This window comes from Mesorhizobium sp. P2_D6 (assembly GCF_056404315.1).
In genome coordinates this window covers 511,937-569,607 of record NZ_JBFUEG010000001.1, presented here as the reverse complement: position 1 = coordinate 569,607, position 57,671 = coordinate 511,937, and the positions used below count along the sequence as shown (strand labels likewise).

Genomic DNA, 57,671 nt, shown 5'->3' with positions numbered 1-57,671 from the left:
TCTGTCGAAACAGAACAAAGGCAAAGGCTGGGGCGCCGGCGCCTTGCATAAGGACTACACCAGGCAACTGGCCAAGCTGGCGGCGAAGAAGCCGGCCGCTTCCAAGGCTGCTGAAAAGGCCAAGGCGTCGAAGCCGGTGAAGAAGGTGGAAAAGCCGAAGAAAAAGAAGAAGGGCTGAAGACCATGGATTTCGGGCTGTCGGAGGAACAGAAGCTCATTGTCGAGACGACGCGTGCGTTCGTCGAGAACGAGCTTTACCCGCATGAACGCGAGGTCGAGCGCACCGGCGTGCTGCGCCGCGAGCTGATCGAGGAGATCAAGGTCAAAGCGATCGAAGCCGGACTCTACGCCGCCAACATGCCGGCCGATGTCGGTGGCGCCGGCCTCGATACGGTGACCTGGCTGCTCTACGAAAAGGAGCTCGGCCGCGCCAATTACGCGCTGCACTGGACCTGCGTGGCGCGCCCCTCCAACATCCTTCTGGCCGGCACGCCGGAACAGCGCGAAAAATACCTGTTCCCTTGCATCCGTGGCGAAAAGTGGGACTGCCTGGCGATGACCGAGCCCGGCGCCGGCTCCGATTTGCGCGGCATGAAAGCGACCGCCGTACAGGACGGCGACGACTGGGTGCTCAACGGCACCAAGCATTTTATCAGCCATGCCGATCTGGCCGACTTTGCCATCGTCTTCATGGCTTCGGGCGAGGAAGAAACGCCGCGTGGCAAGCGCAAGAAGATCACCGCCTTCTTCGTCGACAAGGGCACCAAGGGTTTCACCGTACGCGACGGCTACCGCAACGTCTCGCACCGCGGCTACACCAACGCCATCCTTGAATTCGACGATTGCCGTTTGCCGGCGAGCCAGGTGCTCGGCGAGGTGCACAAGGGCTTCGAGGTCGCCAATTCCTGGCTCGGCGCCACCCGCCTGCAGGTCGGCGCCACTTGCCTCGGCCGCGCCGAGCGAGCGCTTGGCCATGCCATCGAGTATTCCGCGCAGCGTCAGCAGTTCGGCCAGCAGATCGGCAAGTTCCAGGGCGTGTCATTCAAGCTCGCCGACATGGCGACGGAACTGAAGGCTGCGGACCTGATGGTGTTCGAAGCCGGCTGGAAGTACGATCAGGGCACCGTGACCGATCAGGACATGGCCATGGCCAAGCTGAAGGCTACCGAAATGCTCGCCTTTGTTGCCGACGAAGCAATCCAGATCCATGGCGGCATGGGGCTGATGGACGACCTGCCGCTGGAGCGCATCTGGCGCGATGCGCGTGTCGAGCGCATCTGGGAAGGTACTTCGGAGATTCAGCGACATATTATTTCGCGGGCGCTGCTGCGTCCGTTCGGAGCATAGAGCATGATGTACCCCAAACCGGGGTCCGGTTTTGGGGAGAAGATCATGCTCAAACGAAAAGATGGCCATGCATAAACTCGAACGTCTCCTGCGCCCAAAATCCATCGCCGTGTTTGGCGGGGCGCAGGCCGCTGCCGTCGTCGCGCAATCGATCAAGATGGGCTTTGCCGGCGAAATCTGGCCGGTGCACCCGACCAAGGACGAGGTTGCCGGTCGCAAGGCCTATCGTTCTGTTGCAGACCTTCCCGGTGCGCCCGACGCTGCCTTTGTCGGCGTCAACCGGCACTTGACCATCGAGGTGGTCAAGGCGCTGGCCGAACGTGGCGCCGGCGGCGCCGTCTGTTTTGCCGCGGGCTTTCTCGAGACCGAGGCTTATGATGACGATGGCGAGCGGCTGCAGGCCGAACTGGTCGCTGCTGCCGGCCAGATGCCGATCATCGGCCCGAACTGCTATGGCCTGATCAACTATGCCGACGGCGCGTTGCTGTGGCCGGACCAGCATGGCGGCATCAGGCTGCCCGAAGGCGCAAAGGGCGTCGCCATCATCACCCAGTCGTCCAACATCGCCATCAACATGACGATGCAGAAGCGCGGCCTGCCGATCGCCTTCCTGATGACCGCCGGCAACCAGGCGCAGACCGGCCTGTCCGAAATGGCGCTCGGCCTGATCGAGGATGATCGTGTCACCTCACTCGGCCTACACATCGAGGCTTTTGACTCCGTAGCCGGCTTCGAACGGCTGGCCGCCAGGGCGCGCGAACTCAAGAAGCCGATCATCGCCATGAAGGTCGGCCGCTCGGAACAGGCCAGGCAAGCAACTGTTTCGCACACCGCATCGCTTGCTGGCTCGGATGCGGCTTCCGGCGCTTTCCTGAGGCGGCTCGGCATTGCGCGCGTCGATTCCATCCCCGCCTTTATCGAAGCGCTGAAGCTCTTGCATGTCACCGGCCCATTGCCCGGCTACAGGCTGTCGTCGATGAGCTGTTCGGGCGGCGAAGCCTCCGTCATGGCCGACAGCGCCGAGGGCCGCTGGGTCAATTTCCCGGAGCTCACCAGCAAGCACCGCGCCCATGTCAAATCGACGCTCGGGCCGCTGGTCGCCGTCGCCAACCCGTTGGACTACCACACCTTCATCTGGAACAACGAGCCGGCGATGACCGCAACCTTCACCGCCATGGTGTCGGGTGGCTTCGACCTCAACATGCTGGTGCTCGACTTCCCGCGCCCAGACCGCTGCTCGGTCACCGACTGGTGGGCGACGCTGCGCGCCTTCGAATCGGCGCTGAAGACCAACAAGGCGCATGGCGCGATCGTCTCGTCGCTGCCGGAAAATCTGCCGGAGGAATACACCGCCGAGCTGGTGGCGCGGGGCATGGTGCCGTTGTTCGGCATCTCCGAAGCCATGGACGCCGCAGGCGCAGCAGCCTTCATCGGCTGGGCCTGGGCCGAGCCGCAGGCGCAGCCGATCGACACGTCGGCCGCGGGCGCTGCCGAAGGCGGCCATGTGACGCCTGACGAGGCCGAAGCCAAGGAGCGGCTGATCAAGGCAGGCCTGCCGGTGCCGAAGGGCGAACGTGCCGCCAATGCGGTCGACGCCGTCATCTCGTCGATGGCGCTCGGCTTCCCGGTGGCGCTGAAGGCGCTCGGCGTCACCCACAAGTCGGAAGTCGGCGCTGTCAGGCTGAACCTGAGGGATGCCGAATCCGTCAGCACAGCGGCGCATGATCTCCTGCCGCTCGGCACCGGGCTCTATGTCGAGCGCATGGTGCGCGACGGCGTCGCCGAACTGATCGTCGGCTTCACCCGCGACCCGATGTTCGGCGCCGTCATGACGCTGGGCACTGGCGGCGTGCTGGTCGAGTTGTTGCGCGACAGCGTCACCTTGATGCTGCCGGCGACGCGCGACGATATCGAGGCGGCCCTGCGCCGCCTGAAACTGTTCCCGCTGCTTGAGGGCTATCGTGGCCGGCCTAAAGCCGATGTCGCCGCCGCCATCGAGGCCATCGCGGGCATTGCCAGCTTCGTGCAGAAGAACGCCGGCGAGATCGAGGAACTCGACATCAACCCGCTGATCGTCTGCGCCGAGGGCAAGGGCGCCTGGATCGCCGACGCGCTGCTGGTGCTGGGAGAGAAGAAGAATGTCTGACGTCATTTCGACCCGCCGCGAGGGCACTATCCTCGAGGTCACGCTCGACCGGCCCAAGGCCAACGCGATCGATCTGAAGACGTCGCGGCTGATGGGCGAGACGTTCAAGGCGTTCCGCGACGATCCGGAGCTTCGCGTCGCCATCGTCAAGACCGCAGGTGACAAGTTCTTCTGCGCCGGCTGGGATTTGAAGGCCGCCGCCGGCGGCGACGCGGTCGATGGCGACTATGGCGTCGGCGGCTTTGCCGGCCTGCAGGAGCTGCGCGACATGAACAAGCCGGTCATCGCCTGCGTCAACGGCATGGCGGTCGGCGGCGGCTTCGAGTTGGCGCTGTCCTGCGATCTCATCTACGCCTCCGACCATTCCTCCTTCGCACTGCCCGAAATCCGCGCCGGCACGCTGGCTGATGCCGCGACGATCAAGCTCCCCAAGCGCATTCCCTATCATGTCGCCATGGATCTGCTGCTCACCGGCCGCTGGATGGATGTCGCCGAGGCGCATCGCTGGGGGCTGGTCAACGAAGTGCTGCCCAAGGAAAAGCTCGAAGACCGTGTCTGGGAGATTGCAAGGCTGCTGGCCAGTGGTCCGCCGCTGGTATTCGCCGCGATCAAGGAGACGGCGCGGGTGGCCGAGGCGCTGACCTTCCAGGATGCGATGAACCGCGTGACGCGCCGGCAATTGGCGACCGTCGATGCGCTTTATGGGTCGGACGACAATATGGAAGGTTTTCGCGCCTTTGCGGAAAAGCGCGATCCGGTATGGAAGGGGAAGTAGCCTCGCAGACGATGGCGTTCCTTCACACCCCCCTCTGCCCTGCCGGGCATCTCCCCCTCAAGGGGGGAGATTGGCTGCTCGGACCTCGACGCCCACCCACCAACGTTGACGGTTGGCGAAACCATTCGCGACATCCGATCTTCCCCCTTGAGGGGGAGATGGCCGGCAGGCCAGAGAGGGGTGCCTGGGCGCCATCATCCAAAGTTGGTCTTCCCGCATGACCGACTACAAAATCCTCATCGACGCCGAGACCTGGGCCTTCATCGAGCGGACCAATTCCTTCTACCCGCCCGACACGATCGACTACACCATTGCCCAGCAGCGCACGATTTATGACCGGATGTGCCGCGAATTCTTTGCCGGCTATCCAGATGGTGTGACGGCGGAAACGACCATCATTGCCACGCACGATATCCCGATCCGCATCTATCGCAGCGCTACCCCGAACAAGGCGGCGATGGTGCTCTACATCCATGGTGGCGGCTTCATCCTCGGCGGGCTCGACAGCCATGACGATGTCTGCGCCGAATTGTGCGCTCGCACCGGCTTCGAGGTGGTCTCCGTCGACTACCGCCTGGCCCCTGAGCATCTGCACCCGGCCGCCTTCGACGATGCGCTGCATGCCTTCGAATGGGCGGCCTCGACGTACGACCGCCCCGTTGTGCTCTGCGGCGACAGCGCCGGCGGCAATCTCTGCGCGGCCGTCAGCCACGCAACGCGTGGCCATGCAAAGCGGCCAATCGGCCAGGTGCTGATCTATCCCGGCCTCGGCGGCGACCGCTCGAGGGGTTCCTACGTGACGCATGCGGAAGCGCCGATGCTGACCATGCGCGATCTCGACTTCTACAAGCACATCCGCACCGGCGGCGCGGACGGCACCGGTGACATCGCTTTGTCGCCGCTCGCCGACACGGATTTCACCGACCTGCCGCCAACCGTGCTCATCACCGCACAATGCGACCCGCTGTCGTCCGATGGCGAGGCCTATCGCGACCGCGTCCTCGCCGCAGGCGGCCACGCCACCTGGTTCGAGGAGCCGGGGCTGGTGCATGGCTATCTCCGGGCCAGGCACACGGTCGGCCGGGCGCGCGCCAGCTTCAACCGTATCGTCGAGGTGGTCTCGGTGCTGGGCCGAGGCGGCTGGACCTGGTGATCATTCGCCGACAATCTGCCTGAAAAATAAAGTCGTTCGCCGCTTCTGTGAAATGGCGAACAGTCCCAGCCGCCGTTTTGCATGAACCTTTCCGCTTCCGCCTGCGACTGACGTTCAGGCGCCGCATGGTGCGGGGCCGGAAAGGATGCCCCCAATGACCAGGACCCCAGAGACTGGCAGGTCTCCGGGAACAACGGGAGCTCAGCGCGACCATCGCCTTCGGGACGGGGTCGATGCGCTGGGCTTCCGGCTGATTCCGTTGACCCTGCACAGGAGCAGGCGTATCGTGAGGATGAGGAAAGCAGACAATTCGATCAGGGACGAACGTGCCGGAACGACGCGCCTTGCCCTGATTCGGCCGGCCGGACCGGAAGTTCCTCCCGAAAACTTCGGGGGGAGTTTTATGTCCTGCGATCGCGGCACGTCCATGCCATCTCCACGCGGCGGTTTGCGCCATTCGCTCCATCTGGAAGGCGGTTTGCTTGTTGCCCTGGCGCTGAGCGTCACGCTTTGGCTGGGCACAGCTGCCCGGGCGCAGGAAACCCAGATCATCTATCCCGGCTCGGTGGCGGTGACCGGATTTTCCGGCACCGTCATTCCCAATTTCGACGAAGGGTTGCCACCCGGGGTCGACCCGGTCGATGAGACCTTTATCGACACGACGCGCGCCACCTTGCGCGTTTTCGACGTTTCAGCGCTGGGCGGACCGGCCTCCGGCCAGCTCGTCTACACGCCGCCGCCCTTCGAGGTGACCGCCGAACAGATCGGCCAGGTGTTCGCCATTACCTATGATGACGGCGTGCGCGACGGCGTCCCGTCAGGCATCCCCAACCTCTATGCCGGCGCCAGCTCGCTTCACGGCATCCGCATCGTCACCCCTGACGAAGATTCCGACGGCCGCCCTGAGCGGCAGCGCCGCGGCACGGCCGGCGCCGTCTTCATGGACGGCCAGTTCGGCACCGAAAACGGTGGCGGTCCCGGCACGATCTGGAAGATCGACGGCATCACCGGCGCCGTCTCCAGATTCGCCGACATCGACACCAACAGCGGTCCCGGAATCGGTGACGTCACCTTCGACAGCAATCATCGCGAGTTCTTCGCCAGCGACCTCGACACCGGCCTCATCCACCGCATCGACGCCAACGGCACGCTGATCGACACCTTCGACCATGGCGTTGCCGGACGGCCGGCACATGGGCTGGTACCCGTCGCCGACGATGGCGCGGTGATGGACATTCAGGGTGCCGCATTCGATAGCGAAGACCCCGACACCTGGGGCTACACGCAGGACGAACGCCGCGTCTGGGCGGTCGCCTATCATGGCGGCCGGGTCTACTACTCGGTCGGCGAAAAATCTGAAATCTGGTCGGTGGGCATCGCCCGTGACGGCAGCTTTGCCGGCGATCCGCGCTGGGAACTGACGGTCAAGGCCGACAAGGACCACGCCGTCACCGATATCGCCTTCGACAACAAGGGCTTCATGTACCTGGCGCAGCGCGGCCCGGTGGAAAACCGCTACGATTACAGCCAGTTCGCCGATTCCGGCAAGGGCGAGGTCATCCGCTATTGGCGCGAGAACCCCGACGATCCGGCGACGGAATCGGAATGGGTGGAAGAGCCGCAGGAATATGCAGTCGGCTTCCCGCAAGGCAACCGGCAGTCGGCCGGCGGCCTTGACCTGCAATATGGCTACGACGCCGAAGGCAATCTCAACACCGGCGTGTGCACCGATACGCTGGTCAACACCGGCGACAAACTGCGCGACAACCCGACACTGGCCGACCAGCTCGCCGCCGGCGGGCCGCTTGCCGTGCACGGCGTGCAGATAACGCCGACGCCGCTGGTGAAGCCGGCCAACGTGCCGCCCTTCGGCTCATGGTTCGTCGATTTCGACGGCTATTTCGAAGACCCCGAAGTGGAAGGCCATGTCGGCGACGTCGAGGTCTGGCACCCCTGCGAAGGCCGTGCCGGCTACTATGAAGAGATCCCCGGCGGTTACCTGCCGCCCTTCTATCCGCCGGACTTCCCACCGCCCGGCGATCTGCCTCCATGCATCGATGTCGAGGATGTTCAGTTCTACTGCACGCCTCGCGGCCTCCAGGCCGACCTCTATCTCCATGACCATGCCGGCTTCGGCGGCGATTCGATCAAGGCCCAGTCCAGGACGCCAGGCGTCGGGGTGACATCACTCCAGTCGCACGCGCCCGGCAAGCCTTACACGATCGACATCACCGGCCACTATCCGGGCGACAGAGTCGATGTCGGGCTTTGCTTCTACAGGCAATCCGACAAGGACAAGGGTGGCTACTACCCTTGCTGCAAGATGACTTTGCCGCTCAGAACCCCAGCCGTCAGCTGCGAACGTTGAGGAGGGAGAGATGAACATTTCTGCACTTTCCCCCATCGCGACGCGCAACCAGAAAACCGTCATGGAGACCATCATGAGACCCCTGTCATACGCCAGGCGCGGTGCGCGCTGGCTGATGGCGGCCGGTATCGCGGTCGCCATGTACACCCCTGTGGCAAGCCACGCCGAAGACGCGGTTCCGATCACACCGGAACTGCGGCTCGACCTCGACAACTCGAAAATCATCACTCCGAGGCCGGAACGGGTCGTGCCGTTCTTCACCAAGAAAGGCACCCAGCGGAGCTGCGACTACGTCGTCTACTCCCTGAGCTTCGGCCTACGCGGCGATGCGCAAAGCTTTGCCGACCCGGGCATGATTGCCCTGTTGAAGAAGCTCAAGATCGAGTTCAAGGACCAGCTTCCGCACGGCCTTTCGATCGTCAGCGCGCATGTGTCGGGCGACGGCACGGACGCTGCGGGCGGCCCGCTGCCCGGCGTTTCGATCAGCACCTCGGCCGATCCGAACGATACGGCAACCGTGTCCGATTTCCGGCTCTCCGCCGCCGATCTCGACGGCGCAGGCGCCGCCAATGAACGCGTCATCAACTTCCAGATCACGGCCAAGATCGACCATGCGGCGTTTCCCTCGCCGACGGTCATCGACAATCAGGGCCTGATCAAGATTACAAATGGAGCCGGCACCGGGACCATCATCCCGTCGCAGGATCCGGGCAAGCCCGACGATGGCGACTACAAGACCGGTGTGAAGACCTCGATCAAGATCGACCTCACCAACTGCGACAAGCGGCCTCCGCCTCCCGATCGGGAATGCTTCAAGGTGGAGCGCGGCACGGTCGATTGCGTGCCCGGCGGCGGCGCCTTCATCTATCACATGCCTGTCGGCCCGGAGATGGGCGGCAAGTGGGTGCAGGTGTCGACGACCACCCCCGGCATCACCATCATCCCCGACACCCAGCTGGTGCCGGCGGGCGGCGGCGTGCTCAACTGGAAGATCATTGGCGCATCGCCCGGCGACGTCATCCACCTCATCGTCACCGGCATCGAGACCTATGCCGGCCCGAAGGAGGGTTGGGGCCTGTGCTGCACGCAGACCATCGACATCGTCATTCCGCGTGACCTCAGATGTCCGCCCGACAAGGAGCCGGACCTCAAGGTCGAAAAGCGCGCCGATGTCACACGTTGCACGATGGGCGGCGGCTGCGACTTCACCATCCGGGTCACCAATGTCGGCGGAGCGCCTTATCACGGCAAGATCGTGCTCGACGAGGTGACGCTGCCGGCCGGCTCGGTGCTGGATTCAGGGCCCAATCCGCCCTGGGTCTGCGTGCCCGGCGTGACCCCGATGACGTGCACCTATCCGGTGACCACGCTCAATCCGGGCGCCTCTGTCGACCTCAAGCTCGGCTTCAAGCCGGCCGGAGGCTGGCAAGGTAGCGTGCTGCGCAACTGCGCCACCTACAATTACGGCGCCAGCGGCAAGCTGCTGTTCGGCAGCCAGCAGAACGATCGCGGCTGCGCCTCGATCCCGATCTGCCGGCGTGGCGATCGCAACCCGGACTGCCGGCCGCCGGTCGACAAGAAGGTCGACCTGATCCTGAAGAAGCGTGCCCGCATTCCGGTCTGTACGCCCGACGGCATCTGCTACTTCGTGATCGACATCATCAACAATGGCAGCGTCCCCTATAATGGGCCGCTGACGGTCATCGACAATTACCCGGGCGGCGCGCCGGCCTCTTCGACCTTCGGCCCGTCTCCGCCCTGGACATGCGGACCGAACGGCCCTGGCCAGTTCCGCTGCGACAATGCCGGCATCGTGCTGATGCCGGGCGCCTCGACGCCGATCGTCGTCAAGGCGGTGATGCCGGCCGGCTACCAGTCGGATACGGTTGAAAACTGCGCGGCGCTGAAGCCCGTTCCCGGTGAGGTCGACCTCACCAACAACAAGGCCTGCGCCAAGGAACGCTTCCGGCATCCCAATGGCGGCAAGCCAACCTTGCGCATAACCAAGGTGTGCAACGGCTCGCTGGCCGGCGCGGCGGTCGTTTCCTGCCGCATCACCGTCATCAGCCTTGGCACCTCTGCCCCCACCGGTCCGGTGCGGGTCAACGATGCCGCCACGCTGATCTCGGGCGGCGCGCCGGTCCAGATCCAGACCGTCACACCCGACGGCGCGGAATGGGCCTGCGGAGCGGTTCCAGCCAATGCGCTGTCGTGCCAGATTCCGGGCGCCGTGATGACGCCTGGAACCAGCCGGCACTTCGACGTAACGGTCTCCGCCAATGCCGCGTTCGAGAACTGCGCACGCGGCTCGTACGGCCCGGCGCCGGGAGACGACGTTGTCTACCCGTTCGGCCAGGCCTGCGCCAAGGGCGGTGGCACCTCCACCATCAGCGTCAAGAAGACCGGCGATGCCGAGTGCCAGCCGGGACAACCCTGCTCGTTCGAGATCACCATCACCAATGACGGCCAGACCCCATTCTCCGGTCCGGTCCGCATCGGCGATGCGATCGGCGTGGACGGGCTCGGCCGGCTGGAAGGCGTTGCGATCACGTCGATCGAACCGCCCTTCGGCTGCTCGCCGGAACCGACGACGCTGCCTCTGTCCTGCATCGCCAACCTGACGCTCGGCGCCGGGGAAAGCCACGTGCACACTGTCACTGTGGTCCTTCCCGACGCCCCGCTGGCCAACCTGCAGGGCAATGTCAGCGGCCAGAACTGCGTCGGTGTCTTGTCTCCTGATACCAGGGTGCAAGGCGGCGACATGCTGTCCGGCGATCAGACCAACATCCAGGGCGGTCGCGGCAAGGCCTATGCCTGCCATCCCTTCACCATCAAGCGTGAGGTGAAGAAAGAGTGCTCGCCGGGCTTTGTGATGAACGACGCCGGCCGGTGCGTGTGTCCGGAAGGAACCACCTTCCGCAACGGCCAGTGCTCGCCCGACGGTGGCGTCATCATCGAGCCAAAGCCAAGGCCCTGCGTGCTGCTCAAGGGCCAGATCCGCACCGAGGACGGACGCTGTGTCTGCCCACGCGGAACCGAGCTTGAGAACGGCGCCTGCGTCAAGATCGACAAGCAGGGCTGCACCATCCCCGGTTCGGTCCCGACGTCGGACGGCAATGGCTGCTACTGCCCGGACGGCACGCATCTCGACCGACAGGCAAATGCCTGCGTGCGCGACAAGCAGAAGCCMGAGCAGTGCACCATCCGCGGCCAGGTTCATGACGCCGAYGGCGATTGTGTCTGCCCGCGTGGGACCGAGGTGCGCAATGGAGCCTGCCGGCCGATCCGGCCGAAGCCAGAGCAGTGCACCATCCGCGGCCAGGTTCATGACGCCRATGGCRATTGCGTCTGCCCACGGGGCACCGAGGTGCGGGACGGTGCCTGCCGGCAGAAGCGGCCTGTGCTGGAACAGTGCGACATACGCGGCCAGGTCCACAACAAGCGCGGCGAGTGCGTTTGCCCGCGCGGCACCCAGGTGATCGACGGCGCATGCCGCAAGCCGAGGCCGGAAGAATGTGCCCCGGGCTCGGTGATGATCAACGGCCAGTGCCAACCGATCAGGCGGCGCTGCCCGGAAGGCACGGTTGGGCGGTATCCGAACTGCAGGGCCATCCGGCAACAGCCGTCGCTCGATCCGAGCCTGTTGCTCAATCCGGGGATCCTTCAGCAGTTCGTGCCGAACCGCACGCAGCAGCCGCAGGTACAGCCGCAGAGGGATCCGACGGCCAACTTCAAGCCGTAGGTTCTGGATATGAGCCAGGAATAGAACCCCCGCCGGAGCGATCCGGCGGGGTTTTCTTTCAGGCGGCAGAGTTGTCGATCCTCACACTGCTCCAGGCCGAATCTCAGCTGGCGGGCGCGTAGCGCAGCAGCGTCACGCCCTGGGCAAGACTTTGCGTGCCGAGCGGCTGCAAGGTCAGCGCCAGGCCGGACTGGAAGTACGGCTTGCCGCCGCCCAGCACGACCGGCTGCATGTAGAGCCGGAATTCGTCGATCAGGCCCGCACGCGCGAATTGTGCGGCAAGATCGGCGCCGCTGACGGAGATTTCGCCCTCCGTCTGCAATTTGAGCTCACTTGCAACGGTTTCGACATCGCCACACACCAGCCGGGCATTGGGTCCGACGTCGCGAAGCGTCGTCGAAAACACGATCTTCGGGGTCTTTTGCCAGGCATCGGCAAAATCCCGCTCGACCTCTCCCCCGGTTTGGCGCTCCGGACTGTCCCAAAAGCGCATCGCCTCATACATCCGGCGTCCGCAGAGCGCGATCGCGGTCCGCCGCATCTCGTCGTTGAAATGCCGGTGCAGGTCTTCCTCGGGCACCGGCAAGCCGATGTCGCCCGACGGTCCCTCGATAAAGCCGTCCAGCGACGTCAGCATGGAGTAGACGATCTTTCCCATCTGACCTCTCCGTTTGTCCCCACTGAATGGCGCATAACCGATTGTGAGCTGCAAGCGGTTTGTCGCAAGGCGAATGGAAATCCGGACCTAGCGACTTTCCCTTTTCAGGATCATGGTCTAGGCAGTCGTCAGACAGCGCCCGCAAACAGGGCGCCCAAAAAGGGCTGCATCATGAGCAGGAAGACCCTGATTGCGCCATCGGTGCTGGCGTCGGATTTCTCGAAGCTAGGCGACGAGGTCGAGGCGGTGGCCGCGGCCGGCGCCGACTGGATCCATCTCGATGTCATGGACGGGCATTTCGTGCCCAACATCACCTTCGGCCCACCGGTGATCAAGGCCATCCGCAACCGCACCAAGGCTTTCTTCGACTGTCATCTGATGATTGCGCCGGCCGATCCCTATCTGGCCGCCTTTGCCGATGCCGGCTGCGACGGCATGACCGTGCATGCCGAGGCTGGGCCGCATCTCGACCGTTCGTTGCAGACCATCAAGGGTCTCGGCAAGAAGGCTGGCGTGTCGCTCAATCCGGCGACTCCGGAAAGCTCGATCGAATATGTGCTCGACCGGCTCGACCTGATCCTGATCATGACCGTCAATCCGGGCTTTGGCGGCCAGGCCTTCATCCCGGCCATGGTCGACAAGGTCAAGCGGGTCAAGGCGCTGATCGGCAACCGGCCGATCCGCATCGAGATTGACGGCGGCGTGTCGCCGGAGACGGCTCCCCTGGTTACATCAGCCGGCGCCGACGTGCTGGTGGCAGGCGCCGCCGTCTTCAAGGGCGGCAGCGTCGAGGCCTACCGGGCCAATATCGAAGCCATCCGAACCGCGGCCGACCGGGTTGCCGGCTGACATCAGTTTCAAGACAAATTCTCGGCGGTTCTAATCTCTTGGCCCGATCCTTCAACCGGCGAGATGTCCCCAAAGCTGTCAACTTGCGGCAGTCGCCGGAACTGACCGTCGCGGCGAGCGACGCGATCACAGCATCTGGCACTGCATCTGGCAGCAAAATCTAGTGGACGAATGCCGAGGGCGTGTTCATTGCGGGAGCGGTAAGTTCGGCAATCTGACGTGCGTTAAGAAAAAATTACCCGTGTTCCTGATCTCACAACCATGTCGCGAAGACGCGAGTCGCGAAGTAGCACAAAGTTTCTTCACAAGAACAAGTTTTTCACGATATTCGTTACTTCCTCAAAGTAAGATGCGCACAACCTTCCTCTTTAAGTCGAATATCGGGATCTTTCCCTTGAGGCATGGATGCCTTACGAGGTACAGTAGATTCGCAGGGGAATCGTTTGCTTCGCGAACGGGCAGGCGGAGCATGGGAGAGCGACAGGAGTCATATTGACCTACGGATCTGCCGATATGATTGAAGGCGCCGGCGCCAAGAGCACACTCGCCAGCACGGTCTACCAACAGCTTCGCGACGATCTCCTGCGCGGTGTGTTTGAAAGTGAAAGCAAGCTTCGGGTCGAATGGGTGGTTTCCCGTTACGGCGCCGGTGCCTCGCCGGTTCGCGAGGCTCTCAACCGGCTTGCTTCGGAAGGCCTGCTTGGCCGCCACGACCAGCGCGGTTTCTTCATCATGCCGGTCAGTGCCCCGGAACTCGAGGAATTGACGCGCACGCGCTGCTGGCTGGAAGAGCGGGCGCTGCGTGAATCCATTGCCAACCGCACCGGCGAGTGGGAAGAGCAGTTGGTGCTGGCCTTGCATCGGCTGGCGCGCGCCCAGCGCCGTTTGCCGGAAGATCCGTCCTCGAACAATCCGGAATGGGAAAAGCTGCATCGCGCCTTCCATCGGGCACTGATCGCAGGCTGCCGGTCGCACTGGCTGACCGGCTTTTGTGACCAGCTTTCCGATCAGGCCTCCCGCTACCGGCTGATCTCCCAGGACGGGCCCGAGCGCGACGATATCGGCGAGCATCGCCTGATTGCCGAGCGCACCGTGGATGGCGATGCCGATGGCGCCGTCGAAGCGCTGCTCAACCACTACCGTTTGACGGCAGCCATGTGCATGGAGCGCTTCAACGAGAGCGGCGATCTCGGGGCAAGCAAGGCGTTGCGCGGCCGCAGATAGCAACACTTGCGGTTTTTCGATCCGAAATCTGCTTGCAGCGGTGTTCCGAAAAGCGGTTGTTTTTTTTCGAGGCCATGCGCTAGGGAAGACGCATGAACAATCACCTGTTCGATGCCTTCCGCGACCGCATGCCCGCGCCCGGGCGCACCTTGATGGAGACCGATGACGGGCGCTCTATTCGCTACGGTGACATGCTGGCGCGGTCGGCGCAATTGGCGCAGGCGCTGAAGCATTTCGGCGTCAGGCCCGGCGACCGCGTCGCGGTGCAGGTCGAAAAAAGCCCCGAATGCATTTTCCTTTATCTGGCCTGCCTGCGCGCCGGTGCGGTCTTCCTGCCGCTCAACACCGCTTACACGTTGACGGAGCTCGGCTATTTCTTCGGCGATGCCGAGCCACGGCTGGTCGTCTGCGACCCGTCGCGGGCTGGCGATATCGCGCCGCTGGCAAAGGCTTCGGGCGCAGTTACCGCCACACTCGGCCGCAACGGTGAAGGCTCGCTGACCGAACAGGCCGCGCAACAGCCCGCGGATTTTGACGATATGGCGCGCGAGCCGGACGACCTCGCGGCGATCCTCTACACATCGGGCACGACCGGCCGTTCGAAGGGCGCCATGCTCAGCCACGAAAACCTGGCCTCCAACGCGCGCGTGCTGGTCGAGCAATGGCGCTTCAAGGGGGAAGACGTGCTGATCCATGCGCTGCCGATCTTCCACACGCATGGCCTGTTCGTCGCCACCAACGTCGCCCTGATGGCCGGCGCCTCGATGCTGTTCGAGCAGAAATTCGACGCCAGCCGCATCGTCTCGCTTCTGCCGCGCGCCACGGTGCTGATGGGCGTGCCAACCTTCTATACCAGGCTCTTGCTGCAACAGGGACTCGACGCGCAGGCAGCGAAGAATATCCGCCTGTTCGTTTCCGGCTCGGCGCCACTGCTCTCAGAAACGCACAAGGCCTGGCGCGAACTGACCGGCCACGCGATCCTCGAGCGCTACGGCATGACTGAGACCAACATGAACACCTCGAACCCGTACGAGGGCGAGCGCCGCGCCGGCACGGTCGGCTTCCCGCTCCCCGGCGTTTCGCTGCGCATCGCCGATCCCGACAGTGGTGCTGCGCTAGCCCAGGGTGAGGTCGGCATGATCGAGGTGAAGGGGCCGAATGTCTTTTCCGGCTACTGGCGCATGCCGGAGAAAACCAAGGCGGAATTCCGCGCCGACGGCTTCTTCATCACCGGCGATCTCGGCCTTATCGATGCCGATGGCTACGTCCACATAGTCGGGCGCGGCAAGGACCTGATTATTTCCGGCGGCTACAACATCTATCCGAAGGAGATCGAGAGCGAGATCGACGCGCTGGCTGGAGTCGCGGAAAGTGCGGTCATCGGTCTTGCCCATCCCGATTTCGGCGAAGGCGTCACCGCTGTCGTGGTGCGGGAGCCTGCCTCCCAGATTACCGGGGCCGAGATCGTTGGCGCCATTGCCGGCCAGCTGGCGAAATACAAGCACCCGAAGCAGGTCATCTTCGTCGATGAATTGCCGCGCAACACGATGGGCAAGGTGCAAAAGAACCTGCTGCGCGAAAGCTACAAGGGCCTCTACGACCGTTAAGAAGCCGGCTAATCACTTTGCTTCAGGCGATCCACTGCCACCTGTGCGCGGTTCGGTAGTGCCCTCCCTACCTGCGAGGCTTTGGGGTGCCGGAACCCCACAGGGCGCGGTTCAGCAGGCTGCGTTGGCGCTTGCGCGGGATGAGGTCGACATCGCTGACGAGCTTGGCGCCGCCCTCACGCCTTTCCAGGGTGATCTTGCGGCTGTGGAAGGCTTCGAGCTCCGCGCGGTGCGCCACGCTGATGATGGTGACATCAGGCAGTTCGCTGATCACCGTCTTCATCATCGTGTCCTGGCTCTTCTCGTCTAGCGCCGAAGTCGCTTCATCCAGCACCACGATATCGGGGCGATGCAGCAGCAGGCGCGCGAAGGCGAGGCGTTGCTTTTCGCCACCCGACAGCGTCTGGTCCCATGGCGCGTCTTCCCTGATCCTGTCGGTGAGATAGCCAAGCCCCACCTTGTCGAGGGCGGCCTTGATCTGCTTGATCGTCCACTTGTCCGCCGCCGCGGGATAGGCGACCGCGCGGCGAAGCGTGCCGGTGGGGATGTAGGGGCGTTGCGGCAGCATGAACAGGCGCCTGTCGGCGTGGAAATTGACGCTGCCGCCACCCCATGGCCACAGGCCCGCGACTGCCCGCACTAGCGTCGACTTGCCTGAACCAGATTCGCCAGCCACCAGCACCCGCTCGCCCGGCTCGATCACGACCTCGGTTTCCTTGACCACGGAGGTGCCGTCATCGAGTGTCACGGAAAGATTGTCGAGGCTGAGGATGGCGCCGTCTTCGGTTTCGCCCCGGTTGATGCGTCCGAGCGCATCGCTCTGCTCGGCGCGCTCGAGCCCGTCGAGCGACATCATCAGCGAGGCAATGCGCCGCGCGGAGGCGTTCCAGTCGGCGAGACGCGGATAGTTGTCGACCAGCCAGCCGAACGCGCCTTGCACGATGCCAAAGGCAGACGCCGCCTGCATCACCTCGCCAAGCGTCATCGAGCCTTCGAGGAATTTTGGCGCGCACAACAGGATCGGCACGACCGGCGCAAACAGGCTCGATCCCTGCGACACCGCCGCCGTGCGCATGTGCTGTCCGGTCAGCAGCGCCCATTGCCTCAGCACATGGCCGAAATTCTCGTCGATGCCGCCGCGCTCTTCCTCCTCGCCGCCCAGCAAGGCGATGCTTTCGCCGTTTTCGCGCACGCGCGTCAGCGTGTAGCGCAGTTCGGCCTCCGCCTGGTTCTTCCGCTCGGAGAGCTGGACGAAATTGCGGCCGATGACCACCATCGAGGTCGAGGTGATGGCGGCATAGATGATCGCGGTGATGACCAGGAAGCCGGGAATGGTGATGCTCTCGCCGCCGATCGGCAGGGTGAGCGCGCCGCCGATGGTCCACAGCACGACAATGAAGGTCGAGGCCGACAGGAACGCGTTGAGGACCCCGGCGATGAAATCGATCGGCGACTCGGTGGCGATGCGCAGATCCTCGGTCATGCGGGCCTCGGGGTTCTGGTGGTCGCCGCCCACGAGGTTCAGCTGGTAGTAGCGGCCGTTTGCCAGCCAGCGCGCGACGACCCCGGTGGTCAGCCAGGAACGCCAGCGGCGCTGGATCGTCATGCGCAGGTAGACCTGCGCCACGACAAGGCTGCCGCTGCAGATCACCAGCGGCACGAATACGGCGCTGAGGAAATAGACTGTGCGGGCGTTGCGCTGCTCGAGGGCATCGAACATCGAGCGGTTCCAGACATTGATGCCATACTGGAAACCGATGTTGATGCAGATCAGCAGCAGCACTCCGATCGTGAATGGCCAGGCGAGCCGGTCGCCGCGCCGGCTCCAGTAGCCGCGCGCGCTGATCCAGAAACGCCGCAGCAGGTATTTCTTGCGCGCCTGCTCGGCCTCTTCGGGCGTCAGCTGCGGATCGGGTTCGATAGCTTCCGGCGGCGGCCCTGCCTGGCCGTCGACCTCCGGCCCTGCGTCGGCAGGCGTTGGCTTCTCTTCGCGCGGCTTCTCCTCGCCCGTTCGTCGGTCGCGCGGCTTTTGTCGTGATGGCTTTTCCCGGCGCGACTTCGGGGCATCGCTCGGTCTGATGCCGTCGGTCGGTTTCGATTTGGGTTTCGCCTCGGACATACGCCCCGACAACGGCCTCAAAATCAAAAGGTTTCATAGCTTGAGACGACAACAGCCGCAGCCCTGTCATTTCAGGCTGAGCAGCTCCACAACATGGTCGGCGACTGCCAGGCTCGCCGTCAGGCCGGGGCTCTCGATGCCGAACAGATTGACGATCGGCCCAGCGCCGTGCTCGGCCGGGCCCTGGATGATGAAATCTGCCGCCGGCTGGCCTGGACCGGACAGTTTTGGCCTGACGCCGGCATAGGCGGGGTGCAATGCGCCATCGGCGAGGCCGGGCCAGTAGCGCCGGATCTCCTCGTAAAAGGCAGCGCTTCGGCCGGGATCGACGGTATAGTCGACGCGATCGATCCATTCGACATCAGGGCCAAAGCGCGCGCTGCCGCCGAGGTCGAGGGTCAGGTGAACACCAAGACCGCCATGGACTGGCACCGGATAGATCAGCCGCGAAAAGGGCGAGCGGCCGGACAGCGCGAAATAGTTGCCTCGCGCCAGCCATAGCGGCGGAACGAGGTCTTGCGGGAAGCCTTCGATGCGTCTGGCCAATGCCTGGGCGTCGAGGCCGGCGGCGTTGATGAAGGCACCGGCCTTGAGACGGAACCCCTCACCATCGGCGTCACGCGTGTCGATCCGGATCCCGTCGGCTTCGATGGCCGCGCCGGCAACAGTCGTGAGCAGCGCGAAGGATACGCCAGCGGCTTCCGCGTCACCACGCAGCGACAGCATCAGCGCCTGGCTGTCGACGATGCCGGTCGACGGCGACAGCAACGCGCCGGCGCAGGTCAGCGCGGGTTCGAGGGTTTCGGCCTCTGCGCGCGTCAACAGCGTGAGGTCGCCTACTCCGCATTGCGCCGCGTTGATCTGGATCGCCTGCAGCCTGTCCAACTGGTCGGGTTCGACAGCAACGAGCAGTTTGCCGGTGCGCCGGTGGGCGACGCCGTGCTCATGGCAGTAGGCATAGAGGCGCTCGCGACCCGCGACGCAGAGCCGGGCTTTGAAGCTGCCCGGCGCATAATGGAGCCCGGCATGGATGACTTCCGAGTTGCGCGAACTGGTGCCCGTGCCGATGGCTGCGGCCTTCTCGACCACCAGCACCTCACGGCCCGCCAGCGTCAGCGCACGGGCAATGGCGAGGCCGACCACACCCGCCCCGGCAACAAAACAATCGACATCATGCATGGACGGACTTTAGCGCCGACTGTCCGCGCCTGCAAAAACCCTGCCGCCGCCGATCCACACGCCCTTGACGTCGAGATCGTCCGACAGCGCGACAATATCGGCCGCAGTGCCGTTGGCGAAGCGGCCGAGCCGATGCGCCTGGCCGACAGCTTGCGCCGGATAGAGCGAGGCCATGCGCAAGGCCTCCGACAGGTCCAGCCCGACAATTCTGTGCACATAGCGGACGGCCGAGATCATATCGAGATCGGCCCCGGCCAGCGTGCCGTCGGCCAGCCGCAGGCTGCCATCCTTGCGATAGATGGTGCGGCCGTTGAGGGGGAACGAGGTCATGTCGGTGCCGATCGTCGCCATGGCGTCGGTGACCAGCACGATCCTGCCCGGTCCCTGCTTGGCGCGCAGCGCAATCAGCATGGTGGCCGGGTCGACATGGATGCCGTCGGCGATGATGCCGGCCGAGAGGCCCCCTATGTCGATGGCCGCACCAGCCAGTCCCGGCTCGCGGTTGCCGATCTGGCTCATGGCGTTGAACAGATGGGTGACCACACTGGCGCCGGCGTCGGCAAAGGCTCTGGCCATAGCGTAGCCGGTGTCGGAATGGCCGAGGCTGACGACGATGCCGGCTTTGGCAAGTGCGGCGACCCGGGCGGGCTCGACGGATTCGGGCGCGATCGTCGTCAGCAGCACCGGCAGATTTTTGCGCGCCGCGATCAGGGCAGCCTGGTCGGCATCCATCATCGGCCGGATCAGCGCCGGATCATGCGCGCCCTTGCGCGCGATCGAGAGATGCGGTCCCTCGAGATGCAAGCCGAGAAACCCCGGCAGCTTCTGCCGTGCCGCTTCAGCGCCGGCGGCAATGGCCGCGGCGGTGATCTCAGGCGTATCGGTGATCAGGGTTGGCAGCAGCGCCGTGGTGCCGAACGGCGCGTGCGCCCGGCAAATGGTTGCAAGCGAGGCGACATCGGGATGGTCGTTGAGCATGACGCCGCCGCCGCCATTGACCTGCAGGTCGACGAAGCCCGGTGCCAGCATGCCGCCGCCGGTGTCGATCCGGGCAACGCCTGACGGAACAGCGCCGACGGGAAGAATGCCTTCGACCGCATCGCCGTGCACGACAAGGGCGGCATTGTCGTGCCAGTCGTCGCCGTCGAAAATGCGGGCGCCAGTCAGGGCAAAACGGTCGCTCATACGGTTTCCGTCACCTTGCGCAGGTTGCGCGGCACATCCGGATCGAGGCCGCGATGGCGGGCGAAGGCCTCGACGAAGCCATAGAAGGACACGATCAGCGTCAGCGGGTCGGTCAAGGGATGACCGGTGGCGACATGCGGCAGGGATTGCGCGCTCCTCGCCTTGTCCGAAGTGATGAAGACGGCGGCACCCTTGCCGGCAAGGCTGTCGGCGGCCTCGGCCACCGACGGCTCCGAGGCGTCGCGGGCAGCCAGCGCCAGCACCGGGAAGCCTGGACCGACCAGCGCCAGCGGGCCGTGCATGACTTCGGCCGCACTATAGGCCTCGGCGTGCATGCCGCAGGTCTCCTTGAACTTCAGCGCCGCCTCATTGGCCATCGCCGCGGACGGGCCGCGGCCGAGAATGAACAGCGATTGCGGCGTCTCCAGCGCGCCGGCCAGCGCCATCCAGTCGCAGGCGATCGCCTTGCTGAAGTGTTCGGGCAGGCGGGCGAGGGCGGCCAGCAGCTTGTCGTCGCCGGTGCAATGCGCCATCAGCGCCAGCCCGGCCACCGCCGAATTGACGAAGGTTTTCGTCGCCGCAACGCTGCGCTCGGGCCCGGCCAGGATGTCAATGGCAAAATCCGAGGCCCGTGCCAGCGGCGAATCGGCGGTGTTGGTGATGGCGACGGTGAGTGATCCGCCGGCCCTGGCCGTCTCGGCCATGGCGACGATATCAGGGCTCTTGCCCGACTGCGAGATGGCCAGGCAGGCCGAGCCGGCGAGCTTGAGTTTCGCGCCATAGATCGAGGCGATCGACGGGCCGACCGAAGCGACGGCCAGACCAGCGGTCAGCTCGACGGCATATTTCATGAAGGTGGCGGCATGGTCGGACGAGCCGCGCGCGACGGTAACGATGAAGCTCGGATCGCGTTCGCGAATGCCGCGTCCGGCCTCGGTCAGCACTGCTGCCGAACCGTCGAGCAGGCGCGCGACGGCTTGCGGAATCTCGTCGATCTCGCGCCGCATATGAGTGGTGTTGGGGATCATGGTCGGCCCTCTTCGCTCGGCCCTGTCAGCCGCAGTTCGGCGACGAAATCATAAGCGTCGCCCCGGTAGATGGAACGGGTGAATTCGATCACCTTGCCGCTCGCCAGATAGGAAATGCGTTCAATGTGCAGGCCGGCAATGCCCGGCGGCACTTCGAGCAGGCGCGCGTCACCGTCGCCGAGATTGGCGGCCGAAATGCGCTGCACCGCCCGCACCGGGCGGTTGCCGGTCAACTCCAGCGCCGCATAGAGAGAAGAGCCTATCCCGGCGGGGTCCGGCAGCACGCTGGCCGACAGCGAGGCGCGCTCGATGGCCAGCGGCGTGTCGTTGGCAATGCGCAGGCGCGCCACACGCGCCACCAACTCGTTCGACGACAGGCCGAGCACCATCATCTCGTCGGGCGAGGGCGCGTACAGTCCGCGGTCGAGCCATGCCGAACGCACCGCCATGCCGCGCCGGGCCATGTCCTCGGTGAAGGAGGTGAGCCTCGACAGCGACTGCTCGACGCGCTCCATGCGCGGCGCAACAAAGGTGCCGGAGCCGTGGCGCTGCACCAATATGCCGCCCTTGACCAGGTCCTGGACCGCCTTGCGCACGGTGACACGGGAAATGTCGGCCTTGGTCGCGATGTCGCGCTCCGACGGCAGCGCGTCGCCCGGCCCGATCAGACCGCGATTGACCGCGTCCTCAATGCTTTTCCTCAGCTGCAGATAGAGCGGCGCGCCGCTTTGCGACGATTGCTTCAGCGTGGCGAAGATCTGGTCGGCGGCCTCGCTCATCGCGCTGCCTCCGCTTTGGCGAAGATGCGAGCCGCCATCTGCACGGCGCCGCCCAGCGCATCGTCGAGCGGCGCCTTGAGCAGCGCCTGGTAGCGCTGGGAAAGGCGCGGCGCATAGAGTGGCGCCAGACCACCGAGCAGGCAGAGCGGCGCGTCGTGCGAAAGATCGAGTGCGCCAAGGGCTGCCTGGACATCGGCAACCGCCTTGTCGACGATCCAGTTGGCGACGGCGTCGCCCTTTTCGGCATGCTCGAACACCTTGGGCGCGAAGCCGCCGAAATCGCCGGGCTTGGCATTGGTGGTGAACTCGACCACGTCTTCGGGATTGTTGCGGAAGGTCGCCATCATGCTGTCGGTCAAGGGCGAGCGCGGTCGGACACCGTCATGGGCAAGCAGCGTCTGTTCCAGCAGATCGCGGCCGATGCGGGCGCCGCTGCCCTGGTCGCCGACCTGGAACCCCCAGCCGCCAATGGCGCGCGATACCCCGCCCTTGCGCGCCATATAGGCGGTGCCGGTGCCGAGAATGGCCATGGCGCCGTCACCGGAGCCGACTGCGCCTTCCAGCGCGATCTCGGCGTCGGTCTCGACACGGCTGATGCTGAACGGCAGGATCGCTTCGAGCTGCTGCCGGTAGGTGCCGACATTGGCGCCGGCAAGGCCAAGAATGGCTGGTGTCTGTGGGATCTGGTCCGGGTCCTGCCCGGCGGCGATGAACGCCTGCCGTGCCGCCTCGACGATATGGGTGCGGGCGCCGGTGAGATCGGTGCGTATGTTGGCCGCGCCGCTTTTGGCGCGGCCAATGACAGCGCCATCGCCTGTCGCAAGGGCTGCCCTGCAGCTGGTGCCGCCGCCATCGATACCGAGCACGAAATTCACGCGATTTCTCCTCGGGGCGGATAATACCAATAAAATACCAATAGCCAAGGATTAATTTCCGTTTCAAAAAGATTAAGGTGTATTTTATTGAAAAACCTATGAAATTCGCCGGCTCAGCGATTTCTGGCACTCAAATCCGTTAATGCGTGTGGACAAGTGGTATTTTTTTGGTATTGTTCGTTCATCGGAGGGACAGGGATGGCCGAACCGCGCACCGAAGCGCTTCACAGGAATGCCGAGGGACTGGACATCCAGGCCCCGGACACCATCCTTTCTTCGCTCGCCAATGCACAGATCGAGGCCGCCAAGGCCGTCCGCGACGCCATTCCCGCCATCGCTGCCGCGGCCGAGATCATCGCCGGCCGGCTGAACGGCGGCGGCAAGCTCGCCTATGCGGCGGCCGGCAGCTCCGGCCTGATGGCGCTGGCCGACGCGCTGGAATTGCCCGGCACGTTCGGTATCAAGCGCGAGCGCATCGTCATCCTGATCGCCGGTGGCGACGAGGCCTTCAAGACATTGGCCGGCGGACCCGAGGACGACACAGATGAGGCCTCGGCGGCTGTTGCTGGCGCCGGCATCGGCAAGGGCGACTGCCTGATCGCGATTTCGGCCAGCGGCTCGACACCCTATGCGGTCCAGGCGCTGAAGGATGCGCGCGGCCGGGGCGCAGCGACCATTGCCATTGCCAACAACAAGGACACGCCGCTGCTCAAGCTGGCCGACGTTGCCATCCTGCTGGAGACACCGCCGGAGGTGATTGCCGGCTCGACGCGCATGGGCGCCGGCACCGCCCAGAAAATCGCGCTCAACATGCTGTCGACGCTGACCGCCATCCATCTCGGCCATGTCCATGACGGCTACATGGTCAATCTCACTGCCGACAACATCAAGCTGCGCGACCGCGCGGCCCGCATCGTCGCCGCCATCAGCGGCCACGACAGGCAAGATGCCGCGCGCCTGCTCGAAGAGAGCGGCGGCGTTGTCAAAACCGCCATTCTGCTCGCCGCCGGCGCCGCCAACGCCGATGTGGCCGAGAAGATACTGGAAAGGACCGGCCAGAAGCTCAGGCCAGCCCTTTCCGCGATCGAGGGGAACAAGGGCGCGAAGGCCCCTGTTCTCAAAACCGAACCTGAAAAAGGTCAACAGGGAGACTAGCATGACAACGAAACTACTGACGGCACTGCTTCTCGGCACCAGCATTCTCGGCACCGCCGGGTTGGCTCACGCCGCTGACGTTACCCTTAACATCGAAAGCTGGCGCGGCGACGACCTCACCATCTGGAAGGACAAGCTGATCCCGGCCTTCGAAGCCAAGAACCCGGGCATCAAGGTGGTGTTCGCTCCTTCGGCGCCGACCGAATATGACGCCGCACTCGGCGCCAAGCTCGCCGCCGGCTCGGCTGGCGACCTGATCACCTGCCGCCCGTTCGACAAGTCGCTCGAACTGTTCAGGAAGGGCAATCTCGCCGATCTCTCGGCGCTGCCCGGCATGGAAAACTTCTCGCCCGTCGCCAAGGCCGCCTGGCAGACCGATGACGGCAAGGCGAGCTTCTGCGTGCCGATGGCCTCGGTCATCCACGGCTTCATCTACAACAAGGACGCCTTCGACAAGCTCGGCATCAAGGTGCCGACGACGCGTGACGAATTCTTCGCCGCGCTCGACAAGATCAAGGCCGACGGCACCTACATCCCGATGGCGATGGGCACCAAGGATCTCTGGGAAGCCGCAACCATGGGCTACCAGAACATCGGCCCGAACTACTGGAAGGGCGAAGACGGCCGCGCAGCCCTCATCAAGGGCGAGCAGAAGCTGACCGACGCCGACTGGGTCGCGCCCTATGCCGAACTGGCCAAGTGGAAGCCCTATCTCGGCGACGGCTTCGAAGCCCAGACCTACCCGGACAGCCAGAACCTGTTCACGCTCGGCCGCGCCGCCATCTACCCGGCCGGCTCGTGGGAGATCGGCCTGTTCAACACCCAGGCGCAGTTCAAGATGGGCGCCTTCCCGCCGCCGGTCGAGAAGGCCGGCGACACCTGCTACATCTCCGACCATACCGATATCGGCATGGGGCTGAATGCAGCGTCGAAGAATGCCGACGCGGCCAAGACCTTCCTGTCCTGGGTCGCTTCGCCGGACTTCGCGACCATCTACGCCAACGCACTGCCGGGCTTCTTCAGCCTGAACTCCAACCCGGTGAAGATGGAAGACCCGCTGGCGCAGGAATTCGTCTCCTGGCGCGACAAGTGCAAGTCGACGATCCGCTCGACCTACCAGATCCTGTCGCGCGGCACGCCGAACCTGGAAAACGAGACCTGGGTTGAATCGGCCAACGTCATCAACGGCACCGATACGCCGGAAGCTGCCGCCAAGAAGCTGCAGGACGGCCTCGACAGCTGGTACAAGCCGGGCAAGTAAGAGCTCAACGAGCAGGGTCGTTCCAAGTGGACGGCCCTGCGTTTTTCGATAGCATCGACTGCCAACGACGGCGCCGCCCCTCATCCGCCTGCCGGCACCTTCTCCCCGTATAGTGACGGGGAGAAGGGATGCACTCCAGCGCTGGCGACCCCCTCTCCCCGTTCTTCACGGGGAGAGGGTAAGGGTGAGGGGCAGCGCCGACGTGGGAGCATTTTTGCCCAGACCGTGGATAGGCGGGGACCGCACTCATGGCCGCACGACCGAAACGACCGTTCCGCTGGCATATCGGCGTCTTCCTGGCGCCGGCGCTGCTGGTCTATACGGCGATCATGATCCTGCCGCTGGCCGGGACGCTGCAGCTGTCGCTGTTCCGCAACATCGAGCAGCACCAGGTCTTCGTCGGCTTTGACAATTTCCGCACCTTGTTCGGCGACCCCAACTGGTCGGTCAATTTCTGGAATGCGCTGCGCAACAATGTCTGGTTCTTCATCATCCACATGCTGGTGCAGAACCCGATCGGCGTCATGCTCGCAGCATTGCTGTCCAGCCCGCGGCTGAGGTTCGCCGCCTTCTACCGCACGGCGATCTTCGTGCCGACCATCCTGTCCTTCGTCATCGTCGGCTTCGCCTGGAAGCTGATCCTGTCGCCGCTGTGGGGCGTGGCGCCGCATCTGATGGACCTGGTCGGCCTGAAAAGCCTGTTCACGCCATGGTTGGGCAAAGAACAATATGCGCTGACCGCACTCAGCCTGATCTCGGTGTGGCAGTTCATCGGCATCCCGATGATGCTGATCTATGCCGCCCTTTTGTCGATCCCCGAAGAGGTGATCGAAGCCGCCGAATGCGATGGCATTACCGGGATGTCGCAGTTCTGGAAGATCAAGCTGCCGCTGATCCTGCCGTCGATCGGCATCATCTCGATCCTGACCTTCGTCGGCAATTTCAACGCCTTCGACCTGATCTACACCGCGCAAGGGGCGCTCGCCGGGCCGAACTATTCGACCGATATTCTGGGCACCTTCCTCTACCGCGCCTTCTTCGGTTTCCAGCTGCAGGTCGGCGATCCCAATATGGGCGCGGCGATCGCCACGATGATGTTCCTGATCATCCTTGGCGGCGTCTGCGTCTACCTGTTCCTCGTCCAGACGCGCCTGCGTCGCTACCAGTTTTAGAGGGGCAAGCGATGAGCACCGCCACCCATTCACTGCCCCGCACCATCGGCGCCCACGCGATCCTGTTGACCTACACGGCGATCGCGCTGTTTCCGGTGATCCTGGTCATCATGAACTCGTTCAAGTCGCGCGCCGGCATCTTCAGCGAGCCGTTGACGCCGCCGACGCCGAAGACGTTCGACCTGATCGGCTACACCACGGTGATCGGCCAGGGCGACTTCATCCACTATTTCCAGAACAGCCTTGTCGTCACCGTCGCCTCGCTGTTCTTCGTGCTTCTGTTCGGCGCCATGGCGGCGTTCGCGCTGTCGGAATACCGCTTTCGCGGCAACACGCTGATGGGGCTTTATCTGGCGCTCGGCATCATGATCCCGATCCGGCTCGGCACAGTTGCCATCCTGCAATTGATGGTGGCGAGCGGGCTGGTCAACACGCTGACAGCGCTGATCCTGGTCTATACCGCGCAAGGCCTGCCGCTGGCCGTCTTCATCCTGTCGGAGTTCATGAAGCAGGTGTCCGACGACCTGAAGAATGCCGGCCGCATCGACGGGTTGTCGGAATACACGATCTTCTTCCGGCTGGTGTTGCCGCTGGTGCGGCCATCGATGGCGACGGTTGCCGTCTTCACCATGATCCCGATCTGGAACGATCTGTGGTTCCCGCTGATCCTGGCGCCGTCCGAAGAGACCAAGACGGTGACGCTCGGCGCGCAGCTGTTCCTTGGCCAGTTCGTCACCAACTGGAATGCCATCCTGGCAGCGCTGTCGCTGGCGATCATGCCGGTGCTGATCCTCTACGTCATCTTCTCGCGGCAGCTGATCCGCGGCATCACTTCCGGAGCCGTCAAGTGAGTCTAGAAAAGCCTCTTCGTGTCGTCGTCGCCGGCCTCGGCAATATGGGCCGCAGCCATGCGCTGGCCTATCACACCAATCCGGGCTTCGAAATCGCGGCACTGATCAACCGTTCCGACGTGCCGCTGCCGGACGGGTTGTCGGGCTATGGCATCAGGCGCTCTTTCGACGACGCGCTGCGCGACGAGAAGCCCGATGTCGCCTGCATCGCCACCTATTCCGACAGCCATGCCGACTATGCGGTGAAGGCATTCGAGGCCGGCTGCCATGTCTTTGTCGAAAAGCCTCTGGCAACGACGGTTGCCGACGCCAAGCGCGTCGTCGCCGCGGCCAAGGCCAACGGCAAAAAGCTGGTGATCGGCTATATCCTGCGCCATCACCCGTCCTGGATCAGGCTGATCGCCGAGGCGCGCAAGCTCGGCGGCCCCTACGTCTTCCGCATGAACCTCAACCAGCAGTCGTCGGGCCCCACCTGGCAGACGCACAAGCAGTTGATGCAGACAACGTCGCCGATCGTCGATTGCGGCGTGCACTATCTCGACGTGATGCTGCAGATCACCGACGCCAAACCGGTCGAGGTGCGCGGCATGGGGCTGCGGCTGACCGAAGAGATCGCGCCGACCATGTACAATTACGGCCATCTGCAGGTGCTGTTCGACGACGGGTCGGTCGGCTGGTACGAGGCTGCGTGGGGGCCAATGATTTCGGAAACGGCTTTCTTCGTGAAGGACGTGATTTCACCCAATGGCTGCGTGTCGATCGTCATGAAGGAAGGCGTGAAGTCCGACGACATCGACACTCACACCAAGACCTCGACCATCCGCCTGCACAGTGCCGCGACCGGTGCGGACGGCAAGTTCGCCAGGCCGGACGAGATGCTGTCGATGGAAGGCGAGCCCGGCCATCAGGACCTCTGCGACCTCGAGCAGGCCTTTGTGCTGAAGGCGATCCGAGAAGACATCGACCTGACCCGCCACATGGACGACGCGGTGAAGTCGCTCGCCGTCTGCCTTGCAGCCGATGAGAGCGTGCGCAGCGGCGCCGCCGTCAAACTCTAGAACAAGGACGAAGCCGTGGGCTCGCTGGTAATCGAGAATGTGAAGAAGGCCTTCGGGCCGGTCGAGGTGCTGAAGGGCATCAACCTCGAAGTGACCGACGGCGAATTCGTCGTCTTCGTCGGCCCGTCGGGCTGCGGCAAGTCGACCTTGCTCAGGGTCATTGCCGGGCTGGAGGATTCGACTTCCGGCCGGGTGGTGATCGACGGCGCGGATGTTTCGGCGACACCGCCGGCAAAACGCGGCATCGCTATGGTGTTCCAGACCTACGCGCTCTACCCGCATCTGACGGTGAAGAACAATATGGGGCTCGGCCTCAAGCAGGCCGGCACGCCCGCGGCCGAGATCGAGCGTCGCATCGGCATCGCCTCGTCGATGCTGTCGCTGGAACCCTATCTCGAAAGGCGGCCAGCGGAACTGTCGGGCGGCCAGCGCCAGCGCGTCGCCATCGGCCGCGCCGTGGTGCGCGAGCCGAAACTGTTCCTGTTCGACGAGCCGCTGTCGAACCTCGATGCGGCGCTGCGCGTCAACACGCGACTGGAGATCGCGCAGCTGCACCGGCGGCTGAAGGCGACGATGATCTACGTCACACACGATCAGGTCGAGGCGATGACGCTGGCCGACAAGATCGTCGTGCTCAATGCCGGCAAAATCGAGCAGATCGGCGGACCGATGGAGCTCTACAATTCGCCGGCAAATGAATTTGTCGCCGGCTTCATCGGCTCGCCGAAGATGAACTTCATCGGCGGCGCGCGGCTGGGCGAGACCGCCAAGACCATCGGCGTGCGGCCGGAACATCTGACAGTCGATGCGAAGTCCGGCGCCTGGAAAGGAACGGTGGTGCATGCCGAGCATCTCGGCGCCGACACCAACCTCTATCTCGACTGCGAGAAGGCCGGGCTGATCACGGTGCGGATTTTCGGTGTGTACGACGCGGAGCCGGGCGCGACGCTGTACGCGACGCCGGAGCCAGGCAAGACATATCGGTTCGGGGCGGACGGGAAGACGATCAAGTAATCCGCTGCGGACAGCAACACGGCGATCAGACCGCGCCGAGCAGCACCGCGCCGTGAATGGCCGCCTGCCAGCCCAGGGCCGCCCAGCGTATGTCCAGGGGCTGGACAAGAAGCGAGTGCGGCAGGCTGTCCGCGACGCGCTGCTTGAGCGTCTGGCGGGGATAGGACTTCATGTCGACGATCCCGCCGCCGATCAGGATCGTCTGTGGGGAAAACAAAGCGGCCGCCGTTGCGATGGTCACCGCCTGCTGCCAGACGATCTCGTCCAGCCATTCGCGCAGCGATGGCGGCTGCCCGGTCGCCGAAAACAGCTCGGCCACCGGGATGTCGTAATCCGCTGCAAGGTCGACGAGCGTTGCCCCCGAAGCATAGGTCTCGACCCGGTTTGGCGGTCCGCTTTCGTCGGGCCGGTAGACGGGTATGTGGCCGATCTCGAGCGCCCAGCCGCCGCCCCTGAAAATGCCTTCCTTGCCGAGATAGGCCGCACCGATGCCGGTGCCGAGATAGACCGCCAGCACCTCCTTTTGCTGCTTCACCGCGCCGGCAACGCTTTCGCCCAGCAATTGCAGCACAACGTCGCGTTCGAGCCGAACGGGAATACCAAGCCTGGATGCCAGTTCCGAGCCCAGCCGGATGCCATTCAGCTCGGGAATGTTGGCGGTGTGCAGCACCGTGTCGAAATCGCGGTCGATGAAACCCGGGACGGTCGCAACGACCCGCGCAGGCTTGAGGCCGGCATCGCGGCTGGCTGCGATGACCGCATCGGCCAGCCCCGCCATCGGCGCCCCCTGGCGCAACTGTGCGGTGGGGTAGGTACGGGCAAAATCCACCGGGATGCCGTGGTCGGCAAAGCCGACCTTGACCGAGGTGCCGCCGATCTCGACCACGGCGATCGTGTCGTCAGCTATTCGATGCGTCATGCGAGCGTTTCCAGAAACTCTGAAAGACAGGCGCGAAATTCCTGTCGGTAGGCGACGCGATCCTGCGACTTGGCGGTGATGGTGCAAAGCCGGGCCGACGGAATGAGCCCGGCCAGCACCTGCGCATCGGCCAGGCGATGGACAAGGTCATGGTCATGGCCGATGACCAGGGTCGGCACCGCAATGGCGCGGATGTCGGCCTCGCTCACGCCCGGACCATCGCCGGCGATTGCCACCAGAAGCCTGCCGAACAGAACCGGATCCGGACGGGTGAAGAAGCCTTGCAGGCTACTGAGATTGTCCGGCGCGAACCTGGCCAGTTCGGCCGCGACAGGGCTGTCGTCGAACAGACGCCGGGCGTCTTCAGGCGAATGGCGCATCAAGAGATCGCCGACCACGGCGTAGGGCTTCATATTGGCCGGGGCAGCCTGGGACACCCAGGCAGGCCGGGCGAGCACCAGCGCGCGCACGCGAGCCGGCTTGTGCACCGCCAGACGCAGCGCCAGCGCGGCGCCCATCGAGATGCCGCCGACGACAGCCGGACCGATGCCGATAGCCTCGGCCAGCGCTTCGACGTCCTCGGCAAACGTCGCAATCGAAAGCCGGTCTACCGGCCCATAGCTGGATCCGCCCTGGCCCCGGCATTCCAACGTCACGCGCCGTGTCTGCGGCAGGTCGGGAAAAACGTCGGCGACCTGCGCCTCATCGCCGCCCAGCCCATGCTGGAAGATGACGGGAAAGCCGGTGCCGACATCCCGGTAGGCAAGGTCGACGCCATCGCGGCTGAAGGTCCTTTTCACGCTTTTCCGCTTTCTTCGAGGACGCCGCGAAGGAAGGCACTGACATCCGGCGCCTCGGCTTCCGTCAAGCCATGCGTGATCAAAGGACCGTCGAAGCCGGCGGCTCTCAGACGGCTAATGAAATGCGGGAAGTCGACCACGCCCTGTCCAGCGGCGGCAAAACTGCCATCGGCATGGCGGTCCTTGGCATGGGCCATGCCGATCTCCGCGGCCAGCAGATCGACGGCCTCGTCGATCAGGCGATGACGCTCTGCGCTGTCAACCACTTCGAACAGGTTTGCCGGGTCGAGCACGATGCGCAGCCGCGCGCTGTTCATCTCGTCGAACAGGCGGCGGGCGGCCCGCGCGCTGGAAACGACATTGGCGAGTTCCGGTTCGATGCCAAGCTCGATGTCGAAGCGGTCGGCAATCGCGATCGCCGCTTCCATCTCCGCCCGAAGATCGCTCCATGCGGCGTCAGTGGCATTGTCGGGATGCCAGCGCCACTGATCCTGCGCATCCCTGGTGCCGGTGCACAGCGTGATCAGCCTGGCGCCCATATCCGCACATGACGCGGCGAGCACCTCAAGCCGGGCAAGACCTGACACACGAACCGAGTGATCCGGATGGATCATGTTGTAGGTTCCTGACACGGCCGCGATCGAAACGCCGGTTTCACCGCTCGCCACGGCGACGGATCGGGCCGCGCCGGGCTCGATGCTGTCCGGCATCGACGGCAGGCCAAGGCACGCCATGTTGAACTGCGCCGCCGCGTAGCCGGCATCCGCCACCGCGCGCAACACCGGCAAGGCGCCGGTGGCAGTGAAGGTCTTGGCGAAAATCCCAAGCTGCATCAGACGACCCCGTCGACGTCGGCGAGGTTGACGACACGGCCGCCGGCGGCAGCGGAGCGGGCTATTGCCGCCATCCCCCTGACGGAGGCGATGCCGTCATCGATGCCGGCGCCGACCATGGGCGCGCCATTCAGCACGACATCGGCAAAACCTTCGAGCTGGCGGCGATAAAAGTGACCGTCCGCGCCAAGCGTGCGATGCCAGCTGCCGTCGGCCTCGCGGAAAATGTCGACCTCGCTGCTCTTGTAGTACCAGGGGTTAAAGGTCTTCGCGAGAACGCTGCCGTTCTCGCCGTAGATCTGGAACCCTTCGTGCCAGTCCATGCGAACGGCGACCGTCAGGTCGAGATGACCGACCGAACCGTCGGCGAAGATGGTGGTGACGAACCAGCAATAGGCGCCGTAACGCTCGGTGAGCCGGGCCTCGACGGCCTCGATCGGCCCATGCAGATGGCGCGCCGTGTCAAGTAGATGGCTGCCATGCGCCAGCATGTAGTATTGGCGCAGGTTCGCCTTGGGGTTGACCGACGGCTTGCGCGCTTTGGCGCTGGTGATGATCAGCGGCTGCACCGCATCGGTCATCGGGTAGCGGTGGGTGCTGTCGCAATACCAGCCCTTGAACGCCAGCCGCTCGCCCATCTCATCGTCGACGAAGGCCTTCGCGGCCTGGATGCCGGGATCGAAGCGCTTCATATGGCCGACCTGAAGCACCTTGCCGCTCCTGTCGAGAGCGACCCGCAAGCCTTCGACTTCCTCGACGGAGACGCCCAGAGGCTTTTCGCACAGCACATGCTTGCCGGCATCCAATGCCAGCTCCGCTGCCTTGACATGGAACGTATCCGATGTCGCGATGATGACGGCATCGAGGTCGGGATCGGCCAGCATCTGGCCATAATCGGCATAGGATTTTTCGGGCGCGAAAGTGGCCGCCATCCTGTCGCGTAGATCGTCGGCGACATCGCAGATGGCATAGAGATCGGCATTGCGCGCCTTGGTGCAGGATTCGAAATGCGCCGCCTGCGCAATCGGACCGCAGCCGAGCACGCCGACACGCAGCCGCTTTTCGTCTTTGCGAGGCATGGAATTTCTCCTGATTAGCGCGCGTCGAGGCCGCGAAGTTGAAATTGCGGATCGCCCGACAAAGCTGCCTGATGCAGCAGACAGGCAGCGCCCAACGCCGGACCGTCCGCGCCGACGCGCGACAGTTCGATCCTGGGAACGGGATAGCCTTCGGCGAGGAAGTCCAGCAGGAAAGCTTCCACCTGTTCGGCGACAAAGGGATAGATTGCATTGACGGAGCCGGAGAGGATGATGCGTTCCGGCTGCAAGGTGCAGGCGAGCGTCGCCAGGCCGCGGCCGAACCAGAGCGCCCAGTCGCGCGCAGTGGCGACGGCCGCCGGATCGCCGCCGGCAAGCGCTGCGACAAACTCATCCACACCGGCGCGCCGCCCGCTTATGTGGAGGTAGCGAGCCAGCAAAGCATCCTTGCCGACATAGGATTCCAGCCGGCCCGGGCGCTTGGCGTCGAAGACAAAACCTTCGTCGCCAATGCGTAAGTGTCCGATTTCGCCGGCGCCGCCGAGTCGGCCGCGATGCAGCCTGCCGGCATTGATGATGCCGCCGCCAACGCCGTTCTCGATCAGGATGACCAGAGCATCCTCATCGTCCTTTCCTGGCTGCGCACCGTATGTCTCGGCCACCGCGACGGCGTTGGCATCGTTTTCCAGCAGGATCGGAAAATCATCGCCAAAGGCATTGCCCAGCAGCTCGGCCAGGTTGACCCCGTGCCAGCCAAGGATGGTGGCATGGTATGAAATGCCGTCGGCGGCGGGGAAGCCAGGCACGGCGACATTGAGCCCGTATGGACGCGCACCCTCAGGCAACTGCGAACGGATCTCGGCGACGAGTTCCCTAATGATGGCGACTGCGGCTTCAGGCGTGCTGCCCGGGCCGGCAAAGGCTCTCGAGGCGCTGGCACGCTGCGCGCCGGCAAGGTCGACAGCCACCGTCGCAATCCAGTTCACGCCGATATAGGCGCCAAGGAAGAAGCCGCCATTGCCTTCGATCTCGACCAGGATTCCGGGGCGGCCGACGCGGCCCTCGCCGTCTTGCTCGTCATCAGCTTCGTCCGACCGCTCACGCGCCAGACCGGCTTCGGTCAGGCCGAGCACCAGAGCGCCGGTGGTCGACCGGGTCAGGCCGAGGTCGCGTGCAAGCGCTGCCCGGCTCAACGCGCCGGCGCGAAACAGCGCTGCAAGGGCTCGCGTTTCATTCGGCCGAAGATCGGTCGACACCAGCACGGCATCCTCCGTAATTTGTTTGATGGACATACTAATTGACTTTCATATCGGCTTGAAAGAGCCAAAATGATAAGCGCCGCAAAAAAATACTGAGCATTTCGAGCCTGCAGCCTCAAGTTTCAAACGATGGTTTGCATCGAAAACTTACAAATTGGCCGCTGCTCGCCGCCGGCCTCAGCCACTACAATATCGGCCAGCGCCCCTATGACATGGGCCTCGAGATCATCATGGCGCTGGACAAACCGAGCAAGGGCGGCAAACCGTTCATCAAGACCGGCACCGAAGTCTGCACGCCGGAGGACGCGTTGACCACCTGTAGCAAGAGTCGCCAACTGATCAGGCCTCCCAAACCTGTCCCCCGGCGTATCGGCCGGAGGGCATCTCTTCGAGGGTAGGCTTGTCAGTTGGCCTGGCCCGCTTTGCAATCAAAGACTGCTTGCGTCTCTCCAGCAGGCGATCAGATGACCGTCGCCCGCCTGCCTGACCGGCGGTTGCTCCTTTCGGCAGTCGGGCAGGGCGACTGGGCAGCGACTCGCGAAGGAGCATCCGGAGGTTTCGGGCGCTTGCGCTGCGAGATCAAGCTGAGCCGGAGCCTTCGGCACCGTCTCGTCTGACGATGCGGCCAGCAGCAGTTTCGTATAGGGATGGTTGGGCCCGCGGAAAATCTGCTCGGAGGAACCGGTCTCGACCAGCCGGCCGCGATAGAGCACGCCGATCCTGTCGGCCATGTAGCGCACCACCCTGAGGTCGTGGCTGATGAACAGATAGGTCGTGTCCTTGTCGCGCTGCAGGTCGTTGAGCAGATTGAGCACGGTCGCCTGCACGGACACGTCGAGCGCCGAGGTCGGCTCGTCGAGCACGACGAGCTTCGGCACACCGGCGAAGGCGCGCGCAATGGCCGCCCGTTGGCGCTGGCCGCCGGACAGCGATCTTGGCTTCTGGTCGACGGTTGTGGCGGCAAGACGAACCGAGGCAAGAAGGTCGCCGACGCGCTGTCTCGCCTCACCACGGCCAAGGCCGGCGAGCCGCCGCAGCGGGCGGCCAAGAATCCTGCCGATTCGCTGGCGCGGATTGAGTGTGCGATCGGGTGACTGGAACACCATCTGTACGTCGCGGCGTTCGCTCAGGCTTCTCTTCTCGACGCGCGGCGCGACAGTACTGCCGAACAGCTCGACCGATCCTGCATCAGGCGTCTGCAGGCCGGTCACGATCCTGGCCATTGTCGACTTGCCGGAACCGGATTCGCCGATAAGCCCGAATGTCTCGCCCTGACCTATTTCCAAGTCGACATCGCGGAGAACGGCTTGGGCGCCAAAGGCGTGGCTGATGCCTTTGCAGGCGACAGCGATGGGGCGCGCGACTTCCGGCTGATCGCTGGGGACATGCAGATGTGTCGATGGGCCGGTTGTATGCGTCTCGGCCAGCCTGCCGTCGTGCTTGGTGAAGTTGAGGGCCGGGATCGAGGCGATCAGCGCCTTGGTGTAGGCGTGCGCCGGGTTCTCGAAGACATCGTTCGCGATGCCGCTTTCGACCACCGTTCCGGATTGCATCACGGCCACCCGGTCGCAGGCGCGGCGGACCATGTTGATGTCGTGGCTGATCAGGAGAACGCTGGTTTTGTGGTCTCGCCGCAAATCCTGCAGGATGGCGATGATCTCGGACTGGACGCTGGCGTCGAGCGCCGTCGTCGGCTCGTCCAGCACCAGCAGCGACGGGTCGAGCGCAATCGCGATGGCGATGTTGGCGCGCTGCTGCATGCCGCCGGAGAGTTCGTGCGGGTAGAGATCGAGCACCCGCTCTGGATTGCTCACCCTGACGCGGCCAAGCAATTCCGCGGCACGCCCGCGCGCTTCGTCCGGCCGAACCGGGCGGTGCCGCATGATCGTCTCGGTGATCTGCCGGCCTATCGTCATGGCCGGATTGAGCGCCGCACCCGGATGCTGGTAGACGGCCGCGATGCGATCGCCCCTTAGCCGGCGAAGCTGCTCGGGCGAGAGATCGCGGATCTCCCGGCCCTGGAACTCGAGCGCCGACGCCGCGATCCGGGCGTTGCGCGGCAGATAGCGCAAGATGGCGAGCGCGACGGAGCTCTTTCCCGATCCGGACTCGCCGACCAGGCCGAGCGCTTCGCCTTCGCCGATGGTGAGCGACACGCCGTTGACGGCCGGATGCGATCCCCGTCGCCCGTCATAGGTGACGGTGAGCTGTTCTACCTTCAGAACCGATGACGACATCTCTTGCTTGAAACCACTTTCTTCCGGCGCGGCCTTCGGGGGCAATCGCTTTCGCTTTGGCTATGCACAATATCTATAAAATTACTCGAATTAAGCTGGAGCGCAATCTACCTTTCATCGCTCAGGCGAGATTGTCGCAGCCGCTCAAAGCATCGCGACGGTCCGCTGGAGCAGTTCTGGAAGGAGACCGGCATGGCACGAGACCACCTGATTCTCAGCGCCTTTTTCTTCAATCCGCAGGGCGATCATCGCATGTCCTGGCGCCATCCGCGCGCGCCGGGCCGGGAAGTACTGGATTTCGAATTCTACAGGGATCTCGTCCAGGCCGCCGAGCGCGCCAGGATCGATACGATCTTCGTCGCCGACCATGTCGCGATCTGGGATTCGGTGCAAAGCGGCGTCGCCCATTACGCCAACGCCCGCCTCGAACCGCTGACGCTGCTGTCGGCCCTTGCAGGCGCCACCAAGCACATCGGCCTGATCACCACGGCGTCGAGCTCCTACAGCGAGCCCTACAATGTCGCGCGCATGTTCGCCTCGCTCGACCATATCAGCAAGGGCAGAGCGTCGTGGAACGTCGTGACGTCGGCCATGGACGAGGAGGCCCGCAATTTCGGCCGCGACGGCAATATCGAACATGCCTTCCGCTATGAACGCGCCACCGAATTCCTCGATATCGTCAAGGCGCTGTGGGACAGCTGGGAAGATGAAGCGCTGCTCATCGACAAGGGGTCAGGCTATTTCGCTGACCCCGACAAGGTCCATCCCATCGACCACAAGGGCAAGCATTTCAAGGTGCGCGGCCCGCTCAACGTCTCGCGTCCGCCGCAGGGCCATCCGCTGATCGTCCAGGCCGGCTCGTCCGAGGACGGCAAGAATTTCGCCACCGCGCACGCCGATGCGCACTTCGCCATCTACAGCAGCAAGGAAGACGGCATCAAATATCGCCAGGACATCAACGAGCGCCTCGCCCGCTACGGCCGCAAGCCGGAGAGCTTCAAAATCCTGCCGGGCATCCTTCCGATCGTCGCAGCTTCAGAAGCGGAAGGCCGCGAGCGGCAGGAGTACCTGCAGAGCTTGCTGCCCGATCGCGTCGGCATCGATCTCCTCTCGAGCTGGAGCGGCGTCGATCTCTCGGTCTTCCCGCCGGACGGACCGCTGCCGCCGCTGCCGGACGAGAGCACCTTCAATGGCGGCCGCACCTCGCTCAACCGGGTCAAGGAGTGGTCCAAGCAGAACCTCACTTTGCGCGAGATCGCGCGCAAACTCGCCAACAGCGGCTCGGTGCCGACCGTCGTCGGCACGCCGACACAGATCGCCGACCAGTTGCAGGACTGGTTCGAGGCAGGCGCCGCCGACGGCTTCAACCTGATGTTCCCGCTGCTGCCGGAGGACTGGGTGAATTTTGCCGAGCAGGTCGTGCCGGAACTGCAGCGCCGCGGCGTATTCCCCACCGAATACGCATCGGGAACGCTGCGCGACCGCTTCGGGCTGGCGCGGCCGGCCAACCGCTTTGCCGAACAGCGCGACAATGCGCGCGCCGTATCCTGATCAGGAGCAACTGATATGACAGCAGCGCCCAAACTCCAGCCCCGCGAGGCCACCGCTCCGCAGCTCATCAACGTCCTGCACAGCCCCAAGCGCATCCGGGTCAAATTCGCCGGCCGCACCATCGCCGACAGCCGCAACGTGCTGGTGCTGCGTTCCAACCATTTCCTGCCGATCTATTTCTTCCCGGCCTCGTCGGTGGATCGCTCGCTGCTCAAGCCCTCCGAGCACCGACAGCCGCATCCAGTCGGCGGCGAGACCACCTACTGGGACCTGGAGACGGGCGAAAAGGCCTCGCCCAATGCCGCCTGGTCTTTCGTCGCGCCGCCGGATGAAAACCTGTCGCCGCTGGCCGGCCGCATCGCCTTCACCTGGAAGGCGGTCGACCAGTGGTTCGAGGAGGAGGAAGAGGTCTTCGTCCACGCGCGGGACCCATACGCGCGCATCGACGTCCTGCAGAGTTCGAGCCATGTCCAGATCTGGTTCGACGGTGAACTGATCGCCGACAGCCATCGCCCGGTCCTGTTGTTCGAGACGCATCTGCCGACGCGTTTCTACCTGCATCCGGACGATGTCAGGCTGGATAGGTTGGTCGCCTCGGACACCACGACGCGCTGTCCCTACAAGGGCATCGCTTCCTACTGGTCCGGCCGACGCGCCGACGGTTCGGTGAGCCCTGATATCGCCTGGAGCTACCGCGATCCCGTTGCCGAAATGCCCAAGATCAAGGGCCTCATCGCCTTCTACCCGCAGGCCGTCGACCGCATTCATCTCGACGGCGAGCCAGTCGCCTAGAGCAATTCCAGGAAAAGTGTGAGCGGTTTTCCGTCCGGAATTGCTCAAAACAAAGTCCAACAGTCATTTCAGACAGGGGTTTCAAAATGACCAAACGCAACGACATCGATACGCTTCGCAATCTTTCCGGCGACATCTGGAATGTCGCCGTCGACGAACACCAGGCCGGCTTCCTCAAGCGCCGCGACCTCCTGAAATACGCCGCTTTGATCGGTCTCACCGGCTTTGCCACCTCGCAGGGGCTTGTTGGTTTTGGCTCGGCACGCGCTGCCGGCGCCGGCGCCGGCGGCACGGTCCGTGTCGGGCTAGGACAGCTGACCAAGGCCATCGATCCGGTCTCGATCACCGATCCGGCCAGCATCGGCGTGATCAGCCAGGTCGGCGAGTATCTCATCCTCGACGATCCCAAGGACGGTCTGCAGCCCAAGCTCGCTCTGTCCTGGGAGGCCGACGAGACCGCCAGCCGCTGGACTTTCAAATTGCGGCCGGGCGTGAAGTTCCATGATGGCCGCACCGTCACCGCGAAGGACGTTGTGGCGAGCTTTGAGCGCCTGGTCGATCCGGCCAGCGGTTCATCGGCTTTGTCGGCTTACAAAGGCATCCTGTCCAAGGGCGGCGCCAAGGTCGTCGACGATGAAACCATCGCCTTCGATCTTGACGGCCCCAACAGCAACTTCCCCTTCTATGTCTCCTCCGACGTCTACAACGCCGTCATCCTGCCGGCCGACTATGCCGGCGATTTCGAAAAGACCTTCAACGGCACCGGCCCGTTCAAGCTCGAATCTTTCCGTCCCAAGCAAGGCGCCAGCTTCGTGCGCAACCCCGACTATTGGGGCGACAAGGCGCTGCCCGACCGCGTCGAGATCAAGTTCTTCGACGACGAGCAGGCGCAGGTGCTGGCGCTGCAGGCAGGCCAGCTCGACGTCATTCCGAGCACGACGCGCCTGGAACTGGCGATCGAGGGCAATCCCAACTTCAAGCTCTTGAGCGTGCAGGCGAGCTCGCATGACGAGGTACATCTGCGGACCGACCAGGCGCCCTTCACCGACAAGCGCATCCGCCGCGCGCTGGCGCTCACCATCGACCGCGAGGCGGTGGTCAAGGGCCTGCTCAAGGGCCGCGCCATTGTCGGCAACGACACGCCGTTCGCGCCGATCTTCCCGTCAGCCGATCCGTTGGTGCCGCAGCGCAAGCAGGACATCGCCGAGGCCAAGCGCTTGCTTGGCGAGGCCGGCGTGCCGAACGGCTTCCCGGTGACGCTGACCACCGAACGCGCCTATGACATTCCCGACTACGCGGTGCTGATCCAGAACTTCGCCAAGAAGGCCGGCATCGACATCAAGCTCAACGTCCTGCCGCAGGACGCCTATTACGGCTCGGCGAAGTTCGGCAGCTCGCCATGGCTCGATTCCAATCTCGGCATCACCGATTTCGGTCATCGCGGCACGCCCGACATCTTCCTCAACGCGACGCTGAAGAGCTCGGGCGCCTGGAACGCGGCGCATTTCAACAACCCGGCCTATGACGGGCTGCTGCTCGAGTACGGCAAGGCCCGTGACCTTCAGGCGCAACGCCTGGCCGCCGGCAAGATCCAGAACCTGCTGCTCGACGAAACGCCGCTGATCATCAGCTACTTCTCGCAATACAGCCGCATCGTCTCGTCGAAGGTCGAGGGCGTTCGCTTCACGGCGATCTCGCATCTGCTGCTCGACCGCGTCACCTTCGCCCAGGCGTGACCCGTGAAACGTCCAGCCATGCAGGGAGCTTTGACGCGATGCTGACCGGCCGCACTTTGTCGGTGCGGGCAGCCTCGCTTCTGCTCACGCTGTGGCTGGTCAGCATGCTGGTGTTCTTCGCCGGGCAGGTTCTGCCCGGCGATGTCGGGCGCCTTATGCTCGGGCCCTTCGCCGACGCTGAGGCGGTCGCAGCGCTGAACAAGCAACTCGGGGCCGACCAGCCGGTGCTCGTGCAATATTGGCACTGGTTCAGCAACGCTCTGACGGGCGATTTCGGCACCTCGCTGTCGCTGCGCCTGCCGGTGGCGCCGTTCGTTTTGGAAAGCCTCAAGCGCTCGGCAGCCCTTGCAGGCGTCATCCTCGTCTTTCTGCTGCCGCTCGGCATCGGCGCCGGCATCGTTGCCGGGCTAAACCAGGGCCGCGTCATCGACCGGCTGATCGTGCTCGCCGGCGTGTCCTTCGGCATTGTCCCGGATTTCGTCTCCGGCCTGATGCTGCTCATCGTCTTCGGCCTGTGGCTGAACTGGTTCCCGATCACGGGTGCTGCGCCCGATGGCGCCGGGCTGTGGGTCAGCGGCTACTATCTGATCCTGCCGGCGCTGCCGCTGGTGCTGAATCTCGCCGGCTACATCGCCCGCATGACGCGGGCCGGCGTGATCGAGGCGCTGGCCGCCGACTATACGCGCACCGCCGTCCTGAAAGGACTGGAGCGCCGCGAAATCCTCATCCGCCACGTGCTGCGCAATGCGCTGACGCCGACTATCGCCGTGCTCGCGACCCAGACCGGCTACATGCTTGGCGGGCTGGTGGTGATCGAAGCGCTGTTCGGCATACAGGGCCTCGGCAACCTTGTCCTCAACGCCGCCAAATCGCGTGATTTCCCTATGCTCGAAGCCGGCGTGCTGGTGATGGCGACGATCTTCGTGCTGTCGGCCGCGGCAGGCGATCTCGTCAACGCCTTGCTCGATCCGCGCCAACGCCGCCGTGTGTCGCAATGATGGAGCTGATGGAATTTCCCCTGCCGCGCCGCGCTGCGCTGGGCTGGCGGGCCGCGAGCCGGATCCGCGAGGCCGCCTCAAAGCTACCACCCTCGGTGATCGTCGGCGCGTTGATCCTGCTATTCTGGGTCGGTTGCGCCGTGTTTGGCCACCTGTTTGTGCCCTACGACCCCTATGCCGAGGATTTTCTCGTCATGCTGACGCCGCCCGACGCCGCGCACTGGTTCGGCACCGACCAACTCGGCCGCGATGTGCTGTCGCGCATCGTCGTCGGCTCGCGCGACATCCTGCTGGTCGCGCCGGCAGCAACACTGCTCGGCGTTGCCGCCGGCAGCGTGCTTGGGCTGGTGCTCGGCTATTTCGACGGGCTGGTCGATGCCATCGGTGCGCGGCTGCTCGACACGTTGATGGCCTTTCCCTTCATCGTTCTCGTCACTATGACGCTGGTCGCGCTTGGGCCGTCGAACCTAACCGTCATCCTGGTGATCGGCATCGCCTATGCGCCGCTGGTGGCAAGGACGGTGCGCGCCGCCGTGCGCGAGCAGCGCGAGCGCGACTATGTCAGCGCCGCCCGGCTCGGTGGCGAGAGCGCATTGGCCATCATGTTCCTGGAGATCCTGCCCAATGTCCGGGAGGCCATCCTCATCGAGCTGGTCACCCGTCTGGGCTACGCCTTCTTTTCGATCGCCACGCTGAGCTTCCTCGGCCTCGGCATCCAGCCGCCTTCTGCCGACTGGGGGCTGGCCGTCGCCGACGGCTACGGCTTCCTGACCGGCGGTAAATGGTGGGTGGTGATCTTCAACTCCGCGGCCATCGTTTCGCTGGTCATGGCAACCAATCTGATCGCGCAAGGCATGGGCGCCTTCGAAAACAGCGACCGGTGAAGAGCGGAACGCTCAGCAAAGCTGACGCGCAATCCTGGACCGTGCGCTAAAATCGTTCCTCGTGATTCGGCCCGGATCGGGCCTCAAAGCAAGGAACGGCATGAGCAAGGCTCTTGGCACATTCGCACTGGTTGCAGTATTCACCGCACTCCTCATGGCGCTTAGCCTGGCGGTCGCCAGGCAGGGCTATCCCTATGGCGCGATTGGGGTGAGGCGGCTGGACGGCATTGCCGATGCCGGGTCGTTCCTGCCGCTCGCCGCCGTCTACTTCTTCAGCGCCATGCTGATGATGATCCTGCCGATCCGGGCCGCCGGCATCGTCCTCACCCATGCGGCGGATGCGCTCTTCTGGGCGGTGATCGCCCTGTTCGCCACCATTGTCGGCTGCCTCGTCGCCCGCTGGGCATTTGGCCAGAGCACCGTGCTGTGGGCACTGGTCAACTGGCGCTTCCTGTTCGCTGCGGCAATCGTCGGCAGCCATTTCACCATGAACGAGCTGCGCCGCAACATCCTGATCAGAAGCCTGTTCTTCGTCATCTTCGCAGCCGCGACGCTGGCCTGCCTGTTCTGGTCTTTTCCGACCTGACAAAGGCCCGCTTCATATCGTCCATTTTGAGGTCGCAGCTTTCGCAGCGGCGCGCCATCGGCTATCCAGTCCGCAGCCAGATTTCGGCCCTCACAGTGTCGTCATTTGTCTGATAAATGATTCAGGCATACGGCACCGCCAGTAAACAATTACAAGGAAACCGCGACATGACCCTGTTCCGCAAGAACCTGATCGATGGCGAGTGGGTCGGCGAAGCCGGCTCGCGCAACATCAACCCGTCTGACACCGGCGATGTGGTTGGCGAATATGCCTCGGCAGGTGCCGAACAGGCCAAGCAGGCTATTGCGGCGGCCAAGGCCGCCTTCCCGGCCTGGTCGCGCTCGGCGCCGCTCGTCCGTCACAGCGTGCTGAAAAAGGCCTCGGACGAGATCATGGCGCGCAAGGACGAGATCGGCCGCGCGCTGTCGCGCGAAGAGGGCAAGACGCTGGCCGAGGGCATTGGCGAGACGATCCGCGCCGCGCAGATCTTCGATTTCTTCGCCGGCGAGACGCTGCGCCTGTCGGGCGAACTGGTGCCCAGCGTGCGTCCGGGCGTCGGCGTCGAGATCACCCGCGAGGCCGTCGGCGTCGTTGGTATCATCACGCCGTGGAATTTCCCGATCGCCATTCCCACCTGGAAGATCGCGCCGGCGCTCGCCCACGGCAACACCATCGTCTTCAAGCCGGCCGAACTCGTGCCGGAAAGCGCCTGGACCATTGTCGACATCCTGCATCGCGCCGGCCTGCCGAAAGGCGTGCTCAACCTCGTTATGGGCAAGGGCTCGGTGGTCGGCCAGGCCATGCTCGACAGCCCTGACCTCAACGCCATCACCTTCACAGGCTCGGTCGGCACCGGCAAACGCGTCGCCGCGGCCAGCGTCGAGCACATGCGCAAGTTCCAGCTCGAAATGGGCGGCAAGAACCCGCTCGTCGTGCTCGACGACGCCGACCTCGCCATAGCTGTCGATTGCGCCATCAACGGCGCCTATTTCTCGACCGGCCAGCGCTGCACGGCCTCGTCGCGCATGGTGGTGACCGAAGGCATTCACGACCGCTTCGTCGCCGCACTCAAGGAGCGCCTGGACAAACTCGTCATTGGCGATGCGCTCGACGCCAAGACCCAGATCGGCCCGGTCGTCGATGCGAGCCAGCTGAAGCAGGACGAGGACTATATCGCCATCGGCAGCCAGGAGGGCGCCAACCTCGCTTTCGGCGGCGAGCGGCTCGATCGCGAAACGCCCGGCTTTTATCTCCGGCCGGCGCTGTTCACCGAGAGCACCAACGCCATGCGCATTTCGCGCGAGGAGATCTTTGGGCCGGTCGCCAACGTCATCCGCGTAAAGGATTATGACGAAGCGCTGGCGGTGGCAAACGACACCCCCTTCGGCCTGACCTCGGGCATCTGCACCTCGAGCCTCAAACACGCCACGCATTTCCGGCGCAATTCGGAAGCCGGCATGGTGATGGTCAACCTGCCGACCGCCGGCGTCGATTTCCACGTCCCGTTCGGTGGCCGCAAGGGCTCGAGCTACGGCCCGCGCGAGCAGGGCCGCTATGCCGCGGAATTCTACACCACGGTCAAGACGGCCTATACATTTGCCGGCTAATCGACGGTCTATCGATGACTTCGGCAAAAGAGGACCTGACCTGGCTCAACCCGCCGCCGCACCGTGTCTTAGGTGACGACACGGTGCATGTGCGCACCGGCAAGGAGACCGACTTCTGGCGCGAGACCTTCTACGGTTTCTGGCGTGACAATGGCCATTTCCTCTACCGGCCGGTCGAGGGTGACTTCAGTGCCGAGGTCACCGTCAAGGGCGACTACAAGGTGCTCTACGACCAGGCCGGGCTGATGCTGCGGCTGAGCGAAACGCACTGGGTCAAAGCCGGCATCGAATACACCGACGGGCTGGCTTACTTCTCCGTGGTTGTCACCAACGACACCTCCGACTGGTCGCTGCTCCGGATTCCAAACGATTCCGACGGCGTCCGCATCCGGCTGACCCGCCACGCCGAAGCCATCCGCATCCAGTATCTGGACTCCACCGACGGCCATTGGAAACCGGTGCGGCTCGCCTATTTCCCGATCTCGAAGTCGGTCGATGTCGGCATGATGTGCTGTTCGCCGCAGCGCGAAGGTTTTGAAGTCACATTTTCAGGCTTCACCGTTGGCCCGCCGATTTCCAGGGAATTGCACGACTGACGGCGATTTCGATCGCCGGACTAACCGTCGGCGCGGTGCTGGAAGAACTGCAAGAACAGCTCCCGTTCCGTCGTAATGTCGAGCTTGTCGTAGATGCGGCGGCGATGGTTCTTCACCGTGCCGACGGTGATGCCGAGACGCTCGGCGATGTTGGCGGTTGGATGTCCCGCGAGGATCAGCTGCACGAGCTCACGTTCGCGCGGCGAAAGTTCCGGCCACAGGCTCGTCGGGATGGTCGGCTTCTGCCGAGGCGAGGCGCCGGGGCCGGTCGGCGCCGAGGTGCGGGAGAACTCGGTGCCGCGCGCCTTGATGTCGAGCGCATGCAGGGCTTCGAACACCGGCAGCCGCTCATCCAACAGGGCGATCTCGCTGTCCTTGAAGGCGGCCGTTGAGCGGTCGAGGAAGATGCCGAGGCACCAGTCACCGCCATCGGCCAGCATGATGCCGACCTCGTCGCAGATATCCGACTGCGCCAGGAAGCCGGCTATGTACTGTCCGCGCTTGGCCTCGTCATCGGCGAGCCGCTTCAGCGGCAGGATGCCCAGCCTGCGCTCGCGCCGCCACGAGGCGTAGAACGGGTCGAAGACATAGTAATTGTCGAGATAGCGCCGGACCATCTCGTCCGAGAAGCGCCTATGCTTGATGAACTCCGGCGTCTGAGTCGCCGAATAGCGCGTCACGGTGACGAGGTCGTGCTCGATGTCGGCGCCGATCAGGTCGATCAGGCAGTCGACATGCCTGTCCGTGCCGGTGGCGGCGATTGCCTTGGCCAGCGGCGCCCAGATGTTGCTGCCCATACGCATGCCCTTTTTTCGGCGATCCCGGTCAAAGCGTCATTGTGTCTTTAGGCATATGGCGCAAGGCCGCCCAATGACTCTAGCCTGGCGCCATCCTAGACCAGTCCTGAGGCGACCGTGACCCAACCCAACCTCACCAGCCCCATCGTCGGCAACCCCATCGTTATCGGCATCGACGCCGGCGGCACCATGACCGACACCATCCTTGTCGATCAGGACGGCCACTTCAAGATCGGCAAATCGGCGACCACGCCGAAGGACGAGGCCGAAGGCTTCCTCGCCTCCGCCGAAGACGCGGCCGATGCCTGGGGCATCTCGCTGGAGACGCTCTTCTCCGGCGTCAACGTCGTGCTCTATTCCGGCACCGGCATGCTCAACACGCTGCTGTCGCGCACCGGCCGCAAGCTTGGCCTGATCACCACCAAGGGCCTGGAGGACATGATCCTGATGGGCCGCGGCCTGCAGGCCTGGGCCGACTATTCCTATGCCGACCGGTTGCATGCGGTCACCCATCATCACCCCGATCCGCTGGTGCCGCGCCGCCGTACCCATGGCGTCACCGAGCGCATCGACCAGTTCGGCGACATCGTGCTGCCGCTCTATGAGCATGAGGTCGCGATTGCTGCCAAGAAGCTGATTGCCGACAAGGTCGAAGCGATCTGCATCATGACCATCTTCTCACACGTCAATCCGGTGCACGAAAAGCGCATCGCCGAAATCTGCCGCGAGGAAGTGCAGAAGGCCGGCGCCGACATTCTCATCTACACCAGCCACGAAGTCCGCCCGGTCATTCGCGAACAGTCGCGGCTGAACTCGGTGCTGATCGAGGCCTACGCCACATCGCGCGGCCGCAAGCAGCTCAAGGGCATCGAGGACGTCTCGAAGAAATACGGCTTCAAATACGGCGTGCAGACTTTGCTGTCCTTCGGCGGCCTGACCTCGATCAACCATCCGCGCCTGCACGAAACCATGATCTCCGGCCCGATCGGCGGCATTCTGGGCGCCGCGTATGTCGGCAAACTGATCGGCAACGACTCGCTGATCTGCTCGGATATGGGCGGCACCTCCTTCGACATGGGCGTCATCTCGCGCGGCCAGACCCGGATCGAGAACGAGCCGCTGATGGACCGTTTCAAGCTCAACGTGCCGACGCTGCATCTCGACACGATCGGCGCTGGCGCCGGCATGATCCTCAAGGTCGATCCACTGACGAAGAAGGTCTCGCTCGGGCCGGAAAGTGCGGGCTCCGATCCCGGCCCGATCTGCTTCGCCAAGGGCGGCACCGAACCCACCATCGCCGATTGCGACGCCATCCTCGGCCGTCTCAACCCGTATTATTTCCTCGGCGGCAAGGTCGTCCTGCAGGTCGAGAAGGCGCGCAAGGCGTTCGAGGAAAAATGCTCCAGCATCCTTGGCGTCGGTGTCGAGGAGGCGGCGGAAGGCATGATCGACATGCTGGAAGCCGACGCCAACAACGCACTGCGCCGCGTCATTTCCGGCCAGGGCATCCATCCCTCCGAATTCACCCTGCTGTCCTATGGTGGCTCAGGCCCGCTGCACTTGGCCGGCTGCTCCAGGGGCATCGGCTTCAAGGACATCATCACCTTCCAGTTCGCCGCCGCCTTCTCGGCATTCGGCTGCACCACCGCCGACTTCATGCGCCGGCATTCGGTATCGACACAGCACGACATCGGCGCACGGGCGAGCGATAACGAACTGCTCGCCTTCGGCAAAAAGGTCACCGCTGTCTGGAACGACCTGACCAAGGCTGCGGTCGACGAGATGATCGAGGACGGCCACGCCCGCGACAAGATCAAGACCGTGCCGTTCCTCATGATGCGCTACACCGGCCAACTCGAGGACGTCGAAGTCATGGCGCCACTCGCCGAGGTCAATTCGGCTGACGACATGCGTAAGGTCATCGACGAGTTCGAGGCGGTCTACGCCAAGGTCAATCACCGCGTCTCGCGCTATGGCGAGGCCGGCTTCACCATCACCGAGCTCGGGCTGATCGCGACCGCCGACAAGGTCAAGCCGGTGCTGCTCAAGCGCCCGCTCGGCAAGTCGGGTCCAGCATCGGCCCACAAGGGCGTGCGTGAAGCCTATATTGGCGGCCGCTGGCACAAGGCCAATCTCTACGAGATGGACCTGCTGCAGCCCGGCCACGAGGTCATCGGCCCGGCCATCATCGAACACCCGGCGACAACGCTCGTCGTTCACCCGCAAGATCGTGTCCATGTCGATGAGTGGACGCTGCTGCACTACACCCACGCTTGAGAGGGCGATCGCCATGTTGGACAAACCTGCCTCGGCCCTGCGCCTTCGCGAAAGGCTGCTTGATTCCGAGAGACTGATGGAAGAGACCGGCTGCTATGACGGCATCACGGAACTCACCCTGCGCAACCAGGATCCGCTGAAATTCGAGACTCTGCACACCAAGCTGCGCGCCTATTGCGTCTCGGCCCGCGAAATGGCCCGCCGCATCTCTGCCTCGCCCGGCGTGCGCGAGGTCGGCGAGATGGTGGTCGCCATCTACACACCGGAGGGCGACGCCATCGCGCTCTCCAACGGCATCATGGTCCACGTCCACACGATGAGCCGCTTCATCAAATGGATGATCAAGAACAACTACGAGGAAAACCCGAAGATCCGCGAAGGCGATATCTTCGCCAACAACGATGCCTTCATCGGCACCGTGCAGGTGCCTGATGTGATGGACGTGGTGCCGATCTTCCATGAAGGCACGCTGGTTGGCTGGGCAGGGGCTGTCTGCCACGAGCTGGAAGCCGGCGGCATCACGCCTGGTGGTGACGTCTGTCTCGCACAGGAACGCTTTACCGAAGGCCTGTTCGTCTGCGCCGAAAAGATCGGCGAGAATGACGAGATCCGCCGCGACTACGTCATCCGCTGCGAGCGCAATCTGCGCATGCCGATCTATTGGGTGCTCGACGAGAAGGCCAAGGTCGCCTCCTGCATCGACATGCGCGAAAGCGTCAAGCAGCTGATCTCCGAGATCGGCCTCGACTACTGGATGAAGGTGTCGAAGGAGTTCATCGAGGAGGGCCGCCGGGCCCAGCTCGCCCGCACCCGCCAGCTCACCGTGCCCGGCATCTATCGCGGCCACACCTTCTACGGCCACGTCACCGCCGGCAAGCCCGGCTTCCAGCTGCTCGGCGACCCCGACTGGCTCTATAACATCCCGATCGAGATGGAGATCACCACCGACGGCAAGATCACCATGGACTTCGAGGGCACGCAGCCTTGGGGCTACCATTCGATGAATTGCACGCCGGCCGGAATGGATGGCGGCATGTTCGTCACTTTGACCCAGCACATGAATTTCGAAGGTTTGGTCAATGACGGTGCCTGGATGGCGACCGAGCTGAAACTGCCGCATGGCACCTGGACCAACCCCGACAACGAGATGGTGGCGACCGCCACATCATGGGCATTGCTGCTGCCGGCTTACGGCGTCTTCCAGCGGCTTTTATCGCGCGGCTTCGTGGCGCGCGGTTTCGTCGAGGAGGCCTTTGTCGGCCAGGTCAACAGCCCGATGATCGAGATGGGCGGCGAAAGCCAGTACGGTACGCCGTTCGGCATGGCGCATTTCGAATGCGCCGCCGCCGGCTCCGGCGCACTGGCCATCGCCGACGGCCTCGACACCGCCTATGTCGGCTGGAATCCGGAATCCGACATGGGCAACATCGAGGTCTGGGAACAGTCGATGCCGATGGTCTATATCGGCCGCTCGATCGTCCCCAACTCCGGCGGCGCCGGCAAATATCGCGGCGGCTGTTCCTTCGTCTCGACCTGGCTGATCAGCAAGACCTCGCATCTGCGGCTCCACACATCCGAGCACTCCTCACGCGTGTTCGACAATGGCGGCATGTGCGGCGGTTATCCGGCGCCGACCTGCCAGAAGCATCGCGCCGTGCGCAACTCCAACATCCATGAACTGGCGGCCAAAGGTGAACCGCTGGCCCATGCGCCCGGCATCGACCCGCATGTCTCCGACTATGAGAAGAACATCGGCGGCGACCATGTTGTGGTCGAGGGCCCCTACATCACCGCGCCGCACAAGTCCGGTGACATCTTCAGCCATTCCTACAATGGCGGCGGCGGTTACGGCGACGTGCTGGAGCGCGATCCGATCAAGACCGCATGGGATGTCGAGAACGGCTACCTCACCCGCGAAGCGGCGATCCAGGTTTTTGGCATCGTGCTGAAGGACGACGCCGACGGTTATCCCCTTGCCGATATCGATGCCACGGTCGAACGCCGCGCCGCCATGCGCAAGCAGCGTCTGGCCAAGGCTATCCCGGTTTCGGACTGGATCGACGCCGAGCGAAGCCGCGTCGAGAAAGCCGACTTCGCGCCGGAAGTGAAGAAAATGTATGCCAGCGCGATCAAGCTTTCGTCGCGCTTCACCAAAGATTTCAGTGAGTTCTGGGCCGTCGACGCGAAATCGATCTTCATGCCGGGAGCAAAGCCATGACCTCGTACAGCAAGGAAGTCCTCGGCGATCTGGCCGCCGGCAAGCTGCCCTGGCCGCAGACAAGGCGCATCATGAGCGCCTACAAGGATGATGACCGCTTCTTCAAGATGGTCGCCGTCTATCAGGACCGTGTCGCCTGGAAGGACCCGATCCTGCTGCCGGTCTCGGATCACCTGTTCATCTGCCAGAGCGGCGACGAGCGGATCACCCGCTGCGAATGCGGCCATTCCTTCGGCGACTATCGCAAGAACTGGAAGCTGAAGGCCGCGATCATCGTGCGCAACACCGAGGAGGCGCTGCGCGAAATCTACCCCAACAGCGATATCCCCGATCCGCAATGGATGGAAATTCGCGAGTTCATCTGCCCGGAATGCGGCACCATGCACGATGTCGAAGCGGCGGCCCCCGGCTATCCTATTGTTCACGATTTCGAGCCGGATCTAGAAGGCTTCTATCGCGAATGGCTGGGCAAACCGCTCTAGTGATGTCGTGGCCGGCGCCGCAGGCAAGGTAGCGTTCGTTGCCGGGCTGGGTCTAAGACTATCGCATCAGATTTCGGCGTCGGAGATCCATTGCCTATGACAGACCTTTCCGGCCGCAGCGCGATCGTCACCGGCGGGTTTTCCGGCATGGGCTTCGCCATTGCCACGGCACTGGCTGAAGCCGGCGCCAATGTCGCCGTCGGCTCCTACATCGCGCCCGCCGACGCGGACAGATCCGATGCCGCCTACTATCCGGGCGCCGACGAGATCGAGCGTGTGCGCTCCGCCCTGTCGGCCCATGGCACCAGGGTTCACGCGGCGCATCTCGATGTCCGCGATAGCGAGATCACCAACCGGTTTGCGGCCGACGCAGAAGCCGCTATCGGCCCGGCCGACATACTGGTCAACGCTGCCGGCACCACAGCCGAACAGCCTGTCTGCGGTCATTCCGATGCGCTGTGGGACAAGATCGTCGACACCAACCTGACCGGCGCTTTCCGCGTCACCCGAGCAGTGCTGCCCGGCATGATCGAACGCGGCTGGGGCCGCATCGTCAATATAGGTTCGACGGCGGCCACCGTCGGCTGGAAGGACAACCCGGCCTACTGCGCCTCCAAGGCCGGCCTTCTCGGCCTCACCCGCTGCGTGGCGCTGGAAGGGGCGGCACATGGCGTCACCTGCGTCATGATCAGCCCGACCTGGGTCGAGACCGAACTGATGCGCCGCAACGTGGCGCAGGTTGTCGAGCGCGAGGGCAAGGGCCGCACGGCCGAGGAGGCGATGGCCGAGATCGCCAAGGGCAATCCGCAGCAGCGCATGCTGCAGCCGCAGGAGATTGCGGCCTTGGCCGTGTTCCTGTGCTCGGACCTCGCGCAGGGCATCACCATGGAAAACATCCAGATCACCGGCGGAGCGCTGTGGTAGCGGCCACACCTTGAATTTTGAGCGAGGCGAGCCGCATTCACGCCATCTGGCTGCTGCATGGTTGCTTCGGCCTTGCCCGTGACAACTTTTCCATTGAGTGACAGGCGATACAGGTTATATTGCACTGCACAATGGATGCCCGTTGAACGGGCTCCGGCAGAGGCAGTTTCTGGCGGTCGCGTGCGGCCGCCGGCGGGCGTCACGCCCGAGGCCCAACGCGGAAAAGCCGGTTCGCGGGCACTTATGCGCGGCTGAAACGCGGCGTGCCCAGTTGAAAGGCGGCATGGATGAGAAATCCGGTACGGATATGAAGATTCCGAAATCCATTCTGATCGATCCGGAAGGCAACAAGGCCTATGCGGCCTTCGCCGTTGCCGTGTCGGTCTTTGCCTTCGCCTATTCCACCAATTTCGGCAAGGTCCTGATCCTTGCCTACTATCTGGTGTGGCTGCCGCTGCTGTTTGTCGACTACCGGCGCTTCACGCGCGATCTTTCCAGCACCTGGCTGCCGCTGCTCTTTGTCACCTATATCTGCCTTTCGGTCTTCTGGTCGCAGGCGGCCGGCACCAGTGCGCGGGCGGGGCTGCAATATTTCTCGCACATCCTGTGCGCCTACATCGCCGCGCGCACCATAAGCGTGCGCACGCTGGTGCTGGGCTCGCTGATCGGCATCTTCGTCGTGCTGCTTTATTCGCTGAAAGTCGGCGGCTATGCGCTCGACACCATCGACGGCACCACCAATTTCGTCGGCGCCTTCGGCTCCAAGAACCAGGTCGGCTTCTTTGCCTCGCTGGGCATCTTCTTTTGCCTTGCCTTTCTCGTCTTTTACCGGCGCAACTGGATGAGCTTCGTCTGGACCGCGCCGATCATGCTGTTGTCGGTCTACATGCTGGCGATTGCCCATTCGGCGACCTCCGTCGCTTCGCTGCCGGCGGTGATCGGCATCGTTGCCTTGCTCACCATGAGCAAAATCCTGTCGCGCGCCTATCGGCGCGTCATGTTTGTCGTCGGCGCCGTCGCGCTTGTCACGGGTGTGGTGGCCGCGCTCAACCTCGGCCTGCTCGACTTCGTGCTCGGCATCTTCGGCAAGGATTCGACGCTGACCGGCCGCACCTATCTCTGGGAACAGGGCTGGCTGGCGGCGCAGCAGCATCCAGTGCTCGGCTATGGCTACGCCGCCTACTGGATACAGGGCTTTGCCGATCCGGAACGGCTCTGGGCGGAGTTCTACATCTCGACCCGCACCGGCTTCCATTTCCACAACACCTACATCGAGACGTTGGTCGAGCTTGGCTTCATCGGCATGACCATACTGGCGCTGATCATCCTGCGCTCCTTCTGGGGCCATGTCTCGAAAGTGGTGTTCGGCGATTGGAGTGCCGATTCGGTGGTGCTTGCCGGGGCGGTCGGCTTGATGCTGATCCGCTCCTTCTTCGAGGTCGAGATACTCGGCCCCTATTTCACGGCCTCGTTCATCGTCTATTACGGCCTGTTCAAGCTGCGCCCGGTGCCGGTTGTCCGGGCAAGGCGGGCCTATGCTCCCGTGCAGGACGAGAAGGCCGCCAGCGGCCGTATGCCGGCGCGAGTCTGACAGGTCAGCCGCATAATAGATTCTTGCGAAGAGGGACCCCCACCCTAACCCTCCCCGCGCCTTTGCTGATCAGCTTCAGCTGAACGGCGCTATGGAAGTCTCCCTCCCCCTTGTGGGGAGGGATTAAGGGTGGGGGTACTCGTAGGGCGAAGGCCTCCGCTATATGCGGCCGACCTGGAGGATCAGGCGACGGCCCGCTTGCGCTGCATCAGGCGCTGCAGGAAGCGGCGCAACGGTTCGTCATAGATGCGCGTGGCGATGTCGGCGATGACGATGACCGCAACCGCCATGACGATGCCGAACCAGGGATGATGCGCGAACGGGTCGATCGAGGCGGCCTTGCCTGCGCCGGCGATGATCATCAGCATCGGCGTGTGGATGATGTAGATCGGGTAGGAAATCCGCCCGAGCCAGCCATAGAGGCCTGACAGGCGGGGTGCCGTGGGCGCTATGGCACCGATCAACACCAGGGCCGGGAAGATGAAGACGACACAGGCGAGATCGTAGGCGATGCGCGCGTCGCCGGCCGGTGCGATGGCGAAGACGACAAGCGTCAGGGCGATCGCAGCCTCGACCCACCAGCCGCGCCGCAGCAAGCCGAGCCCGCTTTGGTAGCGCGCCAAGGATCGGCAAAGCAGCACGCCGAGAAAGAAGGAGAAACAGACGCGCGGCAGCCCGCTGATGATGGTCTTGCCGGTCATGCCGAAGTCGAGCGTGCCGGCAACGATCGAGGCGACCACCAGCAGCACCAGGCTGACGGCGATGAGGACTGTCAGCACGCGCTCCGACAGCAGGAAAAAGACAGCGACATAGGCGATGTTGACGATCAGTTCGAAGAACAGCGACCACGACGCCGGATTGAGCGGAAAGATCGTGTGATAGGCATCGCTGACCAGCGGGATGAAGAACATGCCGGTCGTCAGCATCGTGCCGATCTCCGAGAGGGGCATGTATTCCGCCGGGATCAGCCGGTTCTTGACCAGCAAATAGAAGAAGCCGAGCAACGTGCCGGCAAGGTAGAGCGGGTAGAGGCGGATCAGGCGGATCGCCACGAACGTGCCGAAGCCCATGCCGTTTTCGATCTTGCGGTCATAAGCATGCGCGATGACGAAACCGCTGAGCAGGAAGAACAGATCAACCGCGAGATAACTCGACGGCAGCACCTTGCCGGCGGCCAGGAACGGCGAGAAGTGGTAGAGCATCACGCTGATCGCCGCCACGCCGCGGATGGCGTCGAGATTGAGGTAGACATGGCGCGGGGCGGCGGGCTGCATTGTATGCCTTCAAGCGGTCCAAACGGGATTGCCTGCCCGCGCCGTGGCGCGAACGAGCCGAAATTGTTCCTCCCTCCCGCCTCCGTCGCGCGGGTCTCGTCGAGCGAGTCCCGGCTTCGGTTACTGGCTGGCCGTCGGCGCCAGCTTCACCTTGATGACGTCGCCCGGCAGCACCAGCGTGTCTTCCTTGGCCTCGATCTCGCTCGTCTTGCCGTCGACAACGCGCACCAGCGAATAGAGGAACGTCGGTTCCTCACCGCTTGTGATGGCGGCAGTCGTGGCGGGATCCGATGCCTGGGCTATCAGGCCTTTCTGCATGCCCACCCTGAGCGCCGCCTCGTTCAGGTCGGCTTCGACCTGCTGGCGGCTGGAGGCAAGGTTCGAATTCAAGGTGTTCTGGGCATCAATGGCATCCTGCGACGCCTTGCTGATCGACTGCTTGGCGGTCAGGATGGCCGTCTCGTAGTCGAGAATCTGGCCTTGCAGATTGGCGACGGACTGCTCCGAGCTCAGTACACGCGTGTTGACAACCAGGCCCTTCTGCACCAGCGGGCCGATGCTTTCGAGCTGTTGCTTGGCAAGGTCGACTTGCCGCTGCTGGTTGACGATCTTCTTCTGCAGCGCTTCGATTTCGGCCTGCAGGACCCCCTTCAATTCGTCGAGCGCCTGCAGCTTCAGCTTCAGCGCCTTCTGATCGGCCGTCAGAATCTGCATCTCGTCGGCGACGATGGCTGGCAAGCGCGGATCGCCCTCGACCTCCTTCGGCACGTCGAAACTAGCCTTGCCGGCGAGATCCGCATCGATGCGGGCACGCTTGACGATCAGCCGCACGCGCTGGTCGTCATAGATATCGAAATTGCCCTTGGCGGTCACCAGGTCCTTGGCGATCTGCGGGCCATAGTCGGCGTTGCGCCGGATCCCACCGGCGATGCTGACAGCCTTGAGCACGGTCAGCTCGGGCACATAGGGAAACTGGCCAGGCGTCTGGATCTCGCCCGAGATGTAGAACGGCCGGAACTGCACCATTTCCACCGAGGCTTCCGGCTTGTCCGACAGGGCAAGCTTGCGCTGCAGGGCAACGCTGATGGCGGCCGCAACCTCCGACGTGGTCTTGCCGGCGGCCGGCAATTCGCCGACGAACGGCACCGACAAATTGCCGGCCGGGCCGACCGAATATTCGCCGTTCACCGCCGCCCAGTCACGGAACGTGCCTTCGACGGTCTGCCATTCGGCGATGCGGATGTTGAGCTTGTCCTGCGAGCCGAGCCGGTACTCGTCGGCCATGGCCGGAACCGCGAGGGACAGAGCGAGGCATGTGGCGACGAGCCGTGCTGGCCGCATCGGGCCGGCAAGGCGAAAATAGGCTGACATATCTGTTTTCAACTGAACGTTTCCGATCCGTTTTTGGCCCCATCCGCCCGATAGGACTGCTGCCGAATGCCGGTTGAGCACCTCGACTGCAATGCAAGGCCGGCCCATCGCCGAATGGCTTTGGGCCGGATTGGCTTCGGGCCGGACCGGCCCGATTGCTGACCCGTTGCGGTCGGTCAGTAGGAACCGCGCGACATCCACACCGCAGGCACAGTCTTGAGGATGATGCGAACGTCTTCGAACAGCGACCAGTTCTCGACATAGTGACGGTCGAACGCGACGCGGCTGTCATAGGAGACATCGTTGCGTCCGCTGACCTGCCAGAGCCCGGTCAGGCCCGGCCGCGACTTCAAATAGTAGACCGCGGCGCTGCCATAGATCTCAAGCTCGTCGCGCACCACGGGACGAGGTCCGACTAGGCTCATGTCGCCCTGCAGGATGTTGATGATCTGCGGCAGCTCATCGAGGCTGAGCTTGCGCAGAACGGCGCCGACGCGGGTGACGCGCGGATCGTTCTTCAGCTTGCGGGTCGCGATCCATTCGGCGTTGGCTTCCGGATTGGCCGCGAGATAAGCGGTCAGCACGCGTTCGCCGTCTTCGACCATGGTGCGGAACTTGAGGCAGGGGAAAATCCGCCCGCCGCGTCCGATTCGCTTGTGTCCGTAGAAGATCGAGCCACCGTCGGAAAGCTTGACCAGAAGGGCCACCATCAGGAACAGTGGGCTGAGCGCCACCAGGCCGACAAGTGAACCGAAAATATCGAAACTGCGCTTTAGCAGCCCGCCAATCGGTGGCGGAAAATCTACGCCGACCTGCGAAAATGCCGCATTGGCCGACTTGGCAACGTCCCTCATGCAAAAGCTCCATACGTTGAACGGATGGTTTATGTCACGATACCAAAAAAATGCTGCAGCGCAACACACAATTTCCTATACGAGTGAAATAGTCACGTCATGAATTGACTAAATAATAAACGCGCCCTGCCCAAATTTTGCCCTTTATGGCAGGTTTGTGACGAATAATTAGCAACGGTAGGAAATGTAATGCCTTTTTCCGGCCCGTTTTGGACGAATCGTCCTTCGCCCCAGAGAGAATGGCTTTAACTCGGTTTCGAATCACTCATTTTGCTAGATTAATCAAATAAAATACTAATCAAGATTGTAGATTCTACTGACGTAAGAATCGTTGGACGAGTTAGGCCACCACCCCTGCGTGTGCATCGCAGCATGGCAGAGTCGAACGCGTTGGCAGACGGAAAATTATCGCCGGTTGCCCTTGCCGCCAGTTTCGCGCCTTAATAGAGTCGCAAATTATTTCTGTTAGAGTCTGAATGGGTTGGGAAGGCCGGAAGCAACCG

The 57,671-nt window shown here is 63.8% G+C and carries 47 protein-coding genes (1 of these 47 cut by a window edge); 29 read left to right on the top strand and 18 right to left on the bottom strand.

Annotation, left to right across the window (positions count from 1 at the left end; translation table 11 throughout):
• The 7 genes from AC1D1L_RS02530 to AC1D1L_RS02500 form a co-directional block, all read left to right on the top strand.
• Positions 1-178, top strand: the 3' end of a protein-coding gene (locus tag AC1D1L_RS02530) for a carnitine 3-dehydrogenase (protein WP_192249378.1). 917 nt of this gene lie to the left of the window's left edge; 178 of the gene's 1,095 nt are visible here — the last part of the coding sequence; its start codon lies off the left edge, out of view; the stop codon is at positions 176-178.
• A 5-nt stretch (positions 179-183) separates the two neighbouring features.
• Positions 184-1,347: an acyl-CoA dehydrogenase family protein gene (locus tag AC1D1L_RS02525; RefSeq protein ID WP_352555727.1), complete on the top strand. Its 1,164-nt coding sequence runs from the start codon at positions 184-186 to the stop codon at positions 1,345-1,347.
• A gap of 67 nt (positions 1,348-1,414) precedes the next feature.
• Entirely contained in the window at positions 1,415-3,493 is a 2,079-nt protein-coding gene (locus AC1D1L_RS02520) for an acetate--CoA ligase family protein (RefSeq protein ID WP_477338536.1), read from the top strand.
• A complete protein-coding gene (locus AC1D1L_RS02515; RefSeq protein ID WP_112567435.1) occupies positions 3,486-4,268 on the top strand; it encodes a carnitinyl-CoA dehydratase in 783 nt (260 codons plus the stop codon). The genes AC1D1L_RS02520 and AC1D1L_RS02515 overlap by 8 nt, the downstream gene beginning before the upstream one ends.
• Before the next feature lie 217 nt (positions 4,269-4,485).
• Positions 4,486-5,421, top strand: coding sequence for an alpha/beta hydrolase (locus AC1D1L_RS02510; protein ID WP_477338534.1), 936 nt, complete (start codon positions 4,486-4,488; stop codon positions 5,419-5,421).
• A gap of 403 nt (positions 5,422-5,824) precedes the next feature.
• Positions 5,825-7,789, top strand: coding sequence for a hypothetical protein (locus AC1D1L_RS02505; protein ID WP_477338532.1), 1,965 nt, complete (start codon positions 5,825-5,827; stop codon positions 7,787-7,789).
• 10 nt (positions 7,790-7,799) lie between these two features.
• The gene (locus AC1D1L_RS02500) at positions 7,800-11,531 is read left to right on the top strand and encodes a DUF7929 domain-containing protein (RefSeq protein ID WP_477338530.1); all 3,732 of its coding nucleotides are present in this window, start codon (positions 7,800-7,802) and stop codon (positions 11,529-11,531) included.
• A 103-nt stretch (positions 11,532-11,634) separates the two neighbouring features.
• On the opposite strand, the gene AC1D1L_RS02495 is transcribed toward AC1D1L_RS02500, so the two are convergent.
• Entirely contained in the window at positions 11,635-12,189 is a 555-nt protein-coding gene (locus tag AC1D1L_RS02495) for a dihydrofolate reductase family protein (RefSeq protein ID WP_477338528.1), read from the bottom strand.
• Positions 12,190-12,360: 171 nt separating this feature from the next.
• Between AC1D1L_RS02495 and rpe the strand changes: the two genes are divergently transcribed.
• The 3 genes from rpe to AC1D1L_RS02480 all read left to right on the top strand — a co-directional run bounded on the left by rpe (position 12,361) and on the right by AC1D1L_RS02480 (position 15,869).
• The gene (rpe, locus tag AC1D1L_RS02490) at positions 12,361-13,038 is read left to right on the top strand and encodes a ribulose-phosphate 3-epimerase (protein ID WP_352582349.1); all 678 of its coding nucleotides are present in this window, start codon (positions 12,361-12,363) and stop codon (positions 13,036-13,038) included.
• Positions 13,039-13,530: 492 nt separating this feature from the next.
• On the top strand, positions 13,531-14,262 hold the full coding sequence (locus AC1D1L_RS02485; RefSeq protein ID WP_477338526.1) for a GntR family transcriptional regulator: 732 nt from the start codon (positions 13,531-13,533) through the stop codon (positions 14,260-14,262).
• Between the two features lie 92 nt (positions 14,263-14,354).
• Positions 14,355-15,869 carry a malonate--CoA ligase gene (locus AC1D1L_RS02480; protein WP_477338524.1) on the top strand — a complete coding sequence of 505 codons (1,515 nt, stop codon included), beginning with the start codon at positions 14,355-14,357 and terminating at the stop codon, positions 15,867-15,869.
• 67 nt (positions 15,870-15,936) lie between these two features.
• Here the strand turns inward: AC1D1L_RS02480 and AC1D1L_RS02475 are convergent, their stop codons facing one another.
• The 6 genes from AC1D1L_RS02475 to AC1D1L_RS02450 all read right to left on the bottom strand — a co-directional run bounded on the left by AC1D1L_RS02475 (position 15,937) and on the right by AC1D1L_RS02450 (position 23,034).
• Positions 15,937-17,988, bottom strand: coding sequence for an ABC transporter ATP-binding protein/permease (locus AC1D1L_RS02475; RefSeq protein WP_477338522.1), 2,052 nt, complete (start codon positions 17,986-17,988; stop codon positions 15,937-15,939).
• 66 nt (positions 17,989-18,054) lie between these two features.
• Positions 18,055-19,167, bottom strand: a complete 1,113-nt coding sequence (locus AC1D1L_RS02470) for an NAD(P)/FAD-dependent oxidoreductase (RefSeq protein WP_477338520.1) — start codon at positions 19,165-19,167, stop codon at positions 18,055-18,057.
• A 9-nt stretch (positions 19,168-19,176) separates the two neighbouring features.
• Entirely contained in the window at positions 19,177-20,352 is a 1,176-nt protein-coding gene (gene nagA / locus AC1D1L_RS02465; protein ID WP_477338519.1) for an N-acetylglucosamine-6-phosphate deacetylase, read from the bottom strand.
• Positions 20,349-21,380: an SIS domain-containing protein gene (locus tag AC1D1L_RS02460; protein WP_477338517.1), complete on the bottom strand. Its 1,032-nt coding sequence runs from the start codon at positions 21,378-21,380 to the stop codon at positions 20,349-20,351. Before AC1D1L_RS02460 ends, nagA begins: the two co-directional genes overlap by 4 nt.
• Positions 21,377-22,159, bottom strand: coding sequence for a GntR family transcriptional regulator (locus AC1D1L_RS02455; RefSeq protein ID WP_477338515.1), 783 nt, complete (start codon positions 22,157-22,159; stop codon positions 21,377-21,379). The genes AC1D1L_RS02460 and AC1D1L_RS02455 overlap by 4 nt, the downstream gene beginning before the upstream one ends.
• Positions 22,156-23,034 carry a glucosamine kinase nucleotide-binding domain-containing protein gene (locus AC1D1L_RS02450; RefSeq protein WP_477338513.1) on the bottom strand — a complete coding sequence of 293 codons (879 nt, stop codon included), beginning with the start codon at positions 23,032-23,034 and terminating at the stop codon, positions 22,156-22,158. The genes AC1D1L_RS02455 and AC1D1L_RS02450 overlap by 4 nt, the downstream gene beginning before the upstream one ends.
• A 198-nt stretch (positions 23,035-23,232) precedes the next feature.
• Here AC1D1L_RS02450 and AC1D1L_RS02445 point away from each other — a divergent pair, with 198 nt between their 5' ends.
• The 6 genes from AC1D1L_RS02445 to AC1D1L_RS02420 all read left to right on the top strand — a co-directional run bounded on the left by AC1D1L_RS02445 (position 23,233) and on the right by AC1D1L_RS02420 (position 29,545).
• Positions 23,233-24,189, top strand: coding sequence for an N-acetylmuramic acid 6-phosphate etherase (locus tag AC1D1L_RS02445; RefSeq protein ID WP_477338511.1), 957 nt, complete (start codon positions 23,233-23,235; stop codon positions 24,187-24,189).
• A 1-nt stretch (position 24,190) separates the two neighbouring features.
• Positions 24,191-25,450, top strand: a complete 1,260-nt coding sequence (locus AC1D1L_RS02440) for an ABC transporter substrate-binding protein (protein WP_477338509.1) — start codon at positions 24,191-24,193, stop codon at positions 25,448-25,450.
• Positions 25,451-25,698: 248 nt separating this feature from the next.
• On the top strand, positions 25,699-26,622 hold the full coding sequence (locus AC1D1L_RS02435) for a carbohydrate ABC transporter permease (RefSeq protein WP_477338507.1): 924 nt from the start codon (positions 25,699-25,701) through the stop codon (positions 26,620-26,622).
• An 11-nt stretch (positions 26,623-26,633) separates the two neighbouring features.
• Positions 26,634-27,473, top strand: coding sequence for a carbohydrate ABC transporter permease (locus AC1D1L_RS02430; protein WP_477338505.1), 840 nt, complete (start codon positions 26,634-26,636; stop codon positions 27,471-27,473).
• Positions 27,470-28,531, top strand: a complete 1,062-nt coding sequence (locus AC1D1L_RS02425) for a Gfo/Idh/MocA family protein (RefSeq protein WP_477338503.1) — start codon at positions 27,470-27,472, stop codon at positions 28,529-28,531. The genes AC1D1L_RS02430 and AC1D1L_RS02425 overlap by 4 nt, the downstream gene beginning before the upstream one ends.
• Before the next feature lie 15 nt (positions 28,532-28,546).
• A complete protein-coding gene (locus AC1D1L_RS02420; protein WP_477338501.1) occupies positions 28,547-29,545 on the top strand; it encodes an ABC transporter ATP-binding protein in 999 nt (332 codons plus the stop codon).
• 25 nt (positions 29,546-29,570) lie between these two features.
• On the opposite strand, the gene AC1D1L_RS02415 is transcribed toward AC1D1L_RS02420, so the two are convergent.
• The 7 genes from AC1D1L_RS02415 to AC1D1L_RS02385 all read right to left on the bottom strand — a co-directional run bounded on the left by AC1D1L_RS02415 (position 29,571) and on the right by AC1D1L_RS02385 (position 36,630).
• Complete coding sequence (locus AC1D1L_RS02415; protein ID WP_477338499.1) at positions 29,571-30,464, bottom strand: ROK family protein; 894 nt, start codon at positions 30,462-30,464, stop codon at positions 29,571-29,573.
• Entirely contained in the window at positions 30,461-31,264 is an 804-nt protein-coding gene (locus AC1D1L_RS02410; RefSeq protein WP_477338497.1) for an alpha/beta fold hydrolase, read from the bottom strand. Before AC1D1L_RS02410 ends, AC1D1L_RS02415 begins: the two co-directional genes overlap by 4 nt.
• On the bottom strand, positions 31,261-32,097 hold the full coding sequence (locus AC1D1L_RS02405) for a sugar phosphate isomerase/epimerase family protein (protein WP_477338495.1): 837 nt from the start codon (positions 32,095-32,097) through the stop codon (positions 31,261-31,263). Before AC1D1L_RS02405 ends, AC1D1L_RS02410 begins: the two co-directional genes overlap by 4 nt.
• Positions 32,097-33,176 carry a Gfo/Idh/MocA family protein gene (locus AC1D1L_RS02400; RefSeq protein WP_477338493.1) on the bottom strand — a complete coding sequence of 360 codons (1,080 nt, stop codon included), beginning with the start codon at positions 33,174-33,176 and terminating at the stop codon, positions 32,097-32,099. Before AC1D1L_RS02400 ends, AC1D1L_RS02405 begins: the two co-directional genes overlap by 1 nt.
• 14 nt (positions 33,177-33,190) lie before the next feature.
• Positions 33,191-34,426 (bottom strand): ROK family transcriptional regulator, encoded by a 1,236-nt coding sequence (locus AC1D1L_RS02395; protein WP_477338491.1) that lies wholly within the window; start codon positions 34,424-34,426, stop codon positions 33,191-33,193.
• Between the two features lie 89 nt (positions 34,427-34,515).
• Positions 34,516-34,728 carry a hypothetical protein gene (locus AC1D1L_RS02390; protein WP_477338489.1) on the bottom strand — a complete coding sequence of 71 codons (213 nt, stop codon included), beginning with the start codon at positions 34,726-34,728 and terminating at the stop codon, positions 34,516-34,518.
• Positions 34,729-34,821: 93 nt separating this feature from the next.
• Entirely contained in the window at positions 34,822-36,630 is a 1,809-nt protein-coding gene (locus AC1D1L_RS02385; RefSeq protein WP_477338487.1) for a dipeptide ABC transporter ATP-binding protein, read from the bottom strand.
• A gap of 192 nt (positions 36,631-36,822) precedes the next feature.
• Between AC1D1L_RS02385 and AC1D1L_RS02380 the strand changes: the two genes are divergently transcribed.
• The 8 genes from AC1D1L_RS02380 to AC1D1L_RS02345 all read left to right on the top strand — a co-directional run bounded on the left by AC1D1L_RS02380 (position 36,823) and on the right by AC1D1L_RS02345 (position 45,380).
• Entirely contained in the window at positions 36,823-38,181 is a 1,359-nt protein-coding gene (locus AC1D1L_RS02380) for an LLM class flavin-dependent oxidoreductase (RefSeq protein ID WP_477338485.1), read from the top strand.
• A 15-nt stretch (positions 38,182-38,196) separates the two neighbouring features.
• On the top strand, positions 38,197-38,973 hold the full coding sequence (locus AC1D1L_RS02375) for a DUF427 domain-containing protein (RefSeq protein WP_477338483.1): 777 nt from the start codon (positions 38,197-38,199) through the stop codon (positions 38,971-38,973).
• 86 nt (positions 38,974-39,059) lie between these two features.
• Positions 39,060-40,709, top strand: coding sequence for an ABC transporter substrate-binding protein (locus tag AC1D1L_RS02370; RefSeq protein ID WP_477338481.1), 1,650 nt, complete (start codon positions 39,060-39,062; stop codon positions 40,707-40,709).
• 38 nt (positions 40,710-40,747) lie between these two features.
• Positions 40,748-41,707, top strand: a complete 960-nt coding sequence (locus AC1D1L_RS02365) for an ABC transporter permease (protein ID WP_477338479.1) — start codon at positions 40,748-40,750, stop codon at positions 41,705-41,707.
• Between the two features lie 8 nt (positions 41,708-41,715).
• Entirely contained in the window at positions 41,716-42,591 is an 876-nt protein-coding gene (locus AC1D1L_RS02360) for an ABC transporter permease (protein ID WP_477338477.1), read from the top strand.
• Positions 42,592-42,691: 100 nt separating this feature from the next.
• Positions 42,692-43,177, top strand: coding sequence for a hypothetical protein (locus AC1D1L_RS02355; RefSeq protein WP_477338475.1), 486 nt, complete (start codon positions 42,692-42,694; stop codon positions 43,175-43,177).
• A 167-nt stretch (positions 43,178-43,344) separates the two neighbouring features.
• Positions 43,345-44,784: an aldehyde dehydrogenase family protein gene (locus tag AC1D1L_RS02350; protein ID WP_477338473.1), complete on the top strand. Its 1,440-nt coding sequence runs from the start codon at positions 43,345-43,347 to the stop codon at positions 44,782-44,784.
• A gap of 14 nt (positions 44,785-44,798) precedes the next feature.
• Positions 44,799-45,380 (top strand): DUF1349 domain-containing protein, encoded by a 582-nt coding sequence (locus AC1D1L_RS02345; protein ID WP_477338471.1) that lies wholly within the window; start codon positions 44,799-44,801, stop codon positions 45,378-45,380.
• A 20-nt stretch (positions 45,381-45,400) separates the two neighbouring features.
• Here AC1D1L_RS02345 and AC1D1L_RS02340 read toward each other — a convergent pair whose 3' ends face one another.
• Positions 45,401-46,183, bottom strand: a complete 783-nt coding sequence (locus tag AC1D1L_RS02340) for a helix-turn-helix transcriptional regulator (protein WP_477338469.1) — start codon at positions 46,181-46,183, stop codon at positions 45,401-45,403.
• Positions 46,184-46,294: 111 nt separating this feature from the next.
• Between AC1D1L_RS02340 and AC1D1L_RS02335 the strand changes: the two genes are divergently transcribed.
• The 5 genes from AC1D1L_RS02335 to AC1D1L_RS02315 all read left to right on the top strand — a co-directional run bounded on the left by AC1D1L_RS02335 (position 46,295) and on the right by AC1D1L_RS02315 (position 53,669).
• Positions 46,295-48,454, top strand: a complete 2,160-nt coding sequence (locus AC1D1L_RS02335) for a hydantoinase/oxoprolinase family protein (protein WP_477338467.1) — start codon at positions 46,295-46,297, stop codon at positions 48,452-48,454.
• 13 nt (positions 48,455-48,467) lie between these two features.
• Positions 48,468-50,672 (top strand): hydantoinase B/oxoprolinase family protein, encoded by a 2,205-nt coding sequence (locus tag AC1D1L_RS02330; RefSeq protein WP_477338465.1) that lies wholly within the window; start codon positions 48,468-48,470, stop codon positions 50,670-50,672.
• Positions 50,669-51,154, top strand: coding sequence for an acetone carboxylase subunit gamma (locus AC1D1L_RS02325; RefSeq protein WP_477338463.1), 486 nt, complete (start codon positions 50,669-50,671; stop codon positions 51,152-51,154). The genes AC1D1L_RS02330 and AC1D1L_RS02325 overlap by 4 nt, the downstream gene beginning before the upstream one ends.
• Before the next feature lie 96 nt (positions 51,155-51,250).
• Positions 51,251-52,078, top strand: a complete 828-nt coding sequence (locus AC1D1L_RS02320; RefSeq protein ID WP_477338461.1) for an SDR family NAD(P)-dependent oxidoreductase — start codon at positions 51,251-51,253, stop codon at positions 52,076-52,078.
• Positions 52,079-52,385: 307 nt separating this feature from the next.
• On the top strand, positions 52,386-53,669 hold the full coding sequence (locus tag AC1D1L_RS02315; protein WP_477338747.1) for an O-antigen ligase family protein: 1,284 nt from the start codon (positions 52,386-52,388) through the stop codon (positions 53,667-53,669).
• A gap of 182 nt (positions 53,670-53,851) precedes the next feature.
• Here the strand turns inward: AC1D1L_RS02315 and AC1D1L_RS02310 are convergent, their stop codons facing one another.
• The 3 genes from AC1D1L_RS02310 to AC1D1L_RS02300 all read right to left on the bottom strand — a co-directional run bounded on the left by AC1D1L_RS02310 (position 53,852) and on the right by AC1D1L_RS02300 (position 57,168).
• The gene (locus tag AC1D1L_RS02310; protein WP_477338459.1) at positions 53,852-54,943 is read right to left on the bottom strand and encodes an acyltransferase family protein; all 1,092 of its coding nucleotides are present in this window, start codon (positions 54,941-54,943) and stop codon (positions 53,852-53,854) included.
• 120 nt (positions 54,944-55,063) lie between these two features.
• Complete coding sequence (locus AC1D1L_RS02305; RefSeq protein WP_477338457.1) at positions 55,064-56,314, bottom strand: polysaccharide biosynthesis/export family protein; 1,251 nt, start codon at positions 56,312-56,314, stop codon at positions 55,064-55,066.
• Between the two features lie 176 nt (positions 56,315-56,490).
• Positions 56,491-57,168 carry a sugar transferase gene (locus AC1D1L_RS02300; RefSeq protein WP_112560555.1) on the bottom strand — a complete coding sequence of 226 codons (678 nt, stop codon included), beginning with the start codon at positions 57,166-57,168 and terminating at the stop codon, positions 56,491-56,493.
• Between the last annotated feature and the right edge of the window lie 503 nt (positions 57,169-57,671).

What these genes read in the sequence shown, in the direction of transcription:
- AC1D1L_RS02525 (WP_352555727.1), top strand. Translation starts at nt 184, where the DNA reads ATGGATTTCGGGCTGTCGGAGGAACAGAAGCTCATTGTCGAGACGACG.
- AC1D1L_RS02520 (WP_477338536.1), top strand. Translation starts at nt 1,415, where the DNA reads ATGCATAAACTCGAACGTCTCCTGCGCCCAAAATCCATCGCCGTGTTT.
- AC1D1L_RS02515 (WP_112567435.1), top strand. Translation starts at nt 3,486, where the DNA reads ATGTCTGACGTCATTTCGACCCGCCGCGAGGGCACTATCCTCGAGGTC.
- AC1D1L_RS02510 (WP_477338534.1), top strand. Translation starts at nt 4,486, where the DNA reads ATGACCGACTACAAAATCCTCATCGACGCCGAGACCTGGGCCTTCATC.
- AC1D1L_RS02505 (WP_477338532.1), top strand. Translation starts at nt 5,825, where the DNA reads ATGTCCTGCGATCGCGGCACGTCCATGCCATCTCCACGCGGCGGTTTG.
- AC1D1L_RS02495 (WP_477338528.1), bottom strand. Translation starts at nt 12,189, where the DNA reads ATGGGAAAGATCGTCTACTCCATGCTGACGTCGCTGGACGGCTTTATC.
- rpe (WP_352582349.1), top strand. Translation starts at nt 12,361, where the DNA reads ATGAGCAGGAAGACCCTGATTGCGCCATCGGTGCTGGCGTCGGATTTC.
- AC1D1L_RS02480 (WP_477338524.1), top strand. Translation starts at nt 14,355, where the DNA reads ATGAACAATCACCTGTTCGATGCCTTCCGCGACCGCATGCCCGCGCCC.
- AC1D1L_RS02475 (WP_477338522.1), bottom strand. Translation starts at nt 17,988, where the DNA reads ATGTCCGAGGCGAAACCCAAATCGAAACCGACCGACGGCATCAGACCG.
- AC1D1L_RS02470 (WP_477338520.1), bottom strand. Translation starts at nt 19,167, where the DNA reads ATGCATGATGTCGATTGTTTTGTTGCCGGGGCGGGTGTGGTCGGCCTC.
- nagA (WP_477338519.1), bottom strand. Translation starts at nt 20,352, where the DNA reads ATGAGCGACCGTTTTGCCCTGACTGGCGCCCGCATTTTCGACGGCGAC.
- AC1D1L_RS02460 (WP_477338517.1), bottom strand. Translation starts at nt 21,380, where the DNA reads ATGATCCCCAACACCACTCATATGCGGCGCGAGATCGACGAGATTCCG.
- AC1D1L_RS02455 (WP_477338515.1), bottom strand. Translation starts at nt 22,159, where the DNA reads ATGAGCGAGGCCGCCGACCAGATCTTCGCCACGCTGAAGCAATCGTCG.
- AC1D1L_RS02445 (WP_477338511.1), top strand. Translation starts at nt 23,233, where the DNA reads ATGGCCGAACCGCGCACCGAAGCGCTTCACAGGAATGCCGAGGGACTG.
- AC1D1L_RS02440 (WP_477338509.1), top strand. Translation starts at nt 24,191, where the DNA reads ATGACAACGAAACTACTGACGGCACTGCTTCTCGGCACCAGCATTCTC.
- AC1D1L_RS02435 (WP_477338507.1), top strand. Translation starts at nt 25,699, where the DNA reads ATGGCCGCACGACCGAAACGACCGTTCCGCTGGCATATCGGCGTCTTC.
- AC1D1L_RS02430 (WP_477338505.1), top strand. Translation starts at nt 26,634, where the DNA reads ATGAGCACCGCCACCCATTCACTGCCCCGCACCATCGGCGCCCACGCG.
- AC1D1L_RS02415 (WP_477338499.1), bottom strand. Translation starts at nt 30,464, where the DNA reads ATGACGCATCGAATAGCTGACGACACGATCGCCGTGGTCGAGATCGGC.
- AC1D1L_RS02405 (WP_477338495.1), bottom strand. Translation starts at nt 32,097, where the DNA reads ATGCAGCTTGGGATTTTCGCCAAGACCTTCACTGCCACCGGCGCCTTG.
- AC1D1L_RS02400 (WP_477338493.1), bottom strand. Translation starts at nt 33,176, where the DNA reads ATGCCTCGCAAAGACGAAAAGCGGCTGCGTGTCGGCGTGCTCGGCTGC.
- AC1D1L_RS02395 (WP_477338491.1), bottom strand. Translation starts at nt 34,426, where the DNA reads ATGTCCATCAAACAAATTACGGAGGATGCCGTGCTGGTGTCGACCGAT.
- AC1D1L_RS02385 (WP_477338487.1), bottom strand. Translation starts at nt 36,630, where the DNA reads ATGTCGTCATCGGTTCTGAAGGTAGAACAGCTCACCGTCACCTATGAC.
- AC1D1L_RS02380 (WP_477338485.1), top strand. Translation starts at nt 36,823, where the DNA reads ATGGCACGAGACCACCTGATTCTCAGCGCCTTTTTCTTCAATCCGCAG.
- AC1D1L_RS02375 (WP_477338483.1), top strand. Translation starts at nt 38,197, where the DNA reads ATGACAGCAGCGCCCAAACTCCAGCCCCGCGAGGCCACCGCTCCGCAG.
- AC1D1L_RS02370 (WP_477338481.1), top strand. Translation starts at nt 39,060, where the DNA reads ATGACCAAACGCAACGACATCGATACGCTTCGCAATCTTTCCGGCGAC.
- AC1D1L_RS02365 (WP_477338479.1), top strand. Translation starts at nt 40,748, where the DNA reads ATGCTGACCGGCCGCACTTTGTCGGTGCGGGCAGCCTCGCTTCTGCTC.
- AC1D1L_RS02360 (WP_477338477.1), top strand. Translation starts at nt 41,716, where the DNA reads ATGGAATTTCCCCTGCCGCGCCGCGCTGCGCTGGGCTGGCGGGCCGCG.
- AC1D1L_RS02355 (WP_477338475.1), top strand. Translation starts at nt 42,692, where the DNA reads ATGAGCAAGGCTCTTGGCACATTCGCACTGGTTGCAGTATTCACCGCA.
- AC1D1L_RS02350 (WP_477338473.1), top strand. Translation starts at nt 43,345, where the DNA reads ATGACCCTGTTCCGCAAGAACCTGATCGATGGCGAGTGGGTCGGCGAA.
- AC1D1L_RS02345 (WP_477338471.1), top strand. Translation starts at nt 44,799, where the DNA reads ATGACTTCGGCAAAAGAGGACCTGACCTGGCTCAACCCGCCGCCGCAC.
- AC1D1L_RS02340 (WP_477338469.1), bottom strand. Translation starts at nt 46,183, where the DNA reads ATGCGTATGGGCAGCAACATCTGGGCGCCGCTGGCCAAGGCAATCGCC.
- AC1D1L_RS02330 (WP_477338465.1), top strand. Translation starts at nt 48,468, where the DNA reads ATGTTGGACAAACCTGCCTCGGCCCTGCGCCTTCGCGAAAGGCTGCTT.
- AC1D1L_RS02325 (WP_477338463.1), top strand. Translation starts at nt 50,669, where the DNA reads ATGACCTCGTACAGCAAGGAAGTCCTCGGCGATCTGGCCGCCGGCAAG.
- AC1D1L_RS02320 (WP_477338461.1), top strand. Translation starts at nt 51,251, where the DNA reads ATGACAGACCTTTCCGGCCGCAGCGCGATCGTCACCGGCGGGTTTTCC.
- AC1D1L_RS02315 (WP_477338747.1), top strand. Translation starts at nt 52,386, where the DNA reads ATGAAGATTCCGAAATCCATTCTGATCGATCCGGAAGGCAACAAGGCC.
- AC1D1L_RS02310 (WP_477338459.1), bottom strand. Translation starts at nt 54,943, where the DNA reads ATGCAGCCCGCCGCCCCGCGCCATGTCTACCTCAATCTCGACGCCATC.
- AC1D1L_RS02305 (WP_477338457.1), bottom strand. Translation starts at nt 56,314, where the DNA reads ATGTCAGCCTATTTTCGCCTTGCCGGCCCGATGCGGCCAGCACGGCTC.
- AC1D1L_RS02300 (WP_112560555.1), bottom strand. Translation starts at nt 57,168, where the DNA reads ATGAGGGACGTTGCCAAGTCGGCCAATGCGGCATTTTCGCAGGTCGGC.